Annotated in this window: 50 protein-coding genes and 1 pseudogene (2 of these 51 running past the window's edge); 24 read left to right on the top strand and 27 right to left on the bottom strand. The window is 69.9% G+C overall.

Annotated features, from left to right (window positions below):
- The 8 genes and pseudogenes from ACH4DZ_RS05860 to ACH4DZ_RS05825 form a co-directional block, all read left to right on the top strand.
- On the top strand, nt 1-590 hold the 3' portion of the coding sequence (locus ACH4DZ_RS05860) for a PhoH family protein (RefSeq protein WP_398285699.1). Its footprint begins 469 nt before the window's first position; 590 of the gene's 1,059 nt are visible here — the last part of the coding sequence; the start codon falls outside the window, past its left edge; the stop codon is at nt 588-590.
- Nucleotides 591-602: 12 nt separating this feature from the next.
- On the top strand, nt 603-1,100 hold the full coding sequence (ybeY, locus tag ACH4DZ_RS05855; RefSeq protein ID WP_398285698.1) for an rRNA maturation RNase YbeY: 498 nt from the start codon (nt 603-605) through the stop codon (nt 1,098-1,100).
- A complete protein-coding gene (locus tag ACH4DZ_RS05850) occupies nt 1,097-2,410 on the top strand; it encodes a hemolysin family protein (protein WP_398285697.1) in 1,314 nt (437 codons plus the stop codon). Before ybeY ends, ACH4DZ_RS05850 begins: the two co-directional genes overlap by 4 nt.
- Nucleotides 2,407-2,766 (top strand): MmcQ/YjbR family DNA-binding protein, encoded by a 360-nt coding sequence (locus ACH4DZ_RS05845; protein ID WP_398285696.1) that lies wholly within the window; start codon nt 2,407-2,409, stop codon nt 2,764-2,766. The genes ACH4DZ_RS05850 and ACH4DZ_RS05845 overlap by 4 nt, the downstream gene beginning before the upstream one ends.
- A gap of 23 nt (nt 2,767-2,789) precedes the next feature.
- Nucleotides 2,790-3,152: a cytidine deaminase gene (locus ACH4DZ_RS05840; protein WP_398285695.1), complete on the top strand. Its 363-nt coding sequence runs from the start codon at nt 2,790-2,792 to the stop codon at nt 3,150-3,152.
- Between the two features lie 533 nt (nt 3,153-3,685).
- Nucleotides 3,686-4,159 (top strand): hypothetical protein, encoded by a 474-nt coding sequence (locus ACH4DZ_RS05835; RefSeq protein ID WP_398285694.1) that lies wholly within the window; start codon nt 3,686-3,688, stop codon nt 4,157-4,159.
- A 262-nt stretch (nt 4,160-4,421) separates the two neighbouring features.
- Nucleotides 4,422-5,747 carry a beta-xylosidase gene (locus ACH4DZ_RS05830; protein WP_398285693.1) on the top strand — a complete coding sequence of 442 codons (1,326 nt, stop codon included), beginning with the start codon at nt 4,422-4,424 and terminating at the stop codon, nt 5,745-5,747.
- Between the two features lie 146 nt (nt 5,748-5,893).
- Nucleotides 5,894-6,253 (top strand): annotated as a pseudogene (locus ACH4DZ_RS05825) (DUF916 domain-containing protein); the annotation flags it as partial.
- A 622-nt stretch (nt 6,254-6,875) separates the two neighbouring features.
- Here ACH4DZ_RS05825 and ACH4DZ_RS05820 read toward each other — a convergent pair.
- Nucleotides 6,876-7,214 carry a P-II family nitrogen regulator gene (locus ACH4DZ_RS05820; protein WP_398285692.1) on the bottom strand — a complete coding sequence of 113 codons (339 nt, stop codon included), beginning with the start codon at nt 7,212-7,214 and terminating at the stop codon, nt 6,876-6,878.
- Nucleotides 7,211-8,554 carry an ammonium transporter gene (locus ACH4DZ_RS05815; RefSeq protein WP_398285691.1) on the bottom strand — a complete coding sequence of 448 codons (1,344 nt, stop codon included), beginning with the start codon at nt 8,552-8,554 and terminating at the stop codon, nt 7,211-7,213. Before ACH4DZ_RS05815 ends, ACH4DZ_RS05820 begins: the two co-directional genes overlap by 4 nt.
- Before the next feature lie 220 nt (nt 8,555-8,774).
- Between ACH4DZ_RS05815 and era the strand changes: the two genes are divergently transcribed.
- Entirely contained in the window at nt 8,775-9,734 is a 960-nt protein-coding gene (gene era / locus ACH4DZ_RS05810; RefSeq protein WP_398285690.1) for a GTPase Era, read from the top strand.
- Nucleotides 9,735-9,928: 194 nt separating this feature from the next.
- On the opposite strand, the gene ACH4DZ_RS05805 is transcribed toward era, so the two are convergent.
- From ACH4DZ_RS05805 to ACH4DZ_RS05790, 4 genes are all read right to left on the bottom strand, one after another.
- Nucleotides 9,929-11,194, bottom strand: a complete 1,266-nt coding sequence (locus tag ACH4DZ_RS05805; protein WP_398285689.1) for an MFS transporter — start codon at nt 11,192-11,194, stop codon at nt 9,929-9,931.
- Complete coding sequence (locus ACH4DZ_RS05800) at nt 11,191-12,609, bottom strand: GH1 family beta-glucosidase (RefSeq protein ID WP_398285688.1); 1,419 nt, start codon at nt 12,607-12,609, stop codon at nt 11,191-11,193. Before ACH4DZ_RS05800 ends, ACH4DZ_RS05805 begins: the two co-directional genes overlap by 4 nt.
- 110 nt (nt 12,610-12,719) lie before the next feature.
- Nucleotides 12,720-12,986, bottom strand: a complete 267-nt coding sequence (locus ACH4DZ_RS05795) for a protealysin inhibitor emfourin (protein ID WP_398285687.1) — start codon at nt 12,984-12,986, stop codon at nt 12,720-12,722.
- A 39-nt stretch (nt 12,987-13,025) separates the two neighbouring features.
- Nucleotides 13,026-14,096, bottom strand: a complete 1,071-nt coding sequence (locus ACH4DZ_RS05790; RefSeq protein WP_398285686.1) for a M4 family metallopeptidase — start codon at nt 14,094-14,096, stop codon at nt 13,026-13,028.
- Between the two features lie 677 nt (nt 14,097-14,773).
- Here ACH4DZ_RS05790 and leuA point away from each other — a divergent pair.
- Both leuA and ACH4DZ_RS05780 read left to right on the top strand, forming a co-directional pair.
- Entirely contained in the window at nt 14,774-16,495 is a 1,722-nt protein-coding gene (gene leuA, locus ACH4DZ_RS05785) for a 2-isopropylmalate synthase (RefSeq protein WP_398285685.1), read from the top strand.
- A 173-nt stretch (nt 16,496-16,668) separates the two neighbouring features.
- Entirely contained in the window at nt 16,669-17,379 is a 711-nt protein-coding gene (locus ACH4DZ_RS05780) for a TerB family tellurite resistance protein (protein WP_398285683.1), read from the top strand.
- Nucleotides 17,380-17,681: 302 nt separating this feature from the next.
- On the opposite strand, the gene ACH4DZ_RS05775 is transcribed toward ACH4DZ_RS05780, so the two are convergent.
- The 5 genes from ACH4DZ_RS05775 to ACH4DZ_RS05755 form a co-directional block, all read right to left on the bottom strand.
- Nucleotides 17,682-18,617 carry a dihydrodipicolinate synthase family protein gene (locus ACH4DZ_RS05775; protein ID WP_398285682.1) on the bottom strand — a complete coding sequence of 312 codons (936 nt, stop codon included), beginning with the start codon at nt 18,615-18,617 and terminating at the stop codon, nt 17,682-17,684.
- On the bottom strand, nt 18,617-19,756 hold the full coding sequence (locus ACH4DZ_RS05770; RefSeq protein WP_398286212.1) for an oligopeptide/dipeptide ABC transporter ATP-binding protein: 1,140 nt from the start codon (nt 19,754-19,756) through the stop codon (nt 18,617-18,619). Before ACH4DZ_RS05770 ends, ACH4DZ_RS05775 begins: the two co-directional genes overlap by 1 nt.
- Before the next feature lie 13 nt (nt 19,757-19,769).
- Nucleotides 19,770-21,791, bottom strand: coding sequence for a dipeptide/oligopeptide/nickel ABC transporter permease/ATP-binding protein (locus ACH4DZ_RS05765; RefSeq protein ID WP_398286211.1), 2,022 nt, complete (start codon nt 21,789-21,791; stop codon nt 19,770-19,772).
- On the bottom strand, nt 21,791-22,753 hold the full coding sequence (locus ACH4DZ_RS05760) for an ABC transporter permease (RefSeq protein ID WP_398285681.1): 963 nt from the start codon (nt 22,751-22,753) through the stop codon (nt 21,791-21,793). The genes ACH4DZ_RS05765 and ACH4DZ_RS05760 overlap by 1 nt, the downstream gene beginning before the upstream one ends.
- Nucleotides 22,754-22,854: 101 nt before the next feature.
- The gene (locus ACH4DZ_RS05755) at nt 22,855-24,483 is read right to left on the bottom strand and encodes an ABC transporter substrate-binding protein (protein ID WP_398285680.1); all 1,629 of its coding nucleotides are present in this window, start codon (nt 24,481-24,483) and stop codon (nt 22,855-22,857) included.
- A gap of 307 nt (nt 24,484-24,790) precedes the next feature.
- Between ACH4DZ_RS05755 and ACH4DZ_RS05750 the strand changes: the two genes are divergently transcribed.
- Nucleotides 24,791-25,240 (top strand): protein-tyrosine phosphatase family protein, encoded by a 450-nt coding sequence (locus ACH4DZ_RS05750; RefSeq protein ID WP_398285679.1) that lies wholly within the window; start codon nt 24,791-24,793, stop codon nt 25,238-25,240.
- 198 nt (nt 25,241-25,438) lie between these two features.
- On the opposite strand, the gene ACH4DZ_RS05745 is transcribed toward ACH4DZ_RS05750, so the two are convergent.
- The 3 genes from ACH4DZ_RS05745 to ACH4DZ_RS05735 all read right to left on the bottom strand — a co-directional run bounded on the left by ACH4DZ_RS05745 (nt 25,439) and on the right by ACH4DZ_RS05735 (nt 27,785).
- Nucleotides 25,439-26,056, bottom strand: coding sequence for a hypothetical protein (locus tag ACH4DZ_RS05745; protein ID WP_398285678.1), 618 nt, complete (start codon nt 26,054-26,056; stop codon nt 25,439-25,441).
- 215 nt (nt 26,057-26,271) lie between these two features.
- The gene (locus ACH4DZ_RS05740) at nt 26,272-27,024 is read right to left on the bottom strand and encodes an SCO4225 family membrane protein (protein WP_398285677.1); all 753 of its coding nucleotides are present in this window, start codon (nt 27,022-27,024) and stop codon (nt 26,272-26,274) included.
- Between the two features lie 494 nt (nt 27,025-27,518).
- On the bottom strand, nt 27,519-27,785 hold the full coding sequence (locus ACH4DZ_RS05735; RefSeq protein WP_398285676.1) for a hypothetical protein: 267 nt from the start codon (nt 27,783-27,785) through the stop codon (nt 27,519-27,521).
- A 431-nt stretch (nt 27,786-28,216) separates the two neighbouring features.
- Between ACH4DZ_RS05735 and ACH4DZ_RS05730 the strand changes: the two genes are divergently transcribed.
- Nucleotides 28,217-29,722 (top strand): phospholipase A2, encoded by a 1,506-nt coding sequence (locus tag ACH4DZ_RS05730; RefSeq protein WP_398285675.1) that lies wholly within the window; start codon nt 28,217-28,219, stop codon nt 29,720-29,722.
- 136 nt (nt 29,723-29,858) lie between these two features.
- On the top strand, nt 29,859-32,255 hold the full coding sequence (locus ACH4DZ_RS05725) for a proprotein convertase P-domain-containing protein (protein WP_398285674.1): 2,397 nt from the start codon (nt 29,859-29,861) through the stop codon (nt 32,253-32,255).
- Between the two features lie 121 nt (nt 32,256-32,376).
- On the opposite strand, the gene ACH4DZ_RS05720 is transcribed toward ACH4DZ_RS05725, so the two are convergent.
- Nucleotides 32,377-33,180 (bottom strand): phosphatidate cytidylyltransferase, encoded by an 804-nt coding sequence (locus ACH4DZ_RS05720; RefSeq protein ID WP_398285673.1) that lies wholly within the window; start codon nt 33,178-33,180, stop codon nt 32,377-32,379.
- Nucleotides 33,177-34,946, bottom strand: coding sequence for an aminotransferase class I/II-fold pyridoxal phosphate-dependent enzyme (locus ACH4DZ_RS05715; RefSeq protein WP_398285672.1), 1,770 nt, complete (start codon nt 34,944-34,946; stop codon nt 33,177-33,179). The genes ACH4DZ_RS05720 and ACH4DZ_RS05715 overlap by 4 nt, the downstream gene beginning before the upstream one ends.
- 618 nt (nt 34,947-35,564) lie before the next feature.
- Between ACH4DZ_RS05715 and ACH4DZ_RS05710 the strand changes: the two genes are divergently transcribed.
- Nucleotides 35,565-36,449 carry a DUF2637 domain-containing protein gene (locus ACH4DZ_RS05710; protein WP_398285671.1) on the top strand — a complete coding sequence of 295 codons (885 nt, stop codon included), beginning with the start codon at nt 35,565-35,567 and terminating at the stop codon, nt 36,447-36,449.
- 15 nt (nt 36,450-36,464) lie between these two features.
- Here ACH4DZ_RS05710 and ACH4DZ_RS05705 read toward each other — a convergent pair whose 3' ends face one another.
- Together ACH4DZ_RS05705 and ACH4DZ_RS05700 are read right to left on the bottom strand one after the other, a co-directional pair.
- Nucleotides 36,465-36,737: a DUF397 domain-containing protein gene (locus ACH4DZ_RS05705; RefSeq protein WP_398285670.1), complete on the bottom strand. Its 273-nt coding sequence runs from the start codon at nt 36,735-36,737 to the stop codon at nt 36,465-36,467.
- Nucleotides 36,719-37,552 carry a Scr1 family TA system antitoxin-like transcriptional regulator gene (locus ACH4DZ_RS05700; protein WP_398285669.1) on the bottom strand — a complete coding sequence of 278 codons (834 nt, stop codon included), beginning with the start codon at nt 37,550-37,552 and terminating at the stop codon, nt 36,719-36,721. Before ACH4DZ_RS05700 ends, ACH4DZ_RS05705 begins: the two co-directional genes overlap by 19 nt.
- Before the next feature lie 115 nt (nt 37,553-37,667).
- On the opposite strand from ACH4DZ_RS05700, the gene ACH4DZ_RS05695 reads away from it, so the two are divergent.
- The 4 genes from ACH4DZ_RS05695 to ACH4DZ_RS05680 are packed head-to-tail and all read left to right on the top strand — an operon-like array spanning nt 37,668 to nt 39,802.
- The gene (locus ACH4DZ_RS05695) at nt 37,668-37,895 is read left to right on the top strand and encodes a hypothetical protein (protein WP_398285668.1); all 228 of its coding nucleotides are present in this window, start codon (nt 37,668-37,670) and stop codon (nt 37,893-37,895) included.
- Entirely contained in the window at nt 37,892-38,107 is a 216-nt protein-coding gene (locus tag ACH4DZ_RS05690; protein ID WP_398285667.1) for a hypothetical protein, read from the top strand. Before ACH4DZ_RS05695 ends, ACH4DZ_RS05690 begins: the two co-directional genes overlap by 4 nt.
- A gap of 46 nt (nt 38,108-38,153) precedes the next feature.
- Nucleotides 38,154-38,906 carry a DNA repair protein RecO gene (gene recO, locus ACH4DZ_RS05685; RefSeq protein WP_384812881.1) on the top strand — a complete coding sequence of 251 codons (753 nt, stop codon included), beginning with the start codon at nt 38,154-38,156 and terminating at the stop codon, nt 38,904-38,906.
- A 44-nt stretch (nt 38,907-38,950) separates the two neighbouring features.
- Nucleotides 38,951-39,802 (top strand): isoprenyl transferase, encoded by an 852-nt coding sequence (locus ACH4DZ_RS05680; RefSeq protein WP_398285665.1) that lies wholly within the window; start codon nt 38,951-38,953, stop codon nt 39,800-39,802.
- A 137-nt stretch (nt 39,803-39,939) separates the two neighbouring features.
- Here ACH4DZ_RS05680 and ACH4DZ_RS05675 read toward each other — a convergent pair whose 3' ends face one another.
- From ACH4DZ_RS05675 to ACH4DZ_RS05660, 4 genes are all read right to left on the bottom strand, one after another.
- Entirely contained in the window at nt 39,940-40,362 is a 423-nt protein-coding gene (locus tag ACH4DZ_RS05675; protein ID WP_267026431.1) for a Fur family transcriptional regulator, read from the bottom strand.
- 60 nt (nt 40,363-40,422) lie between these two features.
- Complete coding sequence (locus ACH4DZ_RS05670; protein WP_398285664.1) at nt 40,423-41,337, bottom strand: metal ABC transporter permease; 915 nt, start codon at nt 41,335-41,337, stop codon at nt 40,423-40,425.
- A 5-nt stretch (nt 41,338-41,342) separates the two neighbouring features.
- Nucleotides 41,343-42,143 carry a metal ABC transporter ATP-binding protein gene (locus ACH4DZ_RS05665; protein ID WP_398285663.1) on the bottom strand — a complete coding sequence of 267 codons (801 nt, stop codon included), beginning with the start codon at nt 42,141-42,143 and terminating at the stop codon, nt 41,343-41,345.
- Nucleotides 42,144-42,232: 89 nt separating this feature from the next.
- Nucleotides 42,233-43,207 carry a metal ABC transporter substrate-binding protein gene (locus ACH4DZ_RS05660; protein WP_398285662.1) on the bottom strand — a complete coding sequence of 325 codons (975 nt, stop codon included), beginning with the start codon at nt 43,205-43,207 and terminating at the stop codon, nt 42,233-42,235.
- Nucleotides 43,208-43,437: 230 nt separating this feature from the next.
- Here ACH4DZ_RS05660 and ACH4DZ_RS05655 point away from each other — a divergent pair, with 230 nt between their 5' ends.
- Nucleotides 43,438-44,820, top strand: coding sequence for a glycine--tRNA ligase (locus tag ACH4DZ_RS05655; RefSeq protein ID WP_398285661.1), 1,383 nt, complete (start codon nt 43,438-43,440; stop codon nt 44,818-44,820).
- A gap of 143 nt (nt 44,821-44,963) precedes the next feature.
- Here the strand turns inward: ACH4DZ_RS05655 and ACH4DZ_RS05650 are convergent, their stop codons facing one another.
- Nucleotides 44,964-45,164, bottom strand: a complete 201-nt coding sequence (locus tag ACH4DZ_RS05650; protein ID WP_189775877.1) for a hypothetical protein — start codon at nt 45,162-45,164, stop codon at nt 44,964-44,966.
- 162 nt (nt 45,165-45,326) lie between these two features.
- On the opposite strand from ACH4DZ_RS05650, the gene ACH4DZ_RS05645 reads away from it, so the two are divergent.
- Together ACH4DZ_RS05645 and ACH4DZ_RS05640 are read left to right on the top strand one after the other, a co-directional pair.
- A complete protein-coding gene (locus ACH4DZ_RS05645; protein WP_398285660.1) occupies nt 45,327-46,658 on the top strand; it encodes an RNA polymerase subunit sigma-70 in 1,332 nt (443 codons plus the stop codon).
- Between the two features lie 126 nt (nt 46,659-46,784).
- Complete coding sequence (locus ACH4DZ_RS05640; RefSeq protein ID WP_398285659.1) at nt 46,785-47,555, top strand: SDR family NAD(P)-dependent oxidoreductase; 771 nt, start codon at nt 46,785-46,787, stop codon at nt 47,553-47,555.
- Between the two features lie 16 nt (nt 47,556-47,571).
- On the opposite strand, the gene ACH4DZ_RS05635 is transcribed toward ACH4DZ_RS05640, so the two are convergent.
- Nucleotides 47,572-49,002: an MFS transporter gene (locus tag ACH4DZ_RS05635; RefSeq protein WP_398285658.1), complete on the bottom strand. Its 1,431-nt coding sequence runs from the start codon at nt 49,000-49,002 to the stop codon at nt 47,572-47,574.
- A 239-nt stretch (nt 49,003-49,241) separates the two neighbouring features.
- Between ACH4DZ_RS05635 and ACH4DZ_RS05630 the strand changes: the two genes are divergently transcribed.
- A complete protein-coding gene (locus tag ACH4DZ_RS05630) occupies nt 49,242-50,111 on the top strand; it encodes a helix-turn-helix transcriptional regulator (RefSeq protein ID WP_398286210.1) in 870 nt (289 codons plus the stop codon).
- A 227-nt stretch (nt 50,112-50,338) separates the two neighbouring features.
- On the opposite strand, the gene ACH4DZ_RS05625 is transcribed toward ACH4DZ_RS05630, so the two are convergent.
- Nucleotides 50,339-51,781 (bottom strand): MFS transporter, encoded by a 1,443-nt coding sequence (locus ACH4DZ_RS05625; RefSeq protein ID WP_398285657.1) that lies wholly within the window; start codon nt 51,779-51,781, stop codon nt 50,339-50,341.
- An 80-nt stretch (nt 51,782-51,861) separates the two neighbouring features.
- Between ACH4DZ_RS05625 and dusB the strand changes: the two genes are divergently transcribed.
- Nucleotides 51,862-53,016, top strand: a complete 1,155-nt coding sequence (dusB, locus tag ACH4DZ_RS05620) for a tRNA dihydrouridine synthase DusB (RefSeq protein ID WP_398285656.1) — start codon at nt 51,862-51,864, stop codon at nt 53,014-53,016.
- A gap of 114 nt (nt 53,017-53,130) precedes the next feature.
- Here dusB and ACH4DZ_RS05615 read toward each other — a convergent pair whose 3' ends face one another.
- Both ACH4DZ_RS05615 and ACH4DZ_RS05610 read right to left on the bottom strand, forming a co-directional pair.
- Nucleotides 53,131-55,077, bottom strand: a complete 1,947-nt coding sequence (locus ACH4DZ_RS05615) for a glycogen debranching N-terminal domain-containing protein (RefSeq protein ID WP_398285655.1) — start codon at nt 55,075-55,077, stop codon at nt 53,131-53,133.
- Nucleotides 55,074-55,595, bottom strand: partial view of an MGH1-like glycoside hydrolase domain-containing protein gene (locus tag ACH4DZ_RS05610; protein ID WP_398285654.1) — the 3' portion only. The gene runs 1,089 nt beyond the window's last position; the window shows 522 of its 1,611 coding nt (coding positions 1,090-1,611); the start codon falls outside the window, past its right edge; its stop codon occupies nt 55,074-55,076. The genes ACH4DZ_RS05615 and ACH4DZ_RS05610 overlap by 4 nt, the downstream gene beginning before the upstream one ends.

The following is a 55,595-nucleotide window of genomic DNA, read 5'->3' as shown; positions in this document are numbered from 1 at the left end:
GCAAGACCTACCTCGCCATGGCCAAGGCCGTGCAGGCACTGCAGGCCAAGCAGGTCAGCCGCATCATCCTGACCCGCCCGGCGGTCGAGGCGGGAGAGCGGCTCGGCTTCCTGCCCGGCACGCTCTACGACAAGATCGACCCCTACCTGCGCCCGCTGTACGACGCGCTGCACGACATGCTCGACCCGGACTCGATCCCCCGCCTGATGGCGGCGGGCACGATCGAGGTCGCGCCACTGGCCTATATGCGGGGTCGCACGCTCAATGACGCCTTCATCATTCTGGACGAGGCGCAGAACACCAGCGCCGAGCAGATGAAGATGTTCCTCACCCGGCTCGGTTTCGATTCGAAGATCGTGGTCACGGGTGATGTGACGCAGGTCGACCTGCCGAGCGGCACCAAGTCCGGTCTGCGTCAGGTCCAGGACATCCTGGAGGGCCTCGACGACGTCCACTTCTCGCGGCTCACGACCCAGGACGTCGTCCGGCACAAGCTGGTCGGCCGTATCGTCGACGCGTACGAGAAGTACGACAGCCAGAACGGCACGGAGAACGGCACCCACAAGGGCGCCCGTACCAAACGGAAGTAGACCAGCGCGACCATGTCGATCGACGTCAACAACGAGTCCGGAACCGAGGTCGACGAGCAGGCGATCCTCGACATCGCCCGCTACGCCCTCGCGCGGATGCGTATCCACCCGCTCTCCGAGCTCTCGGTGATCGTCGTGGACACCGACGCCATGGAGCAGTTGCACATCCAGTGGATGGACCTGCCGGGCCCCACGGATGTCATGTCGTTCCCCATGGACGAGCTGCGGCCGCCCGCGAAGGACGACGAGGAGCCGCCGCAGGGACTGCTCGGTGACATCGTGCTGTGCCCGGAGGTCGCCGAGCAGCAGGGCAAGGACGCCGAGACGCAGCACTCCATGGACGAGGAACTCCAGCTCCTGACCGTCCACGGAGTGCTGCACCTGCTCGGGTACGACCACGAGGAGCCCGACGAGAAGGCCGAGATGTTCGGTCTGCAGGCCGCCATCGTGGACGGCTGGCGTGCGGAGAAGGGCCTCGACGGCCCCTCCCCGGCCCCGACCGTCTCATGAGTCCGCAACTGGTCCTGGGTGCCATCGCCCTCGTCGTGATCGCCTGGCTCGCCGCCTGCGCGGAGGCCGGCCTCGCCCGCGTCTCCAGCTTCCGCGCCGAGGAGGCGGTACGGTCCGGCCGCCGCGGCAGCGCCAAGCTCGCCCAGGTCGCCGCCGACCCGACCCGCTATCTGAACGTGGCGCTGCTGGTGCGCGTCGCGTGCGAGATGGCGTCCGCCGCCCTCGTCACGTACGCCTGCCTGAAGGAGTTCACCGAGACCTGGCAGGCGCTGGCCGTCGCCATCGGCGTGATGGTCCTCGTCTCGTACGTCGCCGTCGGTGTCTCGCCGCGCACCATCGGCCGCCAGCACCCCCTGAACACGGCCACGGCATCCGCGTACGTGCTGCTGCCGCTGGCCAGGATCATGGGGCCGATCCCGCCCCTGCTCATCCTCATCGGCAACGCGCTCACGCCCGGCAAGGGTTTCCGGCGCGGGCCCTTCGCCTCCGAGGCCGAGCTGCGCGCGATGGTCGACCTGGCGGAGAAGGAGTCGCTCATCGAGGACGAGGAGCGCCGCATGGTGCACTCCGTCTTCGAGCTGGGCGACACGCTGGTCCGGGAGGTCATGGTCCCGCGTACGGACCTGGTGGTCATCGAGCGGTACAAGACCATCCGGCAGGCGCTCACCCTCGCCCTGCGCTCCGGTTTCTCGCGTGTCCCCGTCACCGGGGAGAGCGAGGACGACATCGTGGGGATCGTGTACCTGAAGGACCTGGCCCGCAAGACGCACATCAGCCGGGACGCGGAGAGTGAGCTGGTGTCCACGGCCATGCGGCCCGCCGCGTTCGTGCCGGACACGAAGAACGCCGGTGACCTGCTGCGCGAGATGCAGCAGGACCGCAATCACGTGGCCGTCGTCATCGACGAGTACGGCGGCACGGCCGGCATCGTCACCATCGAGGACATCCTTGAGGAGATCGTCGGCGAGATCACCGACGAGTACGACCGTGAGCTGCCGCCCGTGCAGGACCTCGGCGACGACCGCTACCGGGTGACCGCCCGGCTCGACATCGGTGACCTCGGCGAGCTGTACGGCTTCGAGGCGTACGACGACGAGGACGTGGAGACGGTCGGCGGACTGCTCGCCAAGGCGCTCGGCCGTGTGCCGATCGCCGGGGCGTCCTCGGTCGTGGAACTGCCCGACGGCCGTGAGCTGCTGCTGACGGCCGAGGCGTCGGCGGGGCGCCGGAACAAGATCGTCACGGTGCTGGTCGAGCCCGTTGTCGCGGCCGACGCCGATTCCGCTGCCCCGGAGGAGAAGCCGGAGTGACCCCGCAGGAGCTGCGCACGCTCTGCCTGTCCTTCAACGCGGCCGTGGAGGAGTTCCCCTTCAACCCGGAGACCTCGGTCTTCAAGGTGCTGGGGAAGATGTTCGCGCTCAGCTCCCTGGAGGGCACTCCGCTGACGGTCAACCTGAAGTGCGACCCCGAGGACGCGGTGCGGCTGCGCGGCGAGCACGAGGGGCTGATCATCCCGGGCTGGCACATGAACAAGCGCCACTGGAACACCGTGACCGTGGACGGCTCGCTGCCCGACCGGCTCGTCCGGGAGCTGGTCGAGGACTCGTACGACCTGGTGGTGGCGGGGTTGCCGCGGGCCGAGCGGCTGCGGCTGGACCGGCCCTGAGCGGTCGTACGTATGCTCTGGGCATGACCGACAGCACCGCGCTCGATCCCGAGGACCGCAAGATCGTCACCCTGGCCCGTGCGGCCCGGGCCCGCAACGGGGTGCCCGAGGGGGCGGCCGTGCGGGACGACAACGGCCGTACGTATGTGGCGGGCACCGTCGCACTGCCCTCGCTGCGGTTGAGCGCGCTGCGGACGGCGGTGGCGATGGCTGTCGCCTCGGGGGCTACGTCTTTGGAGGCGGCGGCGGTTGTGGTGGGCGGGGGGGAGCCGTCGTCCTTGGCGGACGATGACCTCGCGGCGGTGCGGGATCTTGGTGGTGCGGCCACGCCGGTGTTTGTCGCGGGGGCGGACGGGGTGGTGCGGGCCGTGGTGACCGCGGGCTGAGGGTTCTCGTCCGCGGGCCCGGTGGGGGCGGGTCGCGCAGTTCCCCGCGCCCCTAAAAACCGAAAAGCCTGCGCCGTTCCCCGCGCCCCTAAAAGCCAAAAGATTGCGCCGTTCCCCGCGCCCCTGGATGGGCTGGCGCGCCCCCGCACCCGAGAGCCGGGGCGCAGCCCCGCTCCAAGGGGCGCGGGGAACGGCGCAATCTTTTGATCTTCAGGGGCGCGGGGAACGGCGCAGGCTTTTGGCTTGGGGGCGCGGGGAACTGCGCAATCTTTCAGGTGCGCGTGCGACGGCGAGTCGGGCGCTTCAGGGGCGCGGGGAACTGCGCGACCGGGGGAGTGGGGGCGGAGCTCCCAGGGGGAGCCCGCTGGAGCGGAAGAATCACCACCGTTTCTCTTGCAATCGTGAGGCGCTCGCGCCTCAATAGACGCCAGCTCTTCCGACGGGCCGTCAGATCCGCGTCGGCAGCCAGTCGTCGGCGAAGCGCCCGTCGGCCGTCCCCACACGGCAATTCCCGTACTAGGGAAGGGAAACCAATGATCAGTAAGCGACTCGGAATCGGTGCGGCGTTAGCCGCCGGCACCCTCGCCGCCGGCCTCGCGCTCGCCCCGGGCGCCGCGGCCGTGGTCCCCCAGACCGCCACGATCGTCGCGGACTGCGGTATCTACGGCGGTGGTGAGGCCACCCTCACGGCCACCCAGGACGGCACCGCCGCCACCCTCACCGTCAGCTCGTCCGAGATCACCAGCCCGCTCGCGCTCGCCGAGGACTCGGTCGCCTCCACCCTCACCCTGGCGAAGGCGGGCGGCGGCACGACCGTCTTCACGGGTACCGAGAACCCCGCGATCGCCGCCGGTGACGGCGTCACGGTCGGCCCGCTGCCCGGTACCGTCGCGGCCGGCGACAGCCTGGAGGCCTTCGGCGGCTCCCTGACGATGACGGTCTTCGGTATCACCATCACCTGTACGGCGGACGGGCCGCAGTCGCCGGGTCCGTTCGTGTTCGAGTGATCACCGGAACGTAGGCGCGTCAGGCGCACGGTCCCCCCACGGGCAGTGGCCCGGTACGGGCCGGTGCCGCCCGGCGCGCGGCGGCACCGGTCCGTCCGCTGTTCCGGCGTTCGGAACGTCAACTCGCGGACACAGGCGGTAAGTTGACAGAAGCTGATGGCCCATCAGTTGATGCTTCAGGGTTCCATTGACTTCTCACACGACCCGCACATCAATGACCTCCTGTCGGCGCGCAGCGCCCACATCCACAGGAGGGGCACCCATGGGTTCAGGAACCCGAAGACGCCGCCGCTGGGCGGCATTTCTCGGAACGGCCGCACTCGCGGTCACCGCGGGAGGCGCGTTCGCCTGCCCCGCGAACGCGGATCCGCAGCAGGTCGACTTCGCCACGCACTGCGTCCCGCCGCCCATCGCGGGCATCCCTCCGATCGACGGCACCACCACCGCCAAGATCACCGTCGACAACGCCGCACCCGAGGTGGGCGACACGGTCGCCGTCACCTACACGGTGGTCAAGCCCGCCGCGAGCAACCCCGTCGACATCGCGCTGCCCGCCGACATCATGACGCCCACCGGCAAGGTGACCCTGGGCGGCGCGCAGAGCGGTGACCTCACGGTCGCGGGCCCGAAGAAGAACGACCCGGTCCCGGGCAAGGGCGCCTTCCCGTCGTTCTCGATGACCGGCACCTTCACGGTCACCGCGCCCGGCGCGATCACCCTGTCGCCCGGCGACTACAACATCCACACCAGCTACCTCCTGGAGCTGGACACCCCGTGCACGGTCATCACCCCGCCCGCCCCCGTCTCCGAGACGATCACCGCGACCGGCGGCGGACAGACCAACAACCGTGCCATCAGCCTCGGTACGGCCTCCGGCAAGCCCGGTGACAGCGTGACCGTCACGGGGTCGAACTTCGCTCCGGGCGCGGCGGTCACCCTCGCCGGACGGGCCGGCGCCGCCCAGACGGCCGACAAGGCGACCGCCACCGCGAACGCCCAGGGAGCCATCAGCGGCAGCCTGGCCGTCAGCGACAAGGCGACCACCGGAGTGGTGGCGTACGAGGGGAGTGCCTGGAGCGACGACAAGGGCGCGGGCCCTGCCGCCTATGTCGTCATCGACGACACGCCCCTGCCCGCCAACAGCCAGAAGCTCAACTCCTCCGTCAAGGCGGGGACGTTGTCCATGACCCAGGCCGGGGACACCGTCGAACTCGCGGCCGTCGACTACGGCAAGGGCGGCTTCTCCCGCGGCTCGCTGCAGACGGTCACCGTCAAGGACTTCCGCGGCGGACCCGCGGGCTGGTCCCTGACCGGCAAGGTCACCGACTTCACCGGCCCCGCGGGGGCGACGATCGACGCCGCCAAGCTGGGCTGGACCCCGGTCTGCCTCACCAAGACCGGCAGCCCCAGCACCTGCCGGGCCGGTTCACCCGGTGCGGTCGGCAGTGCGGGCGCGACGCTGGCGTCCACGCCCAACGGCACGCTCACCGGCGGTGAGTTCACCGTCGACGCCCGGCTCTCGCTGAACGTTCCGGCGTTCACCCCGCCCGGCTCGTACTCCGGCGTGCTGACGCTCACCCTCACCTAGAGCGGACGGGCCGTCAGAAGTCCGGCGCCCGCCGGAGGCCGGGCGCGCACCCGCCCGGCCTCCTCCGTCCCATCCGCCCGGCCTCCCCTCCGTTCCACCCGCTCGGCCTCCTCCTCCGTCCCGTCCGCCCCCGGGGGTCCGCACCCATGCGTAAGTCGTTCCGCTCGCTCCTGCTTCTGCTCCTCGCCATGGCGGTGACCGGCGGAACACCCGCGCGCGCCGCCGACAACGGCAGCTGGTCGGTCTTCCCCGTCGCGTCGGAACTCGCCTCGCGGCCGTACTTCCACCTCTCCGCCGACCCGGGCACGACCATCGAGGACGAGGTCGCCGTCACCAACAAGACCGGGCGACCGCTGACGTTCCGGCTCTACGCGGCCGACGCGTACAACACCGCGCGGGACGGCGGATTCGCCGTGCGGACCTGGAAGGAGAGGCAGCGGGGCGTGGGCGCCTGGGCGAAGCCCGCCGAGGACAGGGTCACCGTTCCCGCGCACGGCAAGGTCACCGTGCCGTTCACGCTGAGGGTCCCCGAGTCGGCCGAACCCGGCGACCACCCGGGCGCCCTGGTCGCCCTGGACGAGCGGATCGACACGGGGGAGGGCGCGGTCGAGGTCGGCGTCCAGCGGGCCGTCGGCGCCCGGATCTATCTGCGGGTGGGCGGGCCGACCGTACCGGCGGTCGCCGTGGAGAAGGTCCGCGTCAGCCACCACCAGCCCCTGTTCCCCGGCGCCGGCGACAGCACGGCCACCGTCTCGTACACCCTCCACAACACCGGGAACGTCACCCTGGACCCCAAGGTGCGGCTGACGGCCGAAGGGCTCTTCGGCCGTACGCTGCTCTCCCGCGACCTGGCCGGGATCCCCTCCGAGCTGCTGCCCGGCCAGCGGGTGCGGCTCAGCGCGAAGTGGCGCGGCGCGCCCCAACTCGACTGGGGGGATGTGACGTTGACCGCCAGCGCGCGCGACACCCGCGAGTCGGCGAGCACGTCGTTCTTCGCCCTGCCGTGGCTGCTGGCCGTGGTACTGGGAGCGGGCATCGCGGCAGCGGTGGTGGTGATCAAGGTCAGGGGGAGAAGCAGCGACAGAGGTAGAGACAGAGGCAGAGGTAGAGGCAGAGGTGAGGGCGGGGTCAGAGAGCGTCCGGGCCGCGCTCGCCCGTCCGTACCCGGACCACCGTCTCCACCGGAACCGCCCACACCTTCCCGTCGCCGATCTTCCCCGTCCGGGCGGCCTTCACGATCGCCTCGATGACGGGCTCGGCGTCCGAGTCCCCGACGACGACCTCAATACGGACCTTCGGTACGAGGTCGACGCGGTACTCGGCGCCGCGGTACACCTCGGTGTGGCCACGCTGACGCCCGTACCCGCTGGCCTCCGTGACGGTCAGCCCGTGCACGCCGATCTCCTGCAGAGCGGTCTTCACCTCGTCGAGGCGGTGCGGCTTGATGATCGCGGTGATGAGCTTCATGCCTGGGGCCTGGCCTTCTGCGTGGTGGAGAGGACGGAGGAGGAGACCGGGGCGCCTTGGCCCAGGACCCCGTGATCGTAAGCGGTCTCGGCGTGCACCGTAAGGTCCAGGCCGGTCTGCTCGTGCTCCTCGTCGGCCCGCAGCCCCACGACCCTGTCGATCAGCTTGGCGACGCCGTACGTGACGGCGAAGGCGTACGCGCCGACGGCCACGATCGCCACCAGCTGCCTGCCGAGCTGCCCGAACCCGCCGCCGTACAGCAGGCCCTCGGCCCCGCCGGTCATGGTCCCGGTGGCGAAGACCCCGATGAACAGGGTGCCGATGACACCGCCGACCAGGTGCACGCCGACGACGTCCAGCGAGTCGTCGTAGTTGAACGTGAACTTCCAGGCCACCGCGTACGAGCAGACGACACCGGCGGCGAGGCCGATGACCAGTGCGCCGAGCAGCGAGACCGAACCGCAGGACGGGGTGATGGCGACCAGGCCCGCGACCGCGCCGGACGCCGAGCCCAGGGTGGTGGGGTGGCCGTCGCGCCGCTGCTCCACGAAGAGCCAGCCGAGCAGCCCGGTGCATCCCGCGGCCAGGGTGTTGAGGAAGGCGGCGGCGGCGAGACCGTTCGCACCGAGCGCCGAGCCCGCGTTGAAGCCGAACCAGCCGAACCACAGCAGACCCGCGCCCAGCATCACCATCGGCAGGTTGTGCGGGCGCATCGCGTCCTTCTTGAAACCGAGCCGCGGGCCCAGGACCAGGCACAACGCCAGTCCGGACGCCCCCGAAGTGATCTCGACGGGCAGCCCGCCCGCGAAGTCCAGGGCGCCCAGGTCCTCCAGGATCCAGCCGCCGGGACCCCACACCCAGTGGGCGACAGGAACGTATACGAGCAGCGCCCACAGGGGGACGAAGACCAGCCACGCCCCGAACTTCGCGCGGTCCGCGACCGCACCGCTGACCAGCGCCGCCGTGATGATCGCGAAGGTCAGCTGGAAGGTGGCGAAGAGAAGCGTCGGGACCGTGCCCTGGACACTGTCCGGGCCGAGGCCCGCCATGCCCGCGTGCTCCAGGCCGCCGATGAGCGCGCCGACTCCGGTGTCGGCGTGGTCGTCGCCGAACACGAGCGAGTAGCCGACGGCCAGCCACACGACCGTGACCAGGGCGATCGACACGAAGCTCATCATCAGCATGTTGAGGACGCTCTTCGTGCGGACCATGCCGCCGTAGAAGAGGGCGAGACCCGGAGTCATGAGCAGGACGAGCGCGGTGGCGGCGAGCAGCCAGGCGGTGTCACCGGTGTCGAGGGACGCGGCGACGGTCGTGGCGGGTCCGGCGGCCAGGGGCACGGGGTCTCCAACAGGTGGGGGCTGGTGGGGGCTGGCTGGTGGGGGCTCGTCAGAGCGTCACGGGTCCGCGTTTCCGGTCGCGTACAGGTGTGTTTCCGTCACGTTTCGTGTTGCGCGGGGGTTTCCGGAAGCTCACGGGGAGCCCGGCCTGCCGTCGATCGGCGGCAGGGGCCGGAATCCTGGTACGGCGGGGCCCCGACGATCAGGGACAATGGGCGCCATGAGCGTTCGTACCCAGTCATCCGAGCCGCCGGAATCCTCGGGGGCACCCCACCGCGCCGGCTTCGCCTGCTTCGTGGGCCGCCCCAACGCGGGCAAGTCCACCCTCACGAATGCTCTGGTCGGCCAGAAGGTGGCGATCACCGCGAACCAGCCGCAGACCACGCGGCACACGGTACGCGGCATCGTGCACCGGGCCGACGCCCAGTTGATCCTGGTGGACACCCCGGGGCTGCACAAACCGCGCACGCTCCTCGGCGAGCGGCTCAACGACGTCGTCCGTACGACGTGGGCCGAGGTCGACGTGATCGGGTTCTGCCTCCCCGCGAACGAGAAGCTCGGTCCCGGCGACCGCTTCATCGCGAAGGAACTGGCGTCCATCAAGAAGACGCCGAAGATCGCGATCGTCACGAAGACCGACCTCGTCGACAGCAAGACGCTCGCCGAGCAGCTCATCGCCATCGACCAGCTCGGCAAGGAGCTGGGCTTCGAGTGGGCCGAGATCGTGCCCGTGTCGGCGGTCGCCGACCAGCAGGTCGACCTGCTGGCGGACCTCCTCGTCCCGCTGATCCCCGAGGGCCCGGCTCTGTACCCGGAGGGCGACCTCACGGACGAGCCCGAGCAGGTCATGGTGGCCGAGCTGATCCGGGAGGCCGCGTTGGAGGGGGTCCGGGACGAGCTGCCGCACTCCATCGCCGTCGTCGTGGAGGAGATGCTGCCGCGCGAGGACCGGCCGGCCGACAAGCCGCTGCTCGACATCCACGCGTTCGTCTACATCGAGCGGCCCAGCCAGAAGGGGATCGTCATCGGTCCCAAGGGCAAGCGGCTGAAGGAAGTCGGGATCAAGTCGCGCAAGCAGATCGAGGCGTTGCTGGGTACGCCGGTCTTCCTGGACCTGCATGTGAAGGTCGCGAAGGACTGGCAGAGGGACCCGCGCCAACTCCGCAAGCTCGGCTTCTGACCCTGTCCCCGGGGGCTGCGCCCCCAGACCCCCCTTTCGCGCTTGCGCGCTCGTCCTCAAACGCCGGACGGGCTGAAAGATGCTTTTCAGCCCGTCCGGCGTTTGAGGACCGGGGGTTCGGGGGCCGGCCCCCGAGTCGTCGACGGGAACGGGTAGGGGCGGCGGGGGCGAGGAAAACCCCTCACTCCACCCCCTCACTCCACCCCCTTGATCCGGTTCACCAGAACCGCCCCCGCCAACCCCACCACCGCCGCCACGGCGTACAGCACCCGGTATCCCCCCAGATACGTCACGATCGGCGCGGCCAGCACAGGCGCCGCGACCTGCGGAACGGCGTTGGCCGCGTTGATCACGCCGAGGTCCTTGCCGCGGTCCAGCGCCTTCGGCAGCACGTCGGTCATCAGCGCGAAGTCCACCGACGCGAAGACGCCGAAGCCCAGACCCAGGAGCACCGAGGCGACCACCGTGCCGGTCCACGTCGGCCAGGCCGCGATCACTCCGGCCGCGATCGCCATGACGACGCCCGAGCAGGTCACGAATGGTTTACGGCGGCCCACCCGGTCCGACCACATCCCGGCGACGACGACCGTGGCGAGCAGCATCGACGCGTTCAACGCCGTCAGGATCAGTACGCCCTGCTCGGGATCGGGGTGATGCAGGCGGTCCCGCAGGAAGTAGAGCAGGTACATGACGCCGAGGCTGTTGCTCAGATTGACGAGGAACCTTGTCAGCCAGGCCCAGCCGAAGTCCGGGTGGCGGCGCGGGCTCAGCCAGAAGGAGCCCAGGAAACCGCGCCAGGACCAGGGCGGGCGAGCCGCGCGGGGCAGCCGGATGTCCCGGTGGCGCAGCACGTACGGCAGGACGCCCAGCACGGTGAAGGCCGCACAGGCCGCGTAGCCCGCCGTGACGCCCCCGGCCAGCGTCGCCAGACCCGTCCCGCCGACGACGCCCAGGATCTGCGCCGCGCCCAGCCAGCCGCCCACCGCGCCCCGCTGCCGCCGCGGCACCCGGTCCGGCACGGCGGCCGTCACGGCGGCCCAGGCCGCGTTCAGGGTCAGCTGCGCCAGGCACCAGCCGAGCGCCATGGTCCACGGGCCGCCCGCCGCCCCGAGGAGCAGCAGCGACAGCGCGCCGCCCGCCGCGCCCGCCACGATCCACGGGGTACGGCGGCCCCAGCGGGACGTCGTACGGTCGGACAGCGCGCCGAAGACGGGGTTCACGAGCAGCGACACCACCGCGCCCGCGCCCGTCACCCAGGCCAGGACGGCCTCCTTCGACAGGCCGGTGCCGGGCGCGAAGTCCTCCGCCTGGGAGGCGAGGAGGATCTGCAGCGGGCCGAACCAGCCCACCCAGATCGCCCAGTTGGCGAGCGAGAGGGTCGCCGTCCAGCCCCGGCCCACCCGCTCGACGGGCTCGGCGAGCGCCGGGCCGGGCGCGGGCCCGTGCGCGGACGCCGTCACGACTGTCCCGGGTGTCCCGGCCTCTGGGTCCGCAGGACGTCCCGCAGCCAGTGGTACGAAGCCTTCGGGGTCCGTTCCAGGGTCTCGAAGTCGACGTGCACCAGGCCGAAGCGGCGCGCGTACCCCTCGGCCCACTCGAAGTTGTCGAGAAGCGACCACACGAAGTACCCGCGGACGTCCACGCCCTGTTCCGACGCCCGGTGCAGGGCCCGCAGATGACCGTCCAGGTAGGTGATCCGCTCCTGGTCGTCCAGACCCTCGTACGAGCAGCCGTTCTCCGTGATGACGACGGGCGGCAGCCGGTCGCCGTACCGTCCGCGGAAGTCCACCAGCAGTTCGGTGAGCGCTTCCGGCACCACAGGCCAGCCGAAGTCCGTGACCGGGTAGCCCTCGATCTTCCGTACCGAGAAGGGGAGTTCGGCGGGCATGGTCAGTCCGCCGAACTCGATCTCCGCGCCCTGCGGCGCGCCCACCCTCGTCGGCGCGTAGTAGTTGATCCCGTACCAGTCGACCGGCTGTCCGATGGTCTTCAGGTCCGCCGCGAGGTCCTCGGCGCCGCCGGGCATCAGTTCGCCGATGCCCTCCGGGTACCGCCCGAGCAGCACCGGGTCGGCGAACAGCCGGTTGAGGAGCAGGTCGTAGAAGCCGGCCGCCTCCAGGTCCGCGGGTTCCTGGGAGGCGGGCCAGGTCGGGCCGTGCGAGTTGGCGATCCCGATGTCCGTCACCCCGGCCGCCCGCAGGGCCTGTACGGCGAGGCCGTGGGCCAGCAACTGGTGGTGGGCGGCGGGCAGCGCGTCGAAGAGAAGCTGCTTTCCGGGCGCGTGCGCCCCCAGGGCGTGGCCCAGCAGGGTGTGCTCGGCCGGCTCGTTGAGGGTGATCCACTTGCTGATCCGGTCGCCGAGGCGGGCGGCGACCAGCGCGGCGTACTCGGCGAACCGTCCGGCCGTGTCCCGTTCGAGCCAGCCGCCCGCGTCGGCCTCCGACACCGGCAGATCCCAGTGGAAGAGGGTCGGGACGGGGCGTACGCCCGCCGCGCACAGCTCGTCGACCAGCCGGTCGTAGAAGTCCAGGCCGCCGGGGGAGTTCACCCGCGGCCAGGAGACGGAGAAGCGGTACGCGTCCACCCCGAGGTCGCGCAGGAGCGCCACGTCCTCGGGGTAGCGGTGGTAGTGGTCGCAGGCCACCGCGGCCGTCGAACCGTCCTTCACCCGACCCGGTTCGGCCGTGAAGGCGTCCCACACGGAGCGCTCCCGGCGGTCGGCCGCGCCCTCGATCTGATGGGCCGAGGTGGAGACCCCCCAGAGGAAGCCGGCGGGGAATCGGGGTATCGGGTCCGATGCCGCTGCCGCCGTCTTCGCCGTGCTCGCCGCCTTCACCGCGTTCACCGCGTTCACCGCGTTCACCGTGTTCGCCATGCGCGCGATCATCCGTACCGGCGGTGAGCGAAGTCAACAACGTTGCGTGAACTGGCCGTTACTGGGCCGGTACTGGTCCCGCCGGTCCCGTATCGGCCCCGCCGGGGTGCCTACGCGCCCTCCTTCAGGACCCTGGAGATCAGTTTCCGCTGCTCGTCCGTCAGACGCGGGTCCGCGCAGTGGACCGTCTTCCCGTCCACCGTGATCTCGTAGCTGAAGCCGTCCGGGACGCCTGTGGGGGGCGTGCTCCGGCCGGCGGCGACCGCCTGCTCGGCCAGGGCGTGCCATTCCTGGGCATCGGCGCGGCCCGAGGTGTCCACCTCGGCGTGCCGCTCGATGCCCGCGAATCCGCCTGTGCGTCGTACCTGAATACGCATGGGTCCCTGTCTAGTACGAATCGCGGGCCCGAGCCACGCTCACCCGGTCGGTACCTTGACCTGTTCCCACGCCTTGCTGACGGCCTGCAGTTCCTCGCCCTCGCCGAACAGGGCGCGTGCCTGGGCCAGGGTCAGCTTGGCGAAGTCCGAGAAGCTCGCCTTCGAGTCCAGCTCGCCGCCGGTCAGCACGCTGTACCAGATCTTCCCGGCCCGCTCCCAGGCCGGCCCGCCCAGCGCGGTCGCGGCCAGGTAGAAGGCGTGGTTGGGGATGCCGGAGTTGATGTGCACCCCGCCGTTGTCGCGGCCGGTGCGGACGTAGTCGTCCATCGTGGCGGGCTGCGGGTCCTTGCCGAGCACGTCGTCGTCGTACGCCGTGCCCGGGGCCTTCATCGAGCGCAGGGCCGTGCCCGTGACGCGCGGGGCGAGCAGGCCCGCGCCGATCAGCCAGTCGGCCTCGGTGACGCTCTGGCCGAGCGTGTACTGCTTGATGAGCGAGCCGAAGACGTCGGACATCGACTCGTTGAGCGCGCCCGGCTGGCCGAAGTACGTGAGGTTCGCTGTGTACTGCGTGACGCCGTGCGCGAGTTCGTGGCCGATGACGTCGACCGGGATGGTGAAGTCGAGGAAGATCTCGCCGTCACCGTCGCCGAACACCATCTGCTCGCCGTTCCAGAAGGCGTTGTTGTACTCCTCGTCGAAGTGCACGGTCGCGTTCAGCGGCAGCCCCTCGCCGTTGATCGAGTTGCGCCCGTACGCCTTCAGGAACAGGTCGAAGGTGGCGCCCAGGCCGGCGTACGCGCGGTTGACCGTGGCGTCCTTGCCGGGCTTGTCGCCCTCGCCGCGCACCTTCTTGCCGGGCAGGTCCTGCTTGTGCTTCGCGTCGTGGATCGTGCGGTGGGGCTTGTCCTCGGCGGCGCCGCCCGGCGGGGCGAGGGCGGGTGCGCCGAGGACTGTCGTCAGCCGGCGGTGGGTGCGCTCCCGTGCGTCCCGCTCCAGGGTGCGGCGGGCCTTGCCGGCGAGCGCTCGGTCCTCTGCCTGGGACAGGGTGTCGAGGACGTGGGGCGGGATGATGGTGCAGAAGACGGGCTCGAAGCCGCCGTGTGTCGTCATGCCCGGCACCATTGCACTGTGTGACGTGACTGTCACTAGGGGCAACCATGATTGGTGAAATGGGGGGATAAGGGGGGCGTGGGGGTCCGGTTTCGTGTACGGGCGGGTACGGGTGCGGTGCCTGTGGGCGGGTGCGGGCCCGTCGTGGCTGGCCGCGCAGTTCCCCGCGCCCCTAAAAGCCAAAGACTGCGCCGTTCCCCGCGCCCCCAGAAAAGCCAAGGGCTGCGCAGTTCCCCGCGCCCCAAAGACAAAAGACTGCGCCGTTCCCCGCGCCCCTGGGGGGGTGACCCTGCGCTGTGGTCCGCGGCGGCTCTCAGGGGCGCGGGGAACTGCGCGATCTTTGAGGTGCGCGTGCGGCGGCGGGTGCGGCGCTCGTCCCGGGGGTGCGGGGAACTGCGCAGTCTTTAGGCTTGTAGGGGCGCGGGGAACGGCGCAATCGGTCAGGGGAGCCGTGCCGCGTCCCGCATAGTGATACGGGCGCTCGGGCGCCGCGCCACTCCGATAACATGCGGAGCATCATGCGTTTCGGGCTGCTTCTCCTTAGCTGCCGCGGCGAGGGCCTGTAGTCGAGGCCGACCCCCTCCCCGCGGAGTTCTGGCGTTGCGCCGTCGGCCGTCCCTCAGGACCGAATCCGCTCGGTTCCGAGGATCAAACGGACCCAGAGGAGCCCACGCATCATGGCGAACCGCCAGCAGCCCACCACCATGCCGATCCACAGGTACCGCCCGTACGACCAGGTCGACATCCCCGACCGTACGTGGCCGGACAACCGGATCACCGCCGCCCCCCGCTGGCTCTCCACCGACCTGCGTGACGGCAACCAGGCCCTGATCGACCCCATGTCGCCCGCGCGCAAGCGTGAGATGTTCGACCTGCTGGTGTCGATGGGCTACAAGGAGATCGAGGTCGGCTTCCCGGCCTCGGGACAGACCGACTTCGACTTCGTGCGCTCGATCATCGAGGAAGAGGGCGCGATCCCCGACGACGTGACGATCTCCGTACTGACCCAGGCCCGCGAGGACCTGATCGAGCGGACCGTCGAGTCGTTGAAGGGCGCCAAGCGCGCCAACGTCCACCTCTACAACGCCACCGCGCCGGTCTTCCGCCGCGTCGTCTTCCGCGGCTCCAGGGACGACATCAAGCAGATCGCCGTCGACGGCACCCGTCTGGTGGTCGAGTACGCGGAGAAGCTGCTGGGCCCCGAGACGACCTTCGGGTACCAGTACAGCCCCGAGATCTTCACCGACACCGAGCTGGACTTCGCCCTGGAGGTCTGCGAGGCCGTCATGGACGTCTGGCAGCCGGGCCCGGACCGCGAGATCATCCTGAACCTGCCCGCCACGGTGGAGCGCTCGACCCCCTCCACGCACGCGGACCGCTTCGAGTGGATGTCGCGCAACCTGTCCCGCCGCGAGCACGTCTGCCTGTCCGTCCACCCGCACAACGACCGCGGTACGGCGGTGGCCGCCGCCGAGCTGGCGCTGATGGCCGGCGCCGACCGCGTCGAGGGCTGCCTGTTCGGGCAGGGCGAGCGCACCGGCAACGTCGACCTGGTCACGCTGGGCATGAACCTGTTCTCGCAGGGTGTCGACCCGCAGATCGACTTCTCGAACATCGACGAGGTCCGGCGCACCGCCGAGTACTGCAACCAGATGGAGGTCCACGCCCGCCACCCGTACGTCGGCGACCTCGTCTACACCTCCTTCTCCGGCTCCCACCAGGACGCCATCAAGAAGGGCTTCGACGCGATGGAGGCCGACGCCGCCGCCAAGGGCGTCACGGTCGACGGCATCGAGTGGGCCGTCCCGTACCTGCCGATCGACCCCAAGGACGTCGGCCGCTCGTACGAGGCCGTCATCCGGGTCAACTCGCAGTCCGGCAAGGGCGGTATCGCGTACGTCCTGAAGAACGACCACAAGCTGGACCTGCCGCGCCGGATGCAGATCGAGTTCTCGCGGATCATCCAGGCGAAGACGGACGCCGAGGGCGGCGAGGTCACCCCGAAGGACATCTGGGCGGCCTTCCGGGACGAGTACCTGCCGAACCCGGAGAACCCCTGGGGCCGTGTCCAGGTCCGCAACGGCCAGTCCACGACGGACAAGGACGGCGTGGACACGCTCACCGTCGAGGCCGAGGTGGACGGTGCCGAGACCACCCTGGTCGGCACCGGCAACGGGCCGATCTCCGCGTTCTTCCACGCGCTGCAGGGCATCGGCGTCGACGCCCGCCTGCTGGACTACCAGGAGCACACGATGAGCGAGGGCGCCTCCGCGGTGGCCGCCTCGTACATCGAGGTCGCGATCGGCGACAAGGTCCTGTGGGGAATCGGCATCGACGCGAATACGACACGCGCATCACTGAAGGCTGTCGTCTCCGCCGTCAACCGCGCCACACGATAAGGCCTTTCACCTGCGTTTCTGTGGTCCCGTCCGCCTCACAGGCGGGCGGGACCACTGCGTTGATCCAGCCATGTCGCCGAGTGGCCTCTCCCGGGGTACTGACTCCGCATCAACAATGTGGCTAACATCACGCCAACGCGGCGATGTTGCCGTGGGGTTACGGAGGTGCGAACGTGCTGCCAGGATGGGGACGAAACGGCCGGTTTGTCCGTGCCGGCACGGTGGGCGTTTCGCGCATCCTCGGAATCAGGACGGCGTGGACCACCGTCGGTGACGGCGAGTTCTTCTGCCCGGGCTGCGGAGGCGACCGCAACTACCAGCGCCTCACCGGCCGCCGCCGCTTCACCTGCCTCGGCGTCCCGGTCATGCCGCGCGGCGAGACCGGCCCCGTCGTCGAGTGCGCGGCCTGCGGGAACCACTACAGCGCGGACGTCCTCGACCATCCGACGACCACGCGCTTCTCGGCGATGCTCCGTGACGCCGTCCACACCGTCGCGCTCGCCGTGCTCGCCGCGGGGGGCACGTGTGCCCGTACGTCGCTGGAGACGGCCGCGGGTGCCGTTCGCTCGGCGGGCTTCGACGACTGTACGGAGGAGCAGCTGGCCGCGCTCGTGGAGGCGCTCGCCGCCGACACCGGGCGGATCTTCGGGGAGCCGTGCGGGCCGGGGCTGTCCATAGAGCTGCATGAGGCCCTGGACCCGCTGGCGCCCCACCTCGCCCCCTCAGGCCGTGAGGCGATCCTCCTCCAGGGGGCGCGGATCGCTCTCGCGGACGGGCCGTACACGCCGGCCGAGCGGGAGGCGCTCACGACGGTCGGTGCGGCGCTGACGATCTGCTCGGACGATGTGACACGCCTGCTCACGGCGGCGCGCACGCCGTCCTGACCACGCCAAAAGACTGCGCCGTTCCCCGCGCCCCTGAACGACGAAAGGCCGCGCGTACGGGTGCGGCCCGGTGGGGGCTGATCGCGCAGTTCCCCGCGCCCCCTAAGGGCAAAAGCTGGGGCGCAGCCCCGCTTTTGAGGGGCGCGGGGAACTGCGCGGCCGACCCCCACCGGGCCCGCAGGCGCAAGCGCTCGGTCAGCGTGAGCTTTCGCCTCTCAGGGGCGCGGGGCATTGCCCTGTCCCTCGGGCCGCACTAGTTTCGCCGCCGACCTCGTGTCTTGGGATCCCGCTGAGGAGAAGACCTACAACAACCCCGCCCCCGCCAGGAACTTCCCCACCCCTTCCACCTCCTCCGCGGACAGCGGCACCTGCGGCTCCGCCACCGCCGCGCACGCGATGACCCCCCGCAACCGCAGCGCCGCCTTGAACGCGCCGAGCGCCGAGGACGAACCCCCCATCCGCCCCCCGTCCCCCACCCGAACCATCCCGAACAACGCGCACAACCGCTCCTGCTCGGCCCGGGCCAGCGCCCATTCCCCCTCCCGGCACAGCCGGTACAGCCGCACGTACCCGGCAGGGTCGACGTTCGCCAGCCCCGGCACCGCCCCGTCCGCCCCCATCGCCAGCGCGGAGTCCACGACCCGCTCGGACCCGGTCAGCACGCTGAAACCGGTGACGCCGGGGTGCGCCCGGGCCCCGGTCACGACCGCCCGGAACCCGCCCTCGTCCCCGCTGGAGTCCTTGAGCCCGGCCAGTGTCCCCTCGGCCGCCAGCTCAAGCACCAGTTCGGCGCCCAGCTTGGAGTGGACGGCGACCGGCAGGTCGTACGCGAAGACCGGCACCGGCGAACGCGCGGCGACGAGACGGTAGTGGCGGGCGATCTCCGCCGGATGGGTGCGGGTGTAGAAGGGCGCCGTCACGACCACGGCGTCGGCGCCCGCGTCCGTGACGTACCGGACGTGGTCGAGGACGCGCGGGGTCGTCATGTCGATGGCGCCGGCGAGGACGGGCACCCCGCCCGACACATGGCCGACCACCGTCTCGACGATCAACCGCCGGTGACGGTCCGTCAAGTACGCGGCCTCGGAGGACGTTCCGAGGACGAACAGGCCGTCCACCCCGCCCTCCAGCAGATGGTCGACCAGCCTGATCAGTGAGGGGACGTCCACCTTGCGGTCCGGTGTCAGGGGCGTGCAGACGGGCGGTACGACACCGGTCAGCGGGGCGGGAAGGGTCATCAAGGCTCCCTTTGATCGTCTCGGTTGTCTCGATCATCTCTATTGTCACGATTGTCTCGGCTGAGGGCCGTGGCCCGCGGTACGGCGGTGACCGCCTGTGCGACCAGGTCCCGGGTCGACAGACCGTCCTCCACAGGATGGTGGCAGCGGAAGCGGTGCCCGGGGGTCGACGCGGCCGCGAAGCCGGGCATCGTCTCGGCACACACCCCGTCCGCCTTCCAGCAGCGCGTCCGGAAGGGGCAGCCGCTCGGCGGGCGGGTGGCCGACGGGACGGGGCCGACGAGCGGGATCGGGTCGATGGGGTCCAGCAGACCGGGCGTCGCGGAGAAGAGGGCACGGGTGTACGGGTGCCGGGACCGGTCGGTCACCTCGTCGGCCGGGGACTCCTCGACGATCCGGCCGAGGTACATCGTGATGACGCGGTCGCTCATCCTCCGTACGGTCTGGATGTCGTGCGAGACGAAGACCAGCGCCAGACCGAGCCGCTCCTTCAGGTCGAGGAGGAGGTTGAGGATCTGGGCGCGGACCGAGACGTCCAGCGCGCTCGTCGGTTCGTCGGCGACCACCAGGTCCGGGTCGAGGGCCAGCGCCCGTGCGATGGCGACCCGTTGGCGCTGACCGCCGGAGAGCTGGCCGGGGAGGCCGTCCGCCAGCGCCCTGGGCAGTCCGACCAGGGACATCAACTCGCGTACGCGCTCGTCGCGTTGCGCGGCCGTGCCCCGTCTGTGCACGTCCAGCGGGTCGCGCAGGATCTGCCGTACCGTCAGCCGGCGGTTCAGGGCCGTCGACGGGTCCTGGAAGATCATGCCGGTGCCCGCGCCCACCGTCGTCCGGCGCAGCGCCGGGGCCATCGTCCACAGGTCGCCGCCCCGCAGGGACACCGTCCCGGAGGTCGGCCTCTGCACTCCCACCAGGACCTTGGCGAGCGTCGACTTGCCGCAGCCGGACTCGCCGACGACGCCCACCGTCTCGCCGGGCGCGATGGTGAGATCGGCGCCGGTCAGGGCGTACACCCGGTCGCGGGAGAACAGGCCGCCGGTGCGCGCCCTGTGGACGACGTGCACGTCGTTCAGCTCCACCAGGGGGCCGGCCGGTGCGCTCGCGGCACCGCCTGTGTCACCGCTCGTGCCGGCGTTCATGTCGGCGTTCATGTCACGGCCTCGCTTCCGTCGGCCCGGCCGGGCCGGTCGTGGCCGTGGTCGTGGTGGTCGTCAGCGCGATCGCCGGATGGTGGCAGGCGACCTCGTGGCGGCCGGGCGGGCCCGCCAGGCGCGGGGCCGTCGTCCGGCACACCTCCGTCGCCATCGGGCAGCGGTCGGCGAAACGGCAGCCCGCCGGGAAGTCCGCCGGGGACGGCACGACCCCCTTGATCTGCGTCATCCGTTCGGCCGCCGACTCCAGCGACAGGACACTGCCGAGGAGGCCGCGCGTGTAGTGGTGGGACGGCGACTCCACCAGGTCCGCCGTCACGCCCGACTCGACGATCTGGCCGCCGTACATCACGACCACCCGGTCGGTGACGTCCGCGACGAGCGCCAAGTCGTGCGAGACGAGGACGAGCGCGAAGTCCAGCTCGGCCCGCAGCCGCAGCAGCAGCTCCATGATCTGCGCCTGCACGGTGACGTCGAGGGCGGTCGTCGGTTCGTCGGCGACGATCAGCCCGGGGTCGCGGGAGAGCGCCATCGCGATCAGTACGCGCTGGCGCTGGCCGCCGGACAGCTCGTGCGGGTAGCTGCGCAGGGTGCGGTCGGGGTCCAGGCCGACCAGTTCGAGGAGTTCGGTGCCCGTGCGGGTGCCGCCCCTTCTGATCACCTGTTTGAGCTGGGCGCGGACCGTCATCGCCGGGTTCAGCGACGACAGGGCGTCCTGGTAGATCATCGCCATCTCGTGGCCGAGGAGCTTGCGCCGTACGCTCATCGGCTCGCCGACCAACTGCCGCTGGTCGAACCGCACCTGGCCGCGGACCCGCGCGCCCTTCGGCTGCAGGCCCATCACCGTGAGCGCGGTCAGCGACTTGCCGCAGCCGGACTCGCCGACCAGCCCCAGGACTTCACCGGGCTGTACGTCGAAACTGATGCCGTCGACGATGTCCACACCCCCGTGGCGGGCAGCGAAACCGATGGCCAGGTTCTCGACGCTCAGTACCGGTCGCCGTCCCTCGGGGAGGGGGCGGGCCCGGCCGCGCAGCCGCCGGGCCGCCTCGGTCAGCCCCGGCAGCTCCAGGACCTTCCCGCTGCCCGGTTCGGGTGCCTCAAGGCGGTCCTCCTCCTCGCGCGTGGGCACGTCCCGGGCCGCGGGCGCCGCCCACGCGTCCGAGACGCCCTCGGAGAGGATGTTCAGGGAGAGCACGGTCACCAGCATCAGCAGGCCGGGGAACACGGTCGCCCACCAGCCGCCGGTCAGCACCATGTTCTTGCCGTCCGCGATGACACTGCCCCAGGACGGGTCCGGTGGCCGCACGCCCGCGCCGATGAAGGACAGCGACGCCTCGAAGACGATCGCCTCGGCGACCTGCACCGTGCAGAAGACCAGGACCGGGGCGGCGCAGTTGACGGCCACGTGCCGCCACACGATGTGCGGGGTGCGCGCTCCGATGACCCGCTCGGCGGTCACGTAGTCCTCGCCGTACTGGGCCATCACGTTGGCCCGTACGACCCGGGCCATCGGCGGCATGTACAGGAAGGCGATCGCGCCGATGAGGATCGGGATGCCGCCGCCGAACACCGCGACGAAGACGGCCGCGAGCGCGATGCCCGGGAAGGCCATGACGATGTCCAGGCCGCGCATCAGCGTCTCGTCGAGGGCCTTGCGGGAGGTCGCCGCGAGCGCGCCGATGACCGCGCCCACGACCAGGGCGAGCGCGGTCGCGCCGAGGCCGATGGCGAGGGACCAGCGGGCCCCGTACATCAGCCGGCTGAGGATGTCCCGGCCCAGGCTGTCCTGCCCCATCCAGTGCTCGGCCGAGGGGGCGCCCTCGCCGTTCCCCTGATCGGCCAGCGGGAACTGTTCGAGCGGGTCGTGCGGGGCGATGAGCGGGGCCAGCAGGGCGGTGAGGACGACGACCCCGATGACGGCGACGGCGATCCGGGAGATCAGGGGCAGCCGGGTGAACCCCTTGAGGCGGAGGCAGGGCAGGGAAAGCGCGTCGGTGAGCCGCTTCCGGTACATCAGCATCATGCCTCGGCACTCCTCAGACGCGGGTTGACCAGCAGATAGAGGATGTCGATGACGAGGTTCACGACGACGAACCCGAAGGCGATGGTGAGGACGCCGCCCTGCACGACGGCCGGATCGCCGTTCTTCACGGCGTCGATCATGAGCTTGCCCATCCCCGGCAGGTTGAAGATCGTCTCGATGACGACCGCACCGCCGAGCAGATAGCCGACGCGCAGACCGAGCACGGTCAGCGGGTTCATCAGGGCGTTGCGCAGGACGTTCCGGCCGACCACGACCACCGGGGGCAGCCCGCTGCCGATCGCCGTCCGTACGTAGTCCCGGTCCAGCTCCTCCACGACGGCCGTGCGGACGATCCGGGTGAGCTGGGCGGCGACCGGCAGGGAGAGGGCCAGCGCGGGCAGCGTCATGGTCTTCAGCCAGCCGGTGAACGAGTCGGCGGGATTGACGTATCCGCTGGTCGGGAACCAGCCCGCGTCCACGGCGAGGTACTGGATCATCAGCAGCGCCAGCCAGAAGCCGGGCGCCGCGACCCCGGTGAGCGAGACGACCCGGATCAACTGGTCGGGGAAGCGGTCCTGGTAGATCGCGGCCGTGACACCGCCGAGCAGCGACAGGGCCACCGCGATGCCCAGGCCCAGGAAGGTCAGCTGCATGGTGAGCGGCAGCGCGGTGGTGACCTGGTCGACGACCGGCGCCCGCGTCAGCGCGCTGACCCCCATGTCACCCCGGAGCAGATCCCCGACGAAGTCGAAGTACCGCACGAGGAACGGGTCCAGCAGTCCGTTGCGCTCCCTGAAGTCGTGCAGCTGCTGCTCGGTCGGGTTCGCGCCCTGGAAGTACGCGGACGCCGGATCACTGTCCGAGAACCGCATCACGACGAACACGAACATGATGATCCCGAGCATCAACGGAACAAGCAGAACGATCCGGCGCATCAGAATCCGAACGACCGCGACCAAGACTCTGCCTCTCCTCGCCCCAACTGGCTGTCCCTTTTGCCTTCAGGGGCGCGGGGAACTGCGCGACCGGCCACAGCGAACCCGTACCCTCCCCACAACCCTCAGACCCACTTCGCCTGGAGCACGTTTATCCCCGGATAAGGCTGAGCTCGAATCCCCGTGAGCTCACCGGAATCCCACGCGGTCATCAACTCGTTGTGCACCACGGGATAGATGACCACGTTCTCGGCAACGACATCGATGTAGTCCTGAGTCATCGCCTTCTTCTTCTCCGCGTCCGGCTCCCGGGTCGCCGCATCCATCCGCTTGAAAAGATCCTTGGCCACGGAACTCCCCTCCCACCGCGCATACCGCATCCAGGTGTTCCCGGGCCCGTAGTTGTAATGCATGATCAGGTCCGCGTCGAGCCCGAACTGATTCGGATTGGACGCGGCGGCGACGACCTGGAAGTCCTTCTTCTGGTCGAGCTTCGTGAAGAGCGCGGCCGTCTCCTGGGGTTCGAGCGTCGTCTCGACGCCGATCGCGTCCCAGGACGCCTTGACGGTCGGCAGGCAGTCCACGATCCAGCTGACGTTGACCGCCATCAGCGTGACCTTCAGCCCGCTGACCCCGGCGGCCTTCAGAAGCGCCTTCGCCTTGTCCGGGTCGTAGTCGTAGACGGGCTTCGCTTCGCGGTACGTCGGATTGCCCTCGTTGAGGAAGGACGAGGCCGCCTTTCCGCGTCCGCGCAGTGCGGCCCGGATCATTTTCTCCTTGTCGATCGCGTAATGCAGCGCCTGCCGCACCCGTACGTCGTCGAACGGTTTGTGGGCGGTGTTGAAGAGCAGGAACAGGTGGTTCATTCCCGCCCCGCCCTCGACCTTCAGGCCGCCCTTCTCCAGCTGGGCGATATTGGCGTACGGGATGTTGTCCGAGATCTGCGCTCCCGCGCTCGAACCGGAGATCTTCGCCACCCGTGGCGCGGCGTCCACCATCGTCAGCCAGTTCATCTTCTTGAACGCGGCCTTTCGTGGCCCGTTGTAGTCGGCGAACGCGGCGAAGGTGGTGTTGGACTTCGGGTGGTGAGCGGTCTGCCGGTACGGTCCGGAGCCGACCGCCTTTCCCGTCGTCGCCTCGTCCAGCGCACCCGCCGCGCCGAACACGTGCTTCGGCATGATTTTCGCGAGAGTGAGCCGCTGCGCCCCGTCCGGGAACGGGAATTCGAGGATGAGTTCCACCGTCTTCTCGTCGACCTTCCTCACCTCCTTCAGCCAGGACGCGAAGAAGTTCTTGGCGAGAGTCGTCGTCTTCGGATCCAGTACGCGGTCGTAGGTGAAGATCACGTCGTCGGCGGTGACGGGCCGCCCGTCGTGCCACTTCGCGCCCTCCCGCAGCGTGAACTTCCAGGTGGTCGCCCGGAGATCCGCCGGAACGGCGGTCGCCAGCGCCGCGTACGGCTCACGGCTGATCGGGTCGGTGTCGAGCAGCCCCTCGTAGATGTGATGGTTGCCGGCCATCGCGAAGGCCGAGGCCGTCATCAGCGGGTCCCAGCTCTGGTCGTTGCCGTAGCCGATCACCGCGGTGAGCGTCCGGTCGGCGCCCTCGCCCTCGCCGCCCGTCTCGTTCGTGGACTCCGGGCCCGAGGAGCAGGCGGAGAGCGTGGAGGCGATCGTGGCGGCGGCGCCCAGCGCGCCGGTGTACTTCAGGAACGACCGGCGGTGCAGCGCCGAGGCGGGGGTGGCGTCGCGCACGGTTCCTCCAGCAAGGAGTGGGAGATACGACGTCCTACGTCATAGGTGCAGCGTGACGATAAGAGGGGGCGTGGGGGCGGTCAAGGGAACGCGCACGAATGCCGTTTCTGCCACAGGTGCGACCAATGTCGACCTGGGACAAGTAGGGTTGACAGGCCGTCAACCCTGGATTGACGTGGATCCCGGTGCGCCCATGCCCACCGAGACCGAGCTGATCCTCGCGCGACGTCGACGCGGCACAGCAGGCGATGGCAGACCATTTCCGGGGATCGAGGCGAGGGCCCGCCCAGGAGCCAAGGGGAGTCGGATGAGCGCGAGTTGGGGCGAGGGGACGCTCGGAGTGCTTCGGCTGCCGTCCGGGCGGACGGTACGGGGACGAGGGCTCCGCAACGCACTCGACCCCGCGGTCGTCCGTCCGACGTACGGCGTCTACCTCCTGGGCAAGGAACCCGATGCGCTCGCCGAACTCCCTTGGGAGACACGGTGGTTGCGGTGGCCCGACTTCCGGCTGCCGGCGGACCGGGCTCAGGCGCGGAAGGTGCTGACGGACACCTGGGAGCGGGCCGCGGACCCCGCCGAACGCGTGGAGATCGCCTGCGGGGGCGGCCGTGGCCGGACGGGCACGGCCCTGGCCTGCCTCGCGGTCCTGGACGGCGTGCCGCCCGAGGAGGCCGTGCGGTTCGTACGACAGAACTACGACCGCCACGCCGTGGAGACCCCGTGGCAGCGAAGGTACGTGCGCACGTTCGGAAAGTGACCAGGAGGAACGCCGGGATACTTCGCCAGTCGCTTCGGGGAACCGTCCTGACCGTAGCCGTGCGGCTGCTCTGCGGCACAGTGCCGCAACCCGGACGGCCACGCGCATCGCGCCCGGACCCGAGTGGTTACGAAATGGATGCCCACCGGCTGTGCCGACGCCCTGGGGGCAGCGCTCCGCAGGGCGTCCGCCAGCGCCTCAGGATGTGGGTGTGTCCAGCTGCGGCCGCAACCTCACCTCGGCCACGTTCACGCCCTCCGGAGCACCGAACGCCACAACCATCACGCCATTGCTGATGTCGGTGACCTCCAGAGCCAAGTGCTCGGCGTCCATGCCCAGGTCGAGCCTCACCACAGGCTCGCCCGAGAAGTCCGGCATGCGGTGCATCCGCGCCCCGGGGTACCTCAGGCTCGTCAGCTTGCTCCGCATCTCCTCGTACGTATTCGTGTCCGTCCCCGAGAACGCCCTGCTGATGCGTAGTTGGTGCCTCCGCGCAGCGCACTCCTCCGCCGCGGTCAGCGGCACCGGGTCGACCAGGACCGGCAAGACGGGGTCGGCGGCCGGCTCCGCTGCCGTGGTGCCGACCGCGGAAACCGAGGCTGTGTCATCGACGCCGCCGGAGACGTCCGGTGCACAACTCTGCGAGATGAGGTCCGCCATCACGAGGAACCGCGCTTCCGCGTCGTCGTTTGCCGCGACGGCACCGACCACGGAGATCTGACCGGCGGTGGCGTTCTGCGCGCCGGAACCGGTCAGGACGACGACGCCACCGAGCGCGGCCACCAGTAAGGACTTCGGGGAGAATATTGATCGCATGTCCGTACCATGCAGGGTGCTGATCACTGCCCGCATGAGTACCCGTACTCAGACCAACGGAGCGTCAGCTCTCCAGCCGTGCCCACCCGCGACCACAACGGTCGCCGACCCGGCGTGGCCGGCACCACCACGTCGCCCTCGCCGCCCCGGCTCATGCTTTCCTCGCCCTTCGGTGTCTTCGCCCGAAAACCAGACGTCAAAAACGTAACGAGGCGCTACCAGGCAGCAGGCTGCGCTTTGTCCGCCCGGAGCCTATGTACAAGTCGACCGAGCAGTGTGGCGTTGAAGAGGCCGGACAGGGCCGCACCGGCGGAGAAGACCAGTGGGTTGAGCCAGGGGAGCGAGGAGGCCCACTCGGTGGGAATGGCCACCACGAAAGCGATGATGCTCAGTGGCGCGGTAGCGATGAGTGGCCAGATCCCGGCGAACCCCGGGTCCGGCAGCAGGTACGCGGCGCCGAGGAAAAACGCCAGTGATGCCGCGACGATGACCAGGTAGCCCCGTGCGATCCAGTTGTCGACGGCAGGAGCGAGCAGAGACCGCGGAGTGTGCCGGTGGGGGGAGGTGGGACGTGCCACGCCTGCTGTCTCGCGAGAGGGACGGGCGGCAGGGGAGGAAGGGTCGCGCGGGCCGTGTGTCGCGGCGGTCGTGGTGAGGAGGGCGCCGAGCACGGAGGCGTTCACGAGGGCGCACAGAACGAGCCATGTGCTCCAGAAGCCGATGGCCAGCACCTCGATCGCCCCACCGCCCGTAGTGCCAGGACCGAATGGCAGGACTATGGCCAGGTATGAGAGAGGTGCCGTCAGCAGCATGGCCAGTTCGGCCACACCGCTGTCCGGGAAGAAGATCATGGCTGCGACGGAAAGACCAACGGCTGCCAGGTAGCTCCTGGCGGGCCAGTTGTTCGTGGCGAGCGCCAGTACTCGACGCAGGGGCGGAAGGCTGCGCGGGGGTGAGGCGTTCTGCATTGCGGGTTCCTTCAGGGGCGGTCAGCGGCTGGTGTTCCTAACCATGGACCGTGCAGCGCATGCGGGGATGAGTACAAGTACTCAGCTGTCGCGGCCGGTTACCGATTTCTTCATAGTGTCTTCGGCTGGGGCGGGTCGATGTCGAGACCGACTCGGGCAGACCAGGAGGTCACGGTAGTCGGTCGACCATCGTGGCGACGTTTTCCAGCGTCCACAGCCGATCGTCCCTTCCATGCGCGACACGTCCTGTGACCGGTTCGCCCTTCTGAAGGGCGAACCGGTCGTCCGGCAAGTTCGCGCTTTCTTCGAGCCCCTTGGATCTCAGCCTGTCCGAGCCGCCTTCGTCCCAGGCGCGGTCCGCCGCGCGGCAGATCAGTCCCCACGATGAACCGGCATGCCATGGGGATCGCTCAACACAACCATCTGAAAGCTGCTTGATGAGGGCGGGAGGCGCTGCTCAATGCGCTCCTCCGCGATGCCTCTTCCGCGCTGATTCAGTCGCGGGGTGCGCGGTCCACGCGGGACGACCGGGCCCGGCGTGACGCGACGAGGTGGAACAGCGGCCATGGCGCGGCGAGCACCAGGGCGAATGTCATGAGCTCGATCCCCCCGCCCGACATGACGATGACCCAGGCGATCCAGGCGATCAGAGCCGTCAGGAGGATGGCGATTCCCCACAGGATCGCTCTTGTGAGTAGCCGGAGCGTTCGGAACCCACGTAACGCAGTGAGGTTTAGTTTATTTTTGAAGATTTTTGCCACAGTTTGAACGTTAGCGGACTTCGGTGTGGGCTTTTGAGTGACTGTGATCACATTGCCCGAGTCGCCGCTTCCGCTTCGCGGGCGTGAACCACTCGACGACAGAAAGCGGTCAGCGATGATCGAGATCGGGCCAAGTGCGTAAGCGAGTTTCCGAGTTGTGTGCTGAGGTGAGGCCGGAGGGCCCGCGTGCAGGCATATGCAGGAGTTTGCTCATGCAACTAAACAACAGCTTCACCCCTTTTTTTAAGGCCTTGCGGAACTCGTTACAGGCACTTTACCTTCCTGGCGATCACTCAACTAAGCCTTACAAGGGGGGACTTGTGCGAAAAACTGCACTGTCTGTTGCCGCTGTGCTCGGTCTGTCGCTGCTGCTCCCGCAGCAGCATGCGTTAGCGGCGGACAGTATCGACCAGCCACTGGCTGACGGTCCGATGCAGGATGTCGGCCCCGGCCTGTACCTCTCCGAGACGCAGTCCTTCGAGGTCACCGAGTCCGACGTGCCCGGCGTTCTCATGAACCGTCGGCACTCGGTGAGAGCACAGGCCGACGGCGTCGCCTCACCTCAGGACGCTCCGGACGCCCGCGCAGACATGGGTGTCTTCGGCCCGAGTTGGGAAGCCGAGTTCGTGGGTGGCCAACTCAACCGGAAGCTGGAGCAGCAGGGGAACTCGATCCTGGTGACCGACCTGGGCGTTGATGAGACCTCCCAGTACGACCTCAAGTCCAGCGTCGACTTCCCCAGCGGCGGCGGGGTGAAGAAGTTCGCGACGTCGGACGGGTCCCAGATCACCGAAACCTCCAGGTGGGACGAGGCTCAGGGGGTCCTGCGGATCTCCATGGTCGAGGTCATCAACGTGGACCTGGCCACGACGGCGGAAGGCGACGACGCCTTCGCCGACGCCTCCGGCCGGCCTATCCCGGCAGCGGCCCTCAAGCCCACCTTCACATGGGAGCAGGCGGCCTCCGGCCCCGAGAGCTGGCGCGTCACCAACGTCGGGAGCGAAATCTACGCCACCGCCGTCGAGTACGACGCTCAGGGACGGGTCGCCGAGATCACGAGCCCCGCCCTCGGCGAAAAGCTTGCTACCACCACCGCCATCACCTACGCCAACACGACGACGGCCACGGCTGCCTCCGCCGGTGACTATGCGGGCCAGGTCAAGAACATCACCGTCACCGAGGGTGCGACCACGCAGACCCTCGCCCGGTACGCGTACGACTCCTCGGGTCTGCTGCGCACCGTGACAGACCCCACCGAGTCCACTGAGCCGCAGACGACTTACGCCTACGACGGCACCGACCGGCTCTCCGACCTCACTTCGCCGAGCAACGGCAACTGGCATCTCGCCTTCTCGGCCGGGTCGGCCCTGCCGAGCGCCACGTCCACGGGTGAGGAGGTCCCGACGCCCGGTACCGCGGTCGAGGGCGACGCCACGAGCCCGGACAACACACTGACCGATCCGCCCGCCTCCTCGGAGTTCCTCGACGGCGAGGTCTCGGGTCCGCAGTCGTACCCGGCGAAGTGCAGCTCGGCGACGAGCTGGATGTACTACACGAAGTCCGGCTGCACCACCAAGGTGGCGCACTACGGCTGGCATTCCCCGTCGTGGAAGAAGCTTCCCAACGGCACCAAGGTGCGCGGCATCAGTCACGACCACTGCACCACCGCGCCGGACAAGCCGCTCGGTTACGACTTCCGTCCTGCCTGTGACCAGCACGACTACGGGTACGGGACCATAGGTAACTCCTACAAGGGCTACTACAAGTACCTGTCCCGCAACAAGGGGATCAACGTGGACGGCGTCTTCTGGACCTCGCTCTATACCAAGACTTGTAACGGCTACTTCTTCAAGAGCACCTGCCGCAATCTCGCGAACGTCTACTACGTGGCCGTGACGGTGTTCGGCCGGGCGAAGAACGGCGCGAACGCGACCTGATCGTCAGGCACACCTTCTGACGAGCGACGCGACCCAGGCACTGAAGGCCGGACGGCGCACTTCTCGCCGTCCGGCCTTCGGGTTCGCCCCCCATCCCCGCAGGCATCGCCATGCCCGCCTATTCGACGGAGCAACAGTGAAGAGACCGATCTGGTCCGCGGTCATCATGACGGTGATCACCGCGACCCTCGGCGCGATACCGGCGCACGCGGCAGCGCCACCGAGCGCCACCGCGGCAAGCGCAAGGGCAGGCGACCCGATTGACCCACCGCTGTACGACGGCACCGCTGACGGCGGTACCGTCCGGGTCAACGTCGTCACCGGGAACCGCACGGACCTCGCCGGTGCGGCAGGGACCGGTGACACGCTGCAGACCTTCGACACCCTGCCGATCGTCACCCTCAGGGTCGACCGAAGCGGTTTGACCGCGCTGGCCGCGCAACCGGGTGTGGTCAGCGTCACCGAAGACGTACCGGCACCGCCCTCCCTGGACCAGAGTGTCCCTCTCGTCGGCGGCGCAGCGGCGGCCAAGGCGGGCAAGACCGGGGCGGGCAGCGCGATCGCCGTACTGGACACCGGCGTCGACACAGGACACCCGTTCTTCCAGGACCGTGTCATCGCCGAGGCGTGCTTCTCGCCGACCGACGCCGAGTACTCCGCGACCAGCCTCTGCCCCGACGGCACCGCAGCAGAGGAAGGCCCTGGTACCGCCGACTCCGAGACCGGGGCGTGCGCGACCCTCACCGCCTGTTCCCATGGAACCCATGTAGCCGGCATCGCCGCAGGTGATGGAACGGGCATCGCGGGGGCCCCGGCACGAGGTGTCGCTCCCGGCGCCGACATCGTCGCCATCCAGATCTTCAGCAAATTCACCTCTGAGACCTACTGCGGGCCCGGCGCCGCGCCTTGTGTGCTCAGCTTCACCAGCGCCCAGATAGCCGCCCTGGAGAAGGTGCAGCAGCTCCGTCAGTCCGGGACTCCGGTCGTCGCAGCCAACCTGAGCCTCGGCAGCGGACGGTACGCCGCTGCCTGCGAGGCGGACCCGCGCAAGCTGGCCATGGACAGCCTGTTCAACGTCGGTGTCGCCACCGTGGTCGCCTCCGGGAACAACGGGTACGGCGATGCGGTCAGCGCCCCCGCCTGTGTCTCCTCCGCCGTCGCGGTCGGTGCCACCACCGACGACGATCAGTTGTCCTCGTTCGGCAACCGCGGAACGTTGCTGGACGTCCTCGCTCCCGGTACCGGCATCGTCTCGTCCGTTCCCGGTGGTGTCTACGCTTCGAAGAGCGGAACATCCATGGCCGCGCCGCACGTGGCCGGTGCCTTCGCGATCCTGCGAGAAGCGTTCCCGACCAGGAGTATCGGGGAACTTGCGTCGCTTCTGAAGTCCAGCGGGAAGTCCGTCACCTACACCGGTGCCAGCACCCCGCGTATTGACATCGGCGCGGCGCTGGACGGAACAGGGACGAACCCGAACCCCCAACCCGAGCCGGCCGCCAAACCTCGCCCCTCGACGATAGCCAACAACACAGATCACCTCATTCCCGATCCGGGAACGGCCCAGTCGCCGATCGCCGTGACCGGCATCCCGGGCAACGCGCCCGGTAATCTCCAGGTGCATGTAGAGGCCACACATGAGTGGCGCGGCGATCTGAAGATCTTCCTGGCTGATCCGAACGGCAAGCTGTACACGGTCAAGACCTCGTCCTCGACAGAGGGCAGTGGCACGATCGATACGGTCTACACGGTCGACGCAGCCGCTTCCCCTGCCAACGGCACCTGGACACTCCAGGTGCAGGACGCCTCCGCAGGCGCCACCGGCACGCTCACGAACTGGGGACTGACGTTCCCCACCCCGTTTGCGAAAACCGGCTCCTTCGCCATCCCGGACCCAGGCACCGTCACCTCCGAGATCCCCGTGTCCAGCATGTCCGGCAACGCTCCTGCGGCGCTGCAGGTGTATGTGAACGTCACCCACGCGTGGCGTGGCGACGTGAGGATCGACCTGCTCGCTCCCGACGGGACGTCGTACCTCGTCAAGCCGACGTCCTCAACAGAGGGCGCGGGCGAGATCAAGACCACCTATGCCATCGACGCCAGTGCCTCCCCCGCCGTGGGCACCTGGAAGCTGCAGGTCCGGGACGCATCCGCCGGCTCCACCGGCACCCTCAACGGATGGTCGCTGACATTTCCCGCTTACGAGAACCAGACCAAGTACGACGTGCCCGACCCCGGCGGCTTCAGCTCGCCGGTCGTCGTCAGCGGACTCGTAGGAAACGCGCCGAAGAAACTGAAGGTATATGTGGACGCCACACACGAGTGGCGTGGTGACCTGGAGATTCATCTGGTCGACCCGAACGGCAAGCTGTACCAGGTGAAGCCGGACTCCGCTGCGGAAAGCGGCGGCACCATCCGGCAGATATACACCATCGATGCAAGCACCTCACCGGCCAACGGCACCTGGAAGCTCCGCGTCGAGGACATCTCCCAGGGCGCCACGGGCACCCTCAACAGCTGGACTCTCGCCTACTGAGTTGTCTCCCGTGCCAGGCCCCCGGTATTCACGCCGGGAGCCTGGCACGGCGCGGGCTGCGCGGGCCTGCCTGCGCCGTGTCCGCGACCGACCGTCTCCGCGATCACCAGGGGCGGCAGAGTCAGCGCAGGATCAGCAGGACGGCCAGCGCGATGAGCAGCGAGTCGATTCGGTCCAGCAGGCCACCGGATCCAGCAAGCCACCGGCCGGAGTCCTTCGCCTGCACACCCCTCTTGATCATGGATTCGAGAAGGTCGCCGACCGGGCCCCCGACCGCCACAGCAACCGCCATCGGCCAGCTCAGGGCGGACAGCAGGGCGAGCGCGGCCAACCCGGCGGCGGCTCCGGCCAAGGTCCCGCTCCACCGCTTGGCCGGCGACAGGGGCGACAGCGGCGGCCCGCCGAACCTCTGACCGGTGAAGTACGCCACGATGTCGGCGACCGACACCGCCACGAACAGCGCCAGCCCGCTCGCTCCGAGGGGCACGAGTCCGGCCAGGACGCTCAGCCAGGCCAGCCCGAGCAGGCCGGCGCCGAGCCGACGTCCGCCGTGGTCGACGTCACCGCTCAGGAGCGGCACCACGGCCAGCGCGAGCGCCGAGACGGCGAGCACCCGGAGCACCTGGCCGGGCGACAACCAGACGGTCAGCACCACACCGGTGACCCCCATGGCCAGCACCAGACGGTCCGGCCGGCCCAGCCGCATCAGCTCGCCGAATTCGATCGCCGCGATCACCCCGACCACGATCGCGGCGGCAGCAACACCCGGGCGCCCCCACCAGAACGCGGCGGTGACCAGGGGCACCCCGATCGCCCACGCACACCATCGGATCAGCAGCTCGCGGCGCCGGGACGCGATCACCGCGACACCGCTCAGCACCAGTGCGCCCCCGAGGTGGGGAGCCAGAGAGGCCACCGTGATCATCGGGCGTGCACGCTCCCACGCAGCGAACGAACCGGGGCCGGACCCGGCCGCAGTACCGCCAAAGCGGCCCGGCACGCGGCGACGATCCGCGCGTTCTCAGCGGTGTCCTTCACCGCGATGCGCACGGCACGCCCCTGATACAGCGGCGACAGCGGCGACAGGTCACGCAGGTAGACCTCGTGGCGCCGGCACTCGGTCACCAGTCGCGCGGCACTCGGCCCAGCCGGCGGCAAGGTGAGGGTGAGGAAGTTCGCCACGGCTTCCTCGACCTCCACCTCAGGGTCCAGTTCCGCCAGGGCGGCTGCGAGTTCCTTCCGTAGTACGTGGGTGCGCGACCAGCGGTCCTCGTAGTAGGCCGGGTCGCGCAGGGCTGCCACGGCGGCCAACTGCGCGGGCAGACTGACCGGCCAAGGCGGCGTCCGTCGGCGTATCTGCGCCGCGACGTCCGGCTCGGCCACCAGGTATGCGGCCCGCATCCCGGACAGCGCGTACATCTTGGACAGTGAGGTGCAGACGACCACACGGTCGCTCGTCGCCGCCAGGCCGGCGAGTGACTCGGTCGGCCCCGCATAGCCCAGGTACGCCTCGTCCATCCACCAGCGAGTGCGGGAAGGCGCGGCGGCGATCAGCGAGCGCAGGTCCGCGGCCCGAACGTGGCGTCCCGTCGGGTTGTTCGGATTGACGACCACCACGAGGTCGTACCGGCCGGAGTCGACGGCGGCGGACAGTCGGCCCGGATCGATCCGCCAGTCCTCCTCGCGGCGCAACCGGAAGCGGTCCACCCGGCACCCGATCACTCTCTCCGTGACGTGGGCGTACTCGCCATAGCAAGGATCGGTCAGAAGCACCCTACTCTCCGGGGTCAACCAGTGGCCGAACGCTCTGAAAATCAAGTCGGATGAACCCGCGCCGAGCGCGAGTGTCTCCGTAGGCAGCGCACGGGCCGCGGAGATCTCCGACAGCAGGCCCTCGGCACCGGTCGGCGGCGAAGTACGGGCCATCCAGGCAGGGTCCTCCGCGAGGACCGCACGCACTCCGGGAGCCGGCGGGAACCAGGCGTCCAGCACATCAGCGGCCACAACGTGCCGGCGCCTGTGCAATGTACGGAAATCCGTGCCGATAGCGGTGAACGAGGCGCCACCGTGTTCGCAGCCGTCCGGTCGGGGCGCGAACGCCATGTCGAGTTGCCAGTCGACCTCGGACCGCAGCCGTTCCAAAGTGTTGCCGTACCGGCTCATCGCGCGCCGCGTCAGTTCGGTCACGCGGCCGGTCAGGACCTCGAACGTGACGGCACCACTGCGGACGGTCCGGCCGGCCCGGCGCAGGCCGACGGCCAGGTACATGTCGAGCAGGTCGGTACGGCCCATCGCCACGACCTTGCGGCCGCCGCGGGAGGCGATCCAGCGGAGCGCCGCGTGCATCAGCAAAGGGGCCGCCGCGGTGGCCCGCCAGCGCGGTTCGACGGTGAGGATGCGTACCTCGAACAGGCCGTCGTCGTTCAACACCGGCAGCTCGTCACGGGACAGGTACTTGTCCAGCGCGTAACGCCCCAGCCAGGGCGGAGTGACGCTCACGAAACCCATGCGATCCGGCCCTCTGGCCGCGACGAGGTAGACGTTGTCCCCGTCGAGCCCGTCGCTGAGCCGCCCCGTCGGGTCCACCGCGTGCTGACCCAGTTCTTGTGCGTACACCCGGTGACGCGCTTCGTAGATCCACTCAAGGTCATCCGGCGTCGCGGTACGAAGCTGGAGCGGGGCACAGCCCATAGGGACCTCTCTCGATGTGTAGGAGCACCCGATGCTGGGTTACGCAAGCCGGCCGCGCCAGAGTCAAACAGCGCAGCCCTTCTAGGTACGGATACTCAGTCCGGTACCTGACTCAGCAGCGACCCTGTCCAAACCGTCATCAATCGGATTTTTGACGAGTGCCTGCGAACGATTGAGTTTAAATATCTAGTAGTAGAACCATTTCTTAGGGCGGCGGGGAGTGTGAATTACAAATGCTCTGCAAATGATTTTGGTGGCTTTATGCTCACTCCTTTGCCGCGCACCCGAGTAATGGGTTGAGGCGTTAGCGATGTATGAAAAGATCAAAGCCGGTCGAGACCTCTACCGCCGTCCGAGCGCCGCGGGAAAATTCCATCACAATCCCTGCGGTGGTGATGGGTCGTTACATTTTCACCCCCGCCGCCGCTTATTCGGCACCGGGTGCCCGAGGCACTCTGCACGGGGACGGCAAACCGGTCGAACTGTTCGTTACCGAGCCCCTACTGGGTGAATTCCTGGAATGTCTGAGCAGGGCACAGAACGACCTCGACCGGCGATGGGGCACCCAGGGGCAGCCCACCGGGAATGTGGCCTGTGTCTGACCCGGGCAGGCATTCCATGGACGACTACGCCGACTTCTTCGTGCCGGGCGACTATCCCGGTGCCCGGCAGGCCGGGGTCGGCGGCGGACGGCATCGCGGTCCCGTCGACATGCGGCAGGCGGGGCCCTCCCCGGACCCCCTCGACTCGGCCTGGGACCCGGTCGAGGAGATGACCTACCTCCTCCAGGACGCCGTCCAGGACGCCCGTCAGGACGCCCGTCAGGACGTCTTCCATGACGCCGTCGGGCCGGAGCCGGCCCGGACCGTGCCGCGGCCCCGCGGTGAAAGCGCGCCCCGGGTCGCCCTCACCGGCGACCCGATGGACAACCTGGCCACCATCACCGCCGAACTGCCGGCCATCAGATCCCACCCCGCCGGGCATCGGAAAGTACGCGTCCGCAAGATGCGCTTCACCTGGCTGCAGACGGTCAGCTTCCTGATCGCCGCGTTGGCGGCCGTGGTCGTGTCCATGGTGAGCGTCTTCGGCGGGATCGTGTCCTACATCCCCCTGCGCCACGTCGCGTTCCGCACGCAGAGCGGCACGGCCGTCTGGTGGCCCCTGCTGGTCTACGGGCCGTGGCTGGTGGCCTCGCTCTCCGTCCTGCGGGCCGCACTGCACCAGCGCCGGGCCGCGCATTCCTGGGCCGTCGTCCTGCTGTTCTCCTCCGTCGCCATGGCACTCTGCGCGGCGCAGGCGGACCGGACGTTCACCGGTATCGCCGCGGCGGTCCTGCCGGCCGTGGCGGCCCTCGCCTGCTTCCAGCAGCTCGTCCGCCAGATCACGATGACCCGGCCGGCCCGCAAGAGCCTGCCGCGACACCGGCTGCTCACGAGCACCGCGCCGCGGACGGTCCTGCCCCTGACCGACCCGCCCGCGCCGGACGTCCCCGCCGCGCGGTGAGAGGGGCCTTTGGCGTCACTCCGCCACGGTGCGGATGAACTCCGTCCAGGCGCGGGGCCCGATGAGGAGGACGGGTCCCGCGAGGTTCTTGCTGTCCCGCACAGGCACGATGCCGGGGACTCCGTCGGCGACCTCGACGCAGTCGCCGCCGTTGTCGTCGCTGTGGCTGCTCTTGCGCCAGCGGGCGGCGCCGGTGAAGTCGTAGGCGACCTCGACGCACTCGCCGCCGTTGTCGTCGCTGTAGCTGCTCTTGCGCCACCGTGCAGCGCTCAGGTCGTACTCCCGCATCGTCTGTGGTCCTCCGCCGCCGACTTGATCAGGGCCAGGGACGCCTCCGCCGGCAATGCGGCGGCCCTGAGCAGATCGTATGCGTCCTGTACTCGCTTAACCAGGGCGGGATCGTCCAGCAGGTTCCCCGAATACACCGCCTCTGTATAGGCGGTTGGGGGTGCGTCCTCGAACTCCATGAGCTGCACCATCCGGCCCATGAGGGGGTACGCCCCCACGGAGTACGGCAGCACCTGCACGAGGACCCGCCGCTGTTGTGCCATCCGGACGATGTGGTCGAGTTGCTCAGCCATCGCCGTCGCATCGCCGACCGGAATCTTCAGTACGTGCTCGTGCAAGATCGCCCAGTATGTGGGCCTCGCCGCGTCGTTCAGGATCTGGGCTCGCTCTCTGCGAGCCGTGGTCTTCTCCTCGATGTGTTCGTCGGCGATGAATGGGTTGCCTGCCAGCATCACGGCACGGGTGTAGGGCGCTGTCTGCAGCAAACCCGGCACGAGGGTCGGTGCGAACGTGGCGATCTTCGTCGCTGTCCGTTCCAGCTCGACCACGTCGGCGAAATAGTCCGCGTACCGCCGGTCATCGATCAGCTTTCGCCATGTTCGCTCGAAAAAGCCGGCGGTTTGTAGGACCTCGTCGATACGGGCCGCCACATCCAACTGCGGCTTACGAATTGCTTGTTCGAATTGCCCGATGTAGCCGCCCGACACAAAAACGCGATAACCCAACTCCGCCTGCGTCAGCCCGGCCTCCTCCCGGTGTCTCTTCAGCTCTGTTCCGAAGAACTCCCACGCCGCTTGCCGTGAACCATTGGCCATGGAAAACCCCCTGTACTGCACCGACGTTGCTGAGTGTGCGGGTCTTCCGAAGTCTAGGTGGCAGGTGTCACGGTGTAGACGAAAAGCGTGAAACACCAAAGCGAAGGGGAACACCGTGAAGTCTGCCCAGCAAGAAACCAACGCACTGCACTCGACGGCCTGCGTCGAGCAAGCGGAGGAAACGGTGAAGGAATTGCGTGAAGCACTCGCAGCCGCAGGAATTAAGTTGCCGACACTCCGGATCGACCCGGCGACTTTGGCGCGGGAGGCACCGTGCCCCCTCGTGGAACTGGGCCGGTGTTCCGTCGAGACGGCGGCCCGGCTCGCGGCGGTGCTCCGGTGAAGCCGGTGGTCGGCTCGTACGTCGTCGATACGAGAACCGGGCGGGTGGGCCGGGTGATGGGCCACGAGGGGCCGTACGTGCAACTGAGACCGTACGGCGGCGGCCGGGAGTGGGACTGCCTGCCGGACACCGTCCGGGGAGCCACCATGGCCGAACGGCTGAGCGCGGCGACCGCGTACGCCAACGCCCGCAGTCGTGGGGAGGTCTCCTGAAGGGGCCTTCGGCAAGGGCGCCCCGAACGTACGCGAGAATGGGGCCATGAGCCTGTTCCGCGACGACGGCATCGTGCTGCGCACCCAGAAGCTGGGTGAGGCGGACCGGATCATCACGTTGCTCACTCGCGGTCACGGGCGCGTACGGGCGGTGGCCCGGGGGGTGCGCCGGACCAAGTCGAAGTTCGGGGCCCGGCTCGAACCCTTCTCCCACGTCGACGTGCAGTTCTTCGCGCGGGGGAGCGAGCTGATCGGCCGCGGGCTGCCACTGTGCACGCAGAGCGAGACGATCTCGCCGTACGGCGGCGGGATCGTCACCGACTACGCCCGTTACACCGCCGGCACGGCCATGCTGGAGACGGCCGAGCGGTTCACGGACCACGAGGGCGAGCCCGCCGTCCAGCAGTACCTGCTGCTCGTGGGCGGGCTGCGCACCCTCGCCCAGGGCGAGCACGAGCCCCACCTCATCCTTGACGCGTTCCTGCTGCGCTCCCTCGCCGTGAACGGGTACGCGCCCAGCTTCAGCGACTGCGCGAAATGCGGTATGCCCGGACCGAACCGCTTCTTCTCGGTCGCCGCGGGAGGTTCCGTCTGCGTCGACTGCCGGGTGCCCGGCAGCGTCGTACCCTCGGCGGGGGCCCTCGAACTGCTCGGCGCGCTGCTGACGGGGGACTGGGCGCTCGCCGACGCGTGCGAGCCGCGGTACGTCAGGGAGGGCAGCGGCCTGGTGTCGGCCTACCTGCACTGGCACCTGGAGCGCGGACTGCGCTCGTTGCGGTACGTCGAGAAAAGCACGTGAGCGGCAACAACCGGCTGTACGAGATCTGAGGAGACGAGAAGCAGATGGTGGTACGCGGGATCCTGGGGCGCCAGCGCCGCGAGTACAAGACGCCGGAGCCGCACCCGTCCGGTGCTCGCGCGCCCAGGCTTCCCGGCGAGCTGATCCCGAACCACGTGGCGTGCGTGATGGACGGGAACGGACGCTGGGCCAAGGAGCGCGGGCTGCCGCGTACCGAGGGGCACCGGGTCGGGGAGGGCGTCGTCATGGACGTCCTGAAGGGCTGCCTGGAGCTGGGCGTCAAGAACCTGTCCCTGTACGCCTTCTCCACGGAGAACTGGAAGCGGTCGCCCGAGGAGGTCCGCTTCCTGATGAACTTCAACAAGGACGTCATCCGGCGCCGGCGCGACGAGATGAACGACCTCGGCATCCGGATCCGGTGGGTCGGGCGCATGCCGAAGCTGTGGAAGTCCGTCGTGCAGGAGCTGCAGGTCGCGCAGGAGCAGACGCAGGACAACGACGCGATGACCTTGTATTTCTGCGTGAACTACGGGGGGCGCGCGGAGCTGGCGGACGCGGCGAAGGCGATGGCGCTGGATGTCGCCGCGGGGAGGCTCGACCCGGAGAAGGTCAGCGAGAAGACGATCCAGAAGTACTTGTACTACCCGGACATGCCGGACGTGGATCTGTTCCTTCGCCCCAGTGGGGAGCAGCGGACGTCCAACTACCTGATCTGGCAGTCCAGTTACGCGGAGATGGTCTTCCAGGACGTGCTCTGGCCGGACTTCGATCGGCGGGACATGTGGCGGGCGTGCGTGGAGTACGCGTCGCGGGACCGGCGGTTCGGGGGGGCGGTCCCGAACGAGGACCTTCTCGCGATGGAAGCGGATATGCGGGGGCGCCCGGACGGGGTTTGATCGTTGGGCGCGGGTGCGCGGGGGCTGGCGTCAGGGATTGCGCAGTTCCCCGCGCCCCTGAAAGCGCCGCGCCCCTGGGTCTTTAGGGGCGCGGGGAACTGCGCAATCTTTGACGCCAGCCATCACCGGGCTGAGGTTCATACTCCCTGGCCGCGCGCAGCGCACTCCGCGCAGGTGCCGAAGATCTCCACCGTGTGGGCGACGTTCACGTACCCGTGCTCCGCCGCGATCGCCTCGGCCCACTTCTCCACCGCGGGCCCCTCCACCTCCACGGCCTTGCCGCACACCCGGCACACCAGGTGATGGTGATGGTCCCCGCTCGCACAGCGGCGGTACACCGACTCACCGTCGGACGTGCGCAGCACATCCACCTCACCCGCGTCCGCGAGCGACTGCAGCGTGCGGTACACCGTGGTGAGCCCGACGGAATCGCCCTTGTGCTTGAGCATGTCGTGCAGATCCTGCGCACTACGGAACTCGTCCACCTCGTCGAGCGCCGCCGCCACGGCGGCACGCTGGCGGGTGGAACGGCCCCGAACGGGCGGTCCAGCGGTCGTCACCGTTGCCTCCAAAACGTCTGCGGCTTGCCGGGCCATTGTGCCAGCCCGAGCTGGGCGCGGTCAGACGCCGACCTTCCCGGTCGGTGTGCGCGTGCCGGGAATGGCACACTCCGCCGGGTCGCCGGCCTCGGCCGCCGCGACCTGCGCGGCGGCCCGCGCCCGCCGCCTGGCCAGCGGCGTCGCCGCCACCGTGAGCAGCATGAACGCCCCGATGGTCAGCAGCACGATCGTCGCGCCGGGCGGTACGTCCTGGTAGTACGAAGTCACCGTGCCGCCGATCGTCACGCTGACGCCGATCGCCACCGAGATCGCGAACGTGGCGGCGAAACTCCGGCTCAGCTGCTGCGCGGCGGCCACCGGGACCACCATCAGCGCGGAGACCAGGAGCAGGCCGACGACCCGCATGGCGACCGTGACCGTGACGGCGGCCGTGATCGCCGTGAGCAGGTTCAGTGCGCGTACGGGCAGCCCCGTCACCCGCGCGAACTCCTCGTCCTGGCTCACCGCGAACAGCTGCCTGCGCAGTCCGATCGTGACGAGGACGACGAAGGCCGCCAGCAGGCAGATCGCTGTCACGTCCGACTCCGACACCGTCGAGAGCGAGCCGAAGAGGTACGAGGTCAGGTTGGCGTTGGAGCCGCCGGGCGCGAGGTTGATGAACATCACACCGCCCGCCATGCCCCCGTAGAAGAGCATCGCCAGCGCGATGTCGCCGCGCGTCTTCCCGTACCAGCGGATCAGTTCCATCAGGACCGCGCCGACCACGGAGACGGCCGTCGCCATCCACACCGGGGACCAGGAGAGCAGGAAGCCGAGGCCGACACCGGTCATCGCGACATGGCCGATGCCGTCGCCCAGCAGGGCCTGGCGGCGCTGGACGAGGTAGATGCCGACCGCGGGCGCGGTGATGCCGACGAGGACGGCCGCGAGCAGGGCCCGCTGCATGAAGGCGTAATCGAGGATTTCGAGGTTCATGGCGGTCAGCTCAGCAGTCCTGTGCGGAGGGGTTCGGCGTCGTGGGCCGCGTGGGGGTGTACGTGGTCGTGGCCGGGCAGCGCGTGCTGGCCGAGCGCCCGCGGGGGCGGGCCGTCGTGCAGGACGCAGCCGTCGCGCAGGACGACCGCGCGGTCGATCAGCGGCTCCAGCGGGCCCAGCTCGTGCAGTACGAGGAGGACGGAGGTGCCTGCCGCGACCTGCTCCCGCAAGGTCGCGGCCAGGACCTCCTGGCTCGCCAGGTCCACGCCCGCCATCGGCTCGTCCATGATCAGCAGTTCGGGTACGGAGGCCAGCGCGCGGGCGATGAGGACGCGCTGGTGCTGGCCGCCGGAGAGGGCGTCCACGGAGTCCTTGGCGCGGTCGGCGAGGCCCACCAGCTCCAGGGCGTGCCGTACGGCCTCGCGGTCCGCCTTGCGCAGGACGCCGAAGCGGGCGCGGGACAGCCGCCCGGAGGACACCACCTCGGTCACCGTGGCGGGCACTCCGCCGGCGGCCGTCGTGCGCTGCGGTACGTAGCCCACGCGCGCCCAGTCGCGGAAGCGGCGCCGGGGCGTGCCGAACAGCTCGATCCCGCCGCCGCTGACCGGCACCTGGCCGATGATCGTGCGGATGGCGGTCGACTTGCCCGAGCCGTTGGCGCCGAGCAGCGCGACGACCTCACCGCGGTGCACGGTGAGGTCGATGCCGCGCAGGACGGGGCGCGAGCCGAGTTCGGCCGTCACACCGCGCAGCGAGATGACAGGCGGGTGCGGGGTGGCGGTCGGTGTGCCGGACCCGTTCGTCATGCCGACGTCCTCCGGAGGCTGATCGGGATGATCGGGATGATCGGGCTCATTGTCCTGTGCATGCTGATCATGTCGCTGTCATTTCGCGGTCACTTCGCTCCCAGGGCCGTCTGCAGTGCCTTGAGGTTGGCGTCCATGACCTGGATGTAGTCGTCGCCCCTGGACTTCTTCGTGATGCCCTCGATCGGGTCGAGCACATCGGTCTTGAGGTCCGCGTCCGCGGCGATGGTCTTGGCGGTCTTGTCGCTGACGAGCGTCTCGTAGAAGACCGTGGAGACACCGTCGGCCTTCGCCATCTTCTCAAGGTCCTTGACGCGGTTGGCGCTGGGCTCGCTCTCCGGGTCCAGGCCGTTGATGGCCTCCTCGGTGAGGCCGTAGCGCTCGGCGAGATAACCGAAGGCCGCGTGGGTGGTGATGAAGACCTTGGTCTTCGCGTTCTTGAGACCGTCCTCGAAGCGGGTGTCGAGCCCGTCCAGCTTCTCCACCAGGGCCGCGGTGTTCTTCTTGTACGTCGCCGCGTTGTCCGGGTCGGCCTTCTCGAAGGCCTTGCCCACACCCTCGGCGACCTCGGCGTACCTCACGGGGTCGAGCCAGATGTGCGGGTCGAGGCCGGAACCCTCCTCGTCCTCGTGGCCGTGCTCGTCGTCGTGCTCGGCCGCGTGGCCGCCGACCTCGTTGCCGTGCTTCTCCAGGCTGGTGAGGGTGGCCGCGTCGACCTTCGCCCGCACCTCGGACTGGCCTATCGCCTCGTCGACGGAGGGCTGGAGGCCCTTCAGGTACAGAGCCACGTCCGACTCCTGGAGCTGCGCGGTCTGCTTGGCGCTGATCTCCAGGTCGTGCGGCTCCTGACCGGGCTCGGTCAGGGTGCTCACACTGACGTGGCTCCCGCCTATCTCCTCGGCGAGGAACTGCAGCGGGTAGAACGACGCCACGACGTCGAGCTTTCCGCCGCCCTCGCCGTCGGCCGCGCCGGAGTCGGACGAGCAGGCGGAGAGGGAGCCGAGGGTGAGGGCGGTGGTCGCCGCGATCACGCCGGCGGATATGTGGCGTCGTCGTACGTTCATGACAGTCATTTTCAGCTGATGTGGAAACGATTGTCAATAAGCGGTCCTGTGATCTGGACTTCATCCCGGTATGCGAGGGGTGTGACGGTGAGTGGAGGACCGGCGTCCGGCCCGCACCCCAACCGATTTGATCCGAGGGGCGGGGCCGCCGGTAATCTGAGGCATTCGCTCTGAAGCAATCGTTGTGAAGCAGCAGCTTCAACGCCCGTCGTCGTAATGAAGAGAGCACCGTGGCCGCCGACAAGATCGACACCATCGTCAGCCTGAGCAAGCGCCGTGGCTTCGTCTACCCGTGCAGTGAGATCTACGGCGGCCAGCGGGCCGCCTGGGACTACGGGCCGCTGGGTGTCGAGCTCAAGGAGAACATCAAGCGTCAGTGGTGGCGCTACATGGTGACGTCGCGCGAGGACGTCGTCGGTATCGACTCGTCCGTGATCCTGGCGACCGAGGTCTGGGTGGCCTCCGGTCACGTCGCCACGTTCTCCGACCCGCTCACCGAGTGCACCTCGTGTCACAAGCGGTACCGCGCAGACCACCTTGAGGAGGCGTACGAGGCCAAGCACAACCGCCTCCCCGAGAACGGGCTCGCCGACCTCAACTGCCCGAACTGCGGCAACAAGGGCACGTTCACCGAGCCCAAGCAGTTCTCCGGCCTGCTCTCCACGCACCTCGGCCCCACGCAGGACAGCGGCTCCGTCGCCTACCTGCGTCCCGAGACCGCGCAGGGCATCTTCACCAACTTCGCCCAGGTCCAGCAGACCTCGCGCCGCAAGCCGCCGTTCGGCATCGCGCAGATGGGCAAGTCCTTCCGCAACGAGATCACGCCCGGCAACTTCATCTTCCGGACCCGCGAGTTCGAGCAGATGGAGATGGAGTTCTTCGTCAAGCCGGGCGAGGACGAGAAGTGGCAGGAGTTCTGGATGCAGGAGCGCTGGAACTGGTACACCGGCCTGGGCATGCGCGAGGAGAACATGCGCTGGTACGACCACCCGGCCGAGAAGCTCTCGCACTACTCCAAGCGCACCGCCGACATCGAGTACCGCTTCCAGTTCGGCGGCAACGAGTGGGGTGAGCTGGAGGGCGTCGCCAACCGCACGGACTACGACCTCTCCGCGCACTCCAAGGCCTCCGGCCAGGACCTGTCCTACTTCGACCAGGAGGCCGGCGAGCGCTGGACCCCGTACGTCATCGAGCCCGCGGCCGGTGTCGGCCGCGCGATGCTGGCGTTCCTCCTGGACGCGTACGTCGAGGACGAGGCGCCCAACGCCAAGGGCAAGATGGAGAAGCGGACGGTTCTGCGGCTCGACCCGCGGCTCGCGCCGGTGAAGGTGGCCGTGCTGCCGCTGTCCCGCAACCCGGAGCTGTCCCCGAAGGCGAAGGGGCTGGCGACCGCGCTGCGGCAGAACTGGAACATCGACTTCGACGACGCCGGGGCGATCGGCCGCCGTTACCGGCGGCAGGACGAGATCGGTACGCCGTTCTGTGTGACCGTCGACTTCGACACGCTCGACGACAATGCCGTGACCGTTCGTGAGCGGGACACGATGAAGCAGGAGCGGGTCTCTCTCGATCAGATCGAGGGGTACCTGGCCAGCCGGCTCGTCGGCTGCTAGGCGCTCCGCGCGGGCGGGTCGGTTGTCGGGTGCGGGTTCGTCGTGGCTGGTCGCGCCGTTCCCCGCGCCCCTGAAGACGAAAGACTGCGCCGTTCCCCGCGCCCCTGGAAAGGGGCGCGGGGAACGGCGCAGTCTTTTTTCCGCTAGCTCGGGTCCACTGTTGCCTGGTGGGCCTCTGTCAGGTGTTCCTCGGCCTTCAGCCAGGGCAGGAACTGGGCCGGCTTGCGCCAGCCGCATGTGTCGCATCTGATCGTCCGCTGCATGCCCGTGCGTTGTACCCGTACGACGTGCTCGCGGCCGTGTTGGTCCCAGCGGCTGACTTTGCTGGTGTTGATCTGCAGCATGACGCCTCCTGGTGGTCGCGCTCACCTTGCGCGCGCTATGGAGTGTGCAACAAGAACAACATCAACGGGGGTGCGTACGCGGTGAGTTCTGTGCACATTCCGCGCATTGCGGGGCTACTGGGATTCCTGGTGCAGGGCCTGCCACGGCGCTAGCGTGGGGGCATGGCCGGGAAGTGTCAGATCTGCGGGCGTCCCATCGAGGACGGCGGAGGGCCCGGACGGGCCGCCTCCTACTGCTCGCAGGCGTGCCGCCAGCGTGCCTACCGGGAACGGAAGCGACCGGCCGGCGTACCCGCCGGTGAACTGGTCTCCGACCTGGGCGACCGGCTGCGGCGACTGCGACTGGAGCCCGCGCTCGCGTTCCACGCCGATGTCGAGGCCCTGTCTGCCCGGTTCGCCCAGCTGCGCCGCCTCGCCCGCGAAACTCGGGAGGAGCGGGCAGAGGCGGCAGAGCGGCGGGAGTCTGTCGTCGCCGAGGGCGCGGGGATCGTCACGCCCGGGGGTGTGACGAATCCCCGTGACGGCGGTTTCGACGCGCTCGTCGAAGCGCATCGGCGGGAGTTGCGGGCCCACTGCTACCGGCTGCTCGGTTCGTACGACGAGGCCGAGGACCTCACCCAGGAGGCGTTCCTGCGCGCATGGCGGGCCCGGGACACCCTGGACGACGTCGACAACCCGCGGGCCTGGCTCTACACGATCGCCACCCGGGTGTGCCTCGACTTCCTGCGCAAGCACAACCGGCGGCCCACCCCGTACGAGCCGGTGCCGGGCATGGACTCCGGCGACGGGCCGCCGCCCCCGAGCCTGCCGTGGCTCCAGCCCTTCCCGGACGACCAGCTGCCCGAGACGCCCGTGACCCGGTCCGAGCCGGACGCGGAGGCGGTGGCGGGCGAGACCCTCGAACTCGTCTTCCTGACCGCGATCCAGCAACTGCCGCCGCGCCAGCGCGCCGCGGTGATCCTGCGCGATGTCGCCGGGTGGTCGGCCAAGGAGACCGCCGACCTGCTGGGCGCCAGTGAGGCCTCCGCCAACAGCGCGGTACAGCGCGGCAGATCGGCCCTGCGGGAGGCACTGCCGGGCCCGCGCGAGGACTGGTCCGCCCGCCCGCCGAGCGCCGACGACCTCGCGCTTCTGCAGCGCTACATGGAGGTCGTCGCCCGGGCCGACATCGACGCCATGGTCGAGCTGGTACGGGAGGACGCGGTGCTCACCATGCCGCCGAACCCCTTCTGGTTCACCTCGCGCGACGCGCTCTTCGCCTTCGTGCGGCCGAACCTCGATCCGGCCTCGCCGACGTTCGTCGGGCACTGGCGGCACCTGCCGGTGCGGGCCAACGGCCAGTTGGCGGTCGCCGGTTATCTGCGGCGGCCCGGCACGAGTGTCTTCCGGGCCCAGCTCATCGACGTACTGCGGATCGAGGAGGGGAGGATCGCGCAGATCACCACCTTCGAGCCCCACCTGTTCGAGGCCTTCGGGCTGCCGACGACCCTGTGAGACGACTCTGTGAGACGGCCTGGTGGGACACGGCCCTGGTGCCTGCGATGAGTTTCCTCGGCGGGCGCGTCTTATGGGGTGACGGGCGCACGACGCGCCCCACACCACACCGAGGAGTCACCAGTCATGCTGCTGCAGAACAAGGTCGCGGTCGTCTACGGCGGAGCCGGTTCCCTCGGCGCGGGCGTCGCGAAGGCGTACACGGAGGCCGGGGCGAGGGTGTTCCTCGTCGGCCGGACGGAGAAGACACTGCGTGAGGTCGCCGACGCGACCGGCGCCGCGTACGACGTGCTCGACGCCGGTGACGAGGACGCCGTCGAGGCGCACGCCGCCTCGGTGGCCGAGCGGGCCGGCCGGATCGACATCTCGTTCAACCTCGTGCCGCGCGGTGACTTCCAGGGCGTACCCCTGACCGAGATGTCGGTGGCCGACTACACGCGGCCGGTCACCCGGGGCATCACCTGCCAGTTCATCACCGCCCGGGCCGCCGCACGCCGGATGTCCGCCCAGGGATCGGGCGTGGTCCTCGCCCTCAACAGCGGCTCCCACAACGGCAGTCCGATGCTGGGCGGTACGGGGGCGGCCGACGGCGCGATCGACGCGCTGATCCGCCAGCTCGCCCAGGAGGCCGGTCCGGCCGGGGTCCGGGCGCTCGGCATCTGGACCGCGGGCGTGGTCGACACCCTCACCCCCGAGAAGCTCAGCGCGGCCGGTGCGCCCGCGCCGGACGAGGCCGCCGTGGACGGTATCCGCGCGCACCTCGACAGCCTGCGGATGACGAAGCGTTCGCCCCGGATCGCGGACATCGCGGCGCTTGCGACCTTCCTCGCCTCCGACGCGGCGGCCGGGCTGACCGGCACCTGGGTCAACGCGACCGCTGGCATGTTCCCCAGCTGACCGGCCCTGGGGCGGTTCAGGCGATCCGGCGCGGGAGGCGCAGGCTCAGTCCCGTGGTCAGGACGACGGCGGCCAGCTGGACGAGCAGGGTCGTGGCCAGGGCGTCGCCCATGCCCTGGCGCGGGATCAGGGTGAGGAACAGGGTGCCGAGGGTCGCCACGCCCAGGGCGAGGGCGGACTGCTGGGCGGTGACCATCACTCCGCTGCCCACACCGGCGCGGGCCGCGGGGACCTCAGAGAGGATGACGCGGAAGAGGACGGGCAGCTGGAGGGCCTGCCCCGCGCCCGCGATGACCAGGCCGGGCCAGAGCAGCGGACCGCCGAGGTCGGGCCAGGAGCCCCACACCGTGAGGGTGAGGACGCCCACGCCGACCGCCTGCACGAGGCCGCCCGCGGTCACCACGCGCGTACCCCACCGGGCCACCAGCCGGGGCCCCAGGAGCGAGGCCACGAAGAAGGACAGCGCCATCGGTACGAGGGCCAGGCCCGCGCGGACCGGGCTCAGGTCCACGCCCTGCTGGAGCGCGACGGCGATGACGAACATGAAGCCGCTGAAGCCGATGGAGAAGGGGAGGATCATGATCAGGCCGCGGCGCAGGGGCACGTTGGCGAAGAGGCTCGGCGGGACCAGCGGGGTGCGGCCCCGGCGTTCCGACCGGCGTTCGACCAGGTAGAAGGCGGTCGCGGAGACGGGGAACAGGGCCAGGGACAGCCAGGTCCACAGCGGCCAGCCCGCCGCCCGGCCCTCGGTCAGCGGGGCCAGCAGGGACACCAGCGCCACGCCCAGCAGGACCGTGCCGGGGACATCCACCGGCTGGGGGTGCTGCGAGCGGGTCTCGGGGAGGGCGCGGGCGGCCAGGACCAGGCCCAGCAGCACGACCGGTACGTTCACCAGGAAGACCGCGCGCCAGCCGGTGCCCGCGATGTCCGTGGCGACGAGGACGCCGCCGAGTATCTGCCCGGCCACCATGGAGAGCCCGGCCGTGGCCCCGTACAGGCTCATCGCCTTGGCGCGGCGGGGGCCCTGGGTCGCCGACTGGATGGTGGCGAGGACCTGCGGGAGCATCGCCGCGGACGCCGCGCCCTGGGCGACGCGCGCCGCGACGAGCGTCCACGCCGTCGGTGCGAGGCCGCACGCCAGCGAGGTCAGCCCGAAGGCCGCCATCCCGCCGAGGAAGAGCCGGCGCCGGCCGAACATGTCGCCGAGCCGTCCGCCGAGGACGAGGAGCACGGCGTACGCGACCCCGTATCCGGCGACGACGAGTTCCAGGACGGCGTCGCTCGCGGCCAGGTCGTGGCCGATCGTGGGGAGGGCGACGTTCACGATGAAGAAGTCGATGAGGGGCAGGGCCGCGCCGAGCAGCACGGTGAACAGTCCGAGGGTGCCGAGCACGGGTGGGCCGGCCGCCACGGAGCGGGTGGTGCGGGGAGCGAGGATTTCGGTCACGGGACCGATCCTGCGCCTGCTCGCAGACTGGTACCAGAGTCTCCTTATCCTGGTAGAAGGAGTACCTGGCAACAGGGTCCGCGACCGGGGCCGCGGGGCGGCAGGCTGGAGACATGACGACCATGGCCGAGAAGACGATGGCGGGGACGGGTCCGCTCACCGGGGTGACGGGTGGGGTGACGGGCGTAGTGACGGGCGGGGTCACGGTGGTGGCGGGCGAGGCCGCCGGGGCGAGGGCGATGGCCGGGGCCGGGGCGGGGGAGTCGGAGATCCGGCGGCATGAGCTGGCCGCCTTCCTCCGCCATCGCCGGGAGCACATCACGCCCGAGCAGGTGGGGCTGCCGCGGGGCAGTCGGCGGCGTACCCCGGGGCTGCGGCGGGAGGAGGTCGCGCAGCTGTCCGCGGTCGGCGTCACCTGGTACACGTGGCTCGAACAGGCCCGGGACATCCAGGTCTCCGTGCAGGTCCTCGACGCGCTCGCCCGCACGCTGATGCTCGACTCGAACGAGCGGGCCCACCTCTTCCAGCTGGCCGGTGCCGTCGATCCCACGCCGGCCTCGCGCTGCCCGACGATCACTCCGGCGCTGCTGCAGACGCTGGAGCAACTGGAGCCGTTGCCCGCCTGCATCCAGAACAGCCGGTACGACGTCCTCGCGTACAACCGCACGTACGGGCGGCTGCTGTGCGACCTCGACGAGGTGCCGCCGGAGGACCGCAACTGCATGCTCCTCGTCACCACGAACGAGCAGTGGCGCTCCTCGATCGTGCTGCTCGACGAGACGGTGCGGCTGATGGCCGCGAAGTTCCGGGGCTCCATGGCCGGGCATCTCGCCGATCCCGCGTGGAAGATGCTGCTCAAGCGGTTGTGCGCGGAGTCGGAGGAGTTTCGGGAGGTGTGGGGGCGGCACGAGGTGGTCGGTTCGCGCAGCAAGACGAAGCTGTTCGACAACCGGTATGTGGGGCGGCTGACGCTCGTCCACACGGATCTTTGGCTGGGGCCGGGGGAGGGGCCGCGGATGGTTACGTACGCTCCGGCGGACGAGGAGTCGCGCGAGCGGCTGGAACGGTTGCATGCGCTGGCTGTTGCGCGCGGTTCCTCGCGGTCGTGAGCGCGCCCCTGAGGGGTGGGGTGGCTGGGGTCGGGTTTCGGGTGCGGCCCGGTGGGGGCTTGTCGCGCAGTTCCCCGCGCCCCCAAAGACAAAAGCTGGGGCGCAGCCCCGCTTCAGGGGCGCGGGGAACTGCGCGGCCGGCCACGACGTGCCCGCACCCGGCGTTGGGCCCTGTCCCTTTTAGGGGCGCGGGGAACTGCGCGGCCGGCCCCCACCGGGCCGCGCGGTCAGGCGATGCTCGCCGATTCCTTCGCCTCCGGTGCGGACAGGCGGTCCGCCGTGCGGGCAGCCGTCCCGCGGGCCCACCGCCCGCTCGACACCGCGCCCACGACCAGGACCGCGAGGCCGCACGCCGCGATGATCCACCACGCCGGGCGGGCCGCCGAGACGAACGCGTCCCGGTAGGACGACGTACCGACGCCGGAGGCGAGGACCGCGCCGATCACCGCGACGCCCAGAGTCTGCCCGATCTGGCGGCTCGTGGACGCCACGGCCGCGGCCACCCCGGCCTGCGCCCGGGGCATCCCGGACACCGCCGTGTTCGTGATGGGCGCGTTCACGAAACCGAAGCCGAGCCCGAAGAGCACGTACCCGATGACGAGCGTCACGTTCGCCGTCTCGGCCTCGAACGCGGCGAACAGGACCCCGCTCACCGTCATCGCCGTGCCCGCGACGAGCAGGGACAGCCGCGGCCCCCGGTTGCCGACCAGCCGCCCGGACAGCGGCGCGCAGACGAAGGTCATGGCCGCCATGGGGAGCATCCACAGGCCCGCGTCGAGCGCGCTCAGGCCCCGGACGTTCTGGAGGTAGAGGGTCGAGAGGAAGAGGAAACCGCCCAGCGCCGCGAACGCGCTGACCGCCACCACCGTGGCCCCGCTGAACGGCGCAGACCGGAAGAAGCGCAGGTCGATGAGGGGTTCGTCGCGGCGCGGCTCGTACCAGAGGAGGGCGACGAGGGCGGCGAGCGCGATCCCGCCGAAGACGACGATCTTGCCGGCGCCCGAGCTGGGCGCCTCGATGATCGCGTATGTCAGCGAGCCGAGCAGCGCGATCACCAGGAGCTGGCCCACCGGGTCGGGCCTGCGGGCCTTCGGGGCGCGGGACTCGGGCACGTACCGCAGGGTGAGCAGGAGCGCGGCCAGGCCCACCGGCAGGTTGACCCAGAAGATCGAACGCCAGCCGACCGAGTCCACCAGGAGGCCGCCGACCAGCGGACCCGCGGCCATGGATATGCCGATGACGCCGCCCCAGACACCGATCGCGCGGGCGCGCTCGCGCGGGTCCGTGAAGGTGTTGGTGATGATCGACATGGCGACCGGGTTGAGCATCGAGCCGCCGACCGCCTGGATCATGCGGAAGGCCACGAGCGATTCGAGGTTCGGCGCGAGCGAGCACAGGACCGAGCCGGCGGTGAAGACGACCAGACCCGCCATGAAGACCTTCCGGCGGCCGATGCGGTCGGCGGTCGAGCCCGCGAGCATCAGCAGCGAGGCGAGCACCAGCGTGTACGCGTCGATCGTCCACTGCATGCCCGCCAGACTCGCGTGCAGATCCTTCTGCATGGAGGGGAGGGCGACGTTGAGAACGGTGTTGTCGAGGCTCACGATCAGCAGACTCATGCAGCAGATCGCGAGCACCAGCTGACGCCGGCGGGGGCTGAGCTCAGGCATGCCTACCAGGTTACGCCCGTGTCGGTAGTGTGCCTAACTAACGACTACCGTCATGGGTCGGCGTACGTGACAATGGGGGCATGCCCACGCTCACGTCCGCGGTGAACACCGCTCTGCAGATCGGCCCGCACACCGTCCGGCCGCCCGTCGTGCTCGCCCCCATGGCGGGCATCACGAACGCGCCGTTCCGCACGCTGTGCAGGGAGTTCAGCGGGGGCAAAGGGCTCTTCGTCAGCGAGATGATCACCACGCGGGCGCTGGTCGAGCGCAACGAGAAGACGATGCAGCTGATCCGCTTCGACGCGTCGGAGACCCCGCGTTCGATCCAGCTGTACGGCGTCGACCCCGCCACCGTCGGCAAGGCCGTCCGCATGATCGCGGACGAGGGCCTCGCCGACCACATCGACCTGAACTTCGGCTGCCCGGTCCCCAAGGTGACCCGCAAGGGCGGCGGCTCGGCCCTCCCGTACAAGCGGCCGCTGCTGCGGGCGATCCTGCGTGAGGCGGTGGCCGGGGCAGGGGAGCTGCCGGTCACCATGAAGATGCGCAAGGGCATCGACGACGACCACATCACCTTCCTGGACGCCGGGCGGATCGCGGTCGAGGAAGGGGTGACGGCGATCGCGCTGCACGGGCGCACCGCCGCGCAGCACTACGGCGGGACGGCCGACTGGGACGCCATCGCGCGGCTCAAGGAGCACGTGCCGGAGATTCCCGTCCTCGGGAACGGGGACATCTGGTCCGCCGACGACGCGCTGCGGATGGTACGGGAGACCGGGTGCGACGGGGTCGTCGTGGGCCGGGGGTGCCTCGGGCGGCCGTGGCTGTTCGGTGATCTGGTCGCGGCGTTCGAGGGGCGGGACGGCCAGTACGCGCAGCCGTCCCTCCGTGAGGTGGCGGCCGTCATGGTGCGGCACGCGACCCTGCTCGGGGAGTGGATCGGGGACGAGGCGCGCGGCGTCATCGACTTCCGCAAGCACGTGGCCTGGTATCTGAAGGGTTTCGCGGTCGGCTCGGAGATGCGTCGGCGCCTCGCGGTCACCTCGTCCTTGAGCGAACTGGCGGAGGGGTTGGAGGAGTTGGAGCTCGATCAGCCGTGGCCGCTGGGGGCGGACGGGCCGCGTGGGCGTACGTCCGGCAACGGCAGGGTCGTCCTGCCGGACGGCTGGCTGAAGGATCCGTACGACTGTGCCGGTGTGAGCGAGGATGCGGAGCTGGACACGTCCGGGGGCTGAGCGTGTCGCTCCGCGGGGGGTGAGGGGGAGGGAGGGTGCGGGCCGGTGGGGGCGGGCCCAAAGGATCGCGCAGTTCCCCGCGCCCCTGAGAAGCCCCCACCGGCCCGCGCCCGACTACGCCCCCCCGACCGCGGTCAGCAGTGCCAGCGGCGCGGCCGCGGACCGCGATTCCCGTACGCACGCATGCGGATACGGCACCGGCTCCGCATGCGTCCCGCGCCCGTACCCCGCGAGCACCTCCGGCAGCCGATGCCCCGCGACGGTCGCCGCGTCGACAAGCCCGTGCGCCACGGCCCGCGCCTCGTCATGCAGCCCGTACCGCGCCAGCCCCAACGTGATCAGCGCGTTGTCGTGCGGCCACACCGACCCCCGGTGATACGACAGCGGATGGTACGCGGGCTGCCCCGAGGCGACCGTCCGCACACCCCACCCGGAGAAGAAGTCCGGCTCCAGCAGCCGCCGCCCCACCAGCTCCCCGTACTCCTTGTCCAGCAGCCCGGACCACAGCAGATGCCCCGCGTCGGACGCCAGCGCGTCGACGTGGTTCCCGTCGCCGTCGAGCGCGAGAGCGGGAAAGGCGTGGTCCGCCATCCAGAAGTCCCGCTGGAACCGGTCCCTGAGGTCCCCGGCGGCCTGTTCCAGGAGCGCCGCGTACACCTCGTCGTCCCACACCGTCCTGGCGAGCTGTGCGGTACGGCGCAGCGCGTCGTACGCGTACCCCTGCGCGCCCGCGGCCGTCACCGGACCGGTCGGCCGGCTGCCGTCGCCCGAGCAGATCGCGCCGGGGGAGTCCTTCCAGTTCTGGTTGGCGAGGCCGCCCTCGTCCGCGCGGTAGACGAGATAGCCGCGCGAGGTCAGCCCGCCGTGGTCCAGCATCCAGCCGATCGCCGCACGGGCGTTGGGCTCCAGGCGGCGGGCCAGCGCCGTGTCACCGGTCTGCTCGACGTACGCGCCGAGGAGGACCAGGAAGAGCGGGGTCGCGTCGACCGAGCCGTAGTAACGGCCGTACGGCACCTGCCCGAAGTGGGCCAGTTCCCCGTGCCGCACCTCGTGCACGATCTTGCCCGGCTGGGCGACCGTGCCCACGCCGACCTCGGTGGCCTGGGCCGCGGCGAGCGCGGGCAGGGTGGCGGCGGCCAGCTGGGGCCGGTAGGGCAGCGCGAACAACGACGTGAGCAGCGCGTCACGGCCGAGCAGCGTCAGGAACCACGGCACCCCCGCCGCCGGGACACGAAGCTCCTCCCCGTCCGGCCCGGTCGCCGGTACCTGGAGCACCGCCAGGTCGGCCAGGCCCCGCGCGCACGCCGCGGCCAGTTCGGGCCAGCCGGTCGGGAAGGGCACCCCCTCCGCGAACTCCCCCTCCAGCGCGAGGAGCCGGTCGTTCGCGGCGGCCGGGGTGAGGGGCACGTCCGGGGGCGGCATACCGTGCGGGCGCGCCGCCACCCGCAGGGCCAGTTCGGCCGAGCCGTGCGGTTCGAGGTCGAGGGCCCACACCAGGCGCCGCGCGCCCGTGCCGGTCTCCTCGACGCCGTCCGGCGCGGGCTCGCAGGTGACGGTCGTACAGGACCGCCACTCGCCGCGCCGATAGCTGAACTCCACACCGTCGTCGAGGACCTGCCGGGAGCGTACGGCGCCGGTCTTCGCGTATGTCCGGTGGTCGGAGCGCAGTTCGAACTGGTCCGTGAAGTCGGCGTCGACGGTGACCGCGATCCGGACCGTCGTCGGTACCGGGCGGTTGCTGGCGATGCGCAGCGACTCGACGAACGCGCCGTCCGTGACCGCCTGTTCGCGGAAGAGGGTGTGGGCGGGCGGCTCCTGCCGGCCGCCGCGCGGCACGAGGACGCAGCGGGCGCTGTCGCCGTCCGTCACCGGCGACAGCGCCTCGGGCACCGCGCCGTCGACGGTCAGCTGCCAGCGGCTCAGATGCCGGGCGTCGCGCACGAACATCCCGTCGGGAGCGGAGTGCGAACCGCCCCCGCCGCGCACTCCGCTGATGTCCCCGCCGTCGCCCACCGCGACGAACGTCCCGCCGTGTACGAGCAGATGCTGCCGGTCCGTCATCGCAGGTCCCCTCCCAAGGCACCCTCGCCGAACTTCTCCGTCGAGCCGAACTTCTCCGCTGTGCCGAACTTCTCCGTCGCGCTGAACTTCTCCGTCGCGTGGAACTCTTCGTCCGCGCCGAACTCCTCGGTCGTGCCGTGCGCCGCGCCGGCCGTGCCGTGCAGCAGGTCCAGCGTCAGCGCCGCGGTCCAGCTGAAACCGAGCGCCCCGCAGGCCTCACCGGTGTACGGATCCACGTACTCGGCGAACCCGGACGTGTCCGCCGTCTCCAGCAGCGCGCCGCGCAGCCCGGCCGCGTGGGAGAGCTCCCCGTGCAGCCGGAGCCCCCGCTCCACCAGCCAGTTGGTGTTGAACCAGGCAGGCCCCCGCCAGTACCGGTGCGGGTCGAAGGCGTGCCCGGTCAGGTCGTAACTCGGTACGAGCCGAGTCGTGCCGCCGAGCCCGAAGTGCGGCCCGCGCAGGGTCCGTACGAGCGTCGCGGCCGTCTCGCGGGGCAGCGTCGGCAGGATCAGCGGCAC

The organism is Streptomyces sp. NPDC017991 (assembly GCF_044328075.1).
Taxonomy (GTDB): domain Bacteria; phylum Actinomycetota; class Actinomycetes; order Streptomycetales; family Streptomycetaceae; genus Streptomyces.
The sequence above is the reverse complement of the archived record's forward strand: the minus strand, read 5'-3'. Positions and strand labels throughout refer to the sequence as shown.

What these genes read in the sequence shown, in the direction of transcription:
- ybeY (WP_398285698.1), top strand. Translation starts at nt 603, where the DNA reads ATGTCGATCGACGTCAACAACGAGTCCGGAACCGAGGTCGACGAGCAG.
- ACH4DZ_RS05850 (WP_398285697.1), top strand. Translation starts at nt 1,097, where the DNA reads ATGAGTCCGCAACTGGTCCTGGGTGCCATCGCCCTCGTCGTGATCGCC.
- ACH4DZ_RS05840 (WP_398285695.1), top strand. Translation starts at nt 2,790, where the DNA reads ATGACCGACAGCACCGCGCTCGATCCCGAGGACCGCAAGATCGTCACC.
- ACH4DZ_RS05835 (WP_398285694.1), top strand. Translation starts at nt 3,686, where the DNA reads ATGATCAGTAAGCGACTCGGAATCGGTGCGGCGTTAGCCGCCGGCACC.
- ACH4DZ_RS05830 (WP_398285693.1), top strand. Translation starts at nt 4,422, where the DNA reads ATGGGTTCAGGAACCCGAAGACGCCGCCGCTGGGCGGCATTTCTCGGA.
- ACH4DZ_RS05820 (WP_398285692.1), bottom strand. Translation starts at nt 7,214, where the DNA reads ATGAAGCTCATCACCGCGATCATCAAGCCGCACCGCCTCGACGAGGTG.
- era (WP_398285690.1), top strand. Translation starts at nt 8,775, where the DNA reads ATGAGCGTTCGTACCCAGTCATCCGAGCCGCCGGAATCCTCGGGGGCA.
- ACH4DZ_RS05800 (WP_398285688.1), bottom strand. Translation starts at nt 12,609, where the DNA reads ATGGCGAACACGGTGAACGCGGTGAACGCGGTGAACGCGGTGAAGGCG.
- ACH4DZ_RS05795 (WP_398285687.1), bottom strand. Translation starts at nt 12,986, where the DNA reads ATGCGTATTCAGGTACGACGCACAGGCGGATTCGCGGGCATCGAGCGG.
- ACH4DZ_RS05790 (WP_398285686.1), bottom strand. Translation starts at nt 14,096, where the DNA reads ATGACGACACACGGCGGCTTCGAGCCCGTCTTCTGCACCATCATCCCG.
- leuA (WP_398285685.1), top strand. Translation starts at nt 14,774, where the DNA reads ATGGCGAACCGCCAGCAGCCCACCACCATGCCGATCCACAGGTACCGC.
- ACH4DZ_RS05775 (WP_398285682.1), bottom strand. Translation starts at nt 18,617, where the DNA reads ATGACCCTTCCCGCCCCGCTGACCGGTGTCGTACCGCCCGTCTGCACG.
- ACH4DZ_RS05770 (WP_398286212.1), bottom strand. Translation starts at nt 19,756, where the DNA reads ATGAACGCCGGCACGAGCGGTGACACAGGCGGTGCCGCGAGCGCACCG.
- ACH4DZ_RS05765 (WP_398286211.1), bottom strand. Translation starts at nt 21,791, where the DNA reads ATGCTGATGTACCGGAAGCGGCTCACCGACGCGCTTTCCCTGCCCTGC.
- ACH4DZ_RS05750 (WP_398285679.1), top strand. Translation starts at nt 24,791, where the DNA reads ATGAGCGCGAGTTGGGGCGAGGGGACGCTCGGAGTGCTTCGGCTGCCG.
- ACH4DZ_RS05745 (WP_398285678.1), bottom strand. Translation starts at nt 26,056, where the DNA reads ATGCGATCAATATTCTCCCCGAAGTCCTTACTGGTGGCCGCGCTCGGT.
- ACH4DZ_RS05740 (WP_398285677.1), bottom strand. Translation starts at nt 27,024, where the DNA reads ATGCAGAACGCCTCACCCCCGCGCAGCCTTCCGCCCCTGCGTCGAGTA.
- ACH4DZ_RS05730 (WP_398285675.1), top strand. Translation starts at nt 28,217, where the DNA reads ATGCAGGATGTCGGCCCCGGCCTGTACCTCTCCGAGACGCAGTCCTTC.
- ACH4DZ_RS05720 (WP_398285673.1), bottom strand. Translation starts at nt 33,180, where the DNA reads ATGATCACGGTGGCCTCTCTGGCTCCCCACCTCGGGGGCGCACTGGTG.
- ACH4DZ_RS05715 (WP_398285672.1), bottom strand. Translation starts at nt 34,946, where the DNA reads ATGGGCTGTGCCCCGCTCCAGCTTCGTACCGCGACGCCGGATGACCTT.
- ACH4DZ_RS05710 (WP_398285671.1), top strand. Translation starts at nt 35,565, where the DNA reads ATGGACGACTACGCCGACTTCTTCGTGCCGGGCGACTATCCCGGTGCC.
- ACH4DZ_RS05705 (WP_398285670.1), bottom strand. Translation starts at nt 36,737, where the DNA reads ATGCGGGAGTACGACCTGAGCGCTGCACGGTGGCGCAAGAGCAGCTAC.
- ACH4DZ_RS05700 (WP_398285669.1), bottom strand. Translation starts at nt 37,552, where the DNA reads ATGGCCAATGGTTCACGGCAAGCGGCGTGGGAGTTCTTCGGAACAGAG.
- recO (WP_384812881.1), top strand. Translation starts at nt 38,154, where the DNA reads ATGAGCCTGTTCCGCGACGACGGCATCGTGCTGCGCACCCAGAAGCTG.
- ACH4DZ_RS05680 (WP_398285665.1), top strand. Translation starts at nt 38,951, where the DNA reads ATGGTGGTACGCGGGATCCTGGGGCGCCAGCGCCGCGAGTACAAGACG.
- ACH4DZ_RS05670 (WP_398285664.1), bottom strand. Translation starts at nt 41,337, where the DNA reads ATGAACCTCGAAATCCTCGATTACGCCTTCATGCAGCGGGCCCTGCTC.
- ACH4DZ_RS05665 (WP_398285663.1), bottom strand. Translation starts at nt 42,143, where the DNA reads ATGACGAACGGGTCCGGCACACCGACCGCCACCCCGCACCCGCCTGTC.
- ACH4DZ_RS05660 (WP_398285662.1), bottom strand. Translation starts at nt 43,207, where the DNA reads ATGAACGTACGACGACGCCACATATCCGCCGGCGTGATCGCGGCGACC.
- ACH4DZ_RS05650 (WP_189775877.1), bottom strand. Translation starts at nt 45,164, where the DNA reads ATGCTGCAGATCAACACCAGCAAAGTCAGCCGCTGGGACCAACACGGC.
- ACH4DZ_RS05645 (WP_398285660.1), top strand. Translation starts at nt 45,327, where the DNA reads ATGGCCGGGAAGTGTCAGATCTGCGGGCGTCCCATCGAGGACGGCGGA.
- ACH4DZ_RS05640 (WP_398285659.1), top strand. Translation starts at nt 46,785, where the DNA reads ATGCTGCTGCAGAACAAGGTCGCGGTCGTCTACGGCGGAGCCGGTTCC.
- ACH4DZ_RS05630 (WP_398286210.1), top strand. Translation starts at nt 49,242, where the DNA reads ATGGCCGGGGCCGGGGCGGGGGAGTCGGAGATCCGGCGGCATGAGCTG.
- ACH4DZ_RS05625 (WP_398285657.1), bottom strand. Translation starts at nt 51,781, where the DNA reads ATGCCTGAGCTCAGCCCCCGCCGGCGTCAGCTGGTGCTCGCGATCTGC.
- dusB (WP_398285656.1), top strand. Translation starts at nt 51,862, where the DNA reads ATGCCCACGCTCACGTCCGCGGTGAACACCGCTCTGCAGATCGGCCCG.
- ACH4DZ_RS05615 (WP_398285655.1), bottom strand. Translation starts at nt 55,077, where the DNA reads ATGACGGACCGGCAGCATCTGCTCGTACACGGCGGGACGTTCGTCGCG.